This window comes from Maritimibacter dapengensis (assembly GCF_019218265.1).
Lineage (GTDB): Bacteria > Pseudomonadota > Alphaproteobacteria > Rhodobacterales > Rhodobacteraceae > Maritimibacter > Maritimibacter dapengensis.
In genome coordinates this window covers 620734-674825 of sequence record NZ_JAHUZE010000002.1, presented here as the reverse complement: position 1 = coordinate 674825, position 54092 = coordinate 620734, and the positions used below count along the sequence as shown (strand labels likewise).

General features: G+C 61.5%; 65 protein-coding genes and 2 tRNA genes (2 of these 67 only partly in view). 29 read left to right on the top strand and 38 right to left on the bottom strand.

Annotated features, from left to right (window positions below; all coding sequences use genetic code 11):
• The 4 genes in view from KJP28_RS09655 to KJP28_RS09640 are tightly spaced (at most 51 nt apart) and all read left to right on the top strand, a layout consistent with a single transcriptional unit that may run on beyond the window.
• Positions 1–41: the 3' portion of a hypothetical protein gene (locus KJP28_RS09655; RefSeq protein ID WP_218392339.1), read on the top strand. It extends 133 nt beyond the left edge of the window; 41 of the gene's 174 nt are visible here — the last part of the coding sequence; its start codon lies off the left edge, out of view; the stop codon is at positions 39–41.
• A 51-nt stretch (positions 42–92) separates the two neighbouring features.
• Positions 93–308 (top strand): hypothetical protein, encoded by a 216-nt coding sequence (locus tag KJP28_RS09650; protein WP_218392338.1) that lies wholly within the window; start codon positions 93–95, stop codon positions 306–308.
• Positions 308–619: a YbjQ family protein gene (locus tag KJP28_RS09645; RefSeq protein WP_218392337.1), complete on the top strand. Its 312-nt coding sequence runs from the start codon at positions 308–310 to the stop codon at positions 617–619. Before KJP28_RS09650 ends, KJP28_RS09645 begins: the two co-directional genes overlap by 1 nt.
• Complete coding sequence (locus KJP28_RS09640) at positions 616–1242, top strand: DUF1638 domain-containing protein (RefSeq protein ID WP_218392336.1); 627 nt, start codon at positions 616–618, stop codon at positions 1240–1242. Before KJP28_RS09645 ends, KJP28_RS09640 begins: the two co-directional genes overlap by 4 nt.
• Before the next feature lie 19 nt (positions 1243–1261).
• Here KJP28_RS09640 and KJP28_RS09635 read toward each other — a convergent pair whose 3' ends face one another.
• A complete protein-coding gene (locus tag KJP28_RS09635) occupies positions 1262–1672 on the bottom strand; it encodes a SufE family protein (RefSeq protein ID WP_218392335.1) in 411 nt (136 codons plus the stop codon).
• A 117-nt stretch (positions 1673–1789) separates the two neighbouring features.
• Here KJP28_RS09635 and KJP28_RS09630 point away from each other — a divergent pair, with 117 nt between their 5' ends.
• Positions 1790–2266 (top strand): hypothetical protein, encoded by a 477-nt coding sequence (locus KJP28_RS09630; protein ID WP_218392334.1) that lies wholly within the window; start codon positions 1790–1792, stop codon positions 2264–2266.
• On the opposite strand, the gene rnd is transcribed toward KJP28_RS09630, so the two are convergent.
• The 3 genes from rnd to purM all read right to left on the bottom strand — a co-directional run bounded on the left by rnd (position 2263) and on the right by purM (position 5123).
• The gene (rnd, locus tag KJP28_RS09625) at positions 2263–3426 is read right to left on the bottom strand and encodes a ribonuclease D (protein ID WP_218392333.1); all 1164 of its coding nucleotides are present in this window, start codon (positions 3424–3426) and stop codon (positions 2263–2265) included. The two genes, KJP28_RS09630 and rnd, sit on opposite strands and share 4 nt — an antisense overlap.
• Before the next feature lie 63 nt (positions 3427–3489).
• On the bottom strand, positions 3490–4080 hold the full coding sequence (gene purN / locus KJP28_RS09620; RefSeq protein ID WP_218392332.1) for a phosphoribosylglycinamide formyltransferase: 591 nt from the start codon (positions 4078–4080) through the stop codon (positions 3490–3492).
• A complete protein-coding gene (gene purM, locus KJP28_RS09615; RefSeq protein ID WP_218392331.1) occupies positions 4077–5123 on the bottom strand; it encodes a phosphoribosylformylglycinamidine cyclo-ligase in 1047 nt (348 codons plus the stop codon). The genes purN and purM overlap by 4 nt, the downstream gene beginning before the upstream one ends.
• 149 nt (positions 5124–5272) lie before the next feature.
• On the opposite strand from purM, the gene KJP28_RS09610 reads away from it, so the two are divergent.
• The 3 genes from KJP28_RS09610 to KJP28_RS09600 all read left to right on the top strand — a co-directional run bounded on the left by KJP28_RS09610 (position 5273) and on the right by KJP28_RS09600 (position 6463).
• Positions 5273–5349 (top strand) — tRNA-Ile (locus tag KJP28_RS09610).
• A gap of 68 nt (positions 5350–5417) precedes the next feature.
• Positions 5418–6338: an MBL fold metallo-hydrolase gene (locus KJP28_RS09605; protein WP_218392330.1), complete on the top strand. Its 921-nt coding sequence runs from the start codon at positions 5418–5420 to the stop codon at positions 6336–6338.
• A 50-nt stretch (positions 6339–6388) separates the two neighbouring features.
• A tRNA-Asn gene (locus KJP28_RS09600) sits at positions 6389–6463 on the top strand.
• Between the two features lie 13 nt (positions 6464–6476).
• On the opposite strand, the gene KJP28_RS09595 is transcribed toward KJP28_RS09600, so the two are convergent.
• Positions 6477–6941 carry a GFA family protein gene (locus KJP28_RS09595; protein WP_218392329.1) on the bottom strand — a complete coding sequence of 155 codons (465 nt, stop codon included), beginning with the start codon at positions 6939–6941 and terminating at the stop codon, positions 6477–6479.
• A gap of 328 nt (positions 6942–7269) precedes the next feature.
• On the opposite strand from KJP28_RS09595, the gene KJP28_RS09590 reads away from it, so the two are divergent.
• Genes KJP28_RS09590 through KJP28_RS09585 form a run of 3 tightly spaced genes read left to right on the top strand, consistent with a single transcriptional unit; the run spans position 7270 to position 9616 of the window.
• On the top strand, positions 7270–7470 hold the full coding sequence (locus tag KJP28_RS09590; RefSeq protein WP_218392328.1) for a hypothetical protein: 201 nt from the start codon (positions 7270–7272) through the stop codon (positions 7468–7470).
• A 23-nt stretch (positions 7471–7493) separates the two neighbouring features.
• The gene (locus KJP28_RS19945) at positions 7494–7619 is read left to right on the top strand and encodes a hypothetical protein (protein ID WP_255552289.1); all 126 of its coding nucleotides are present in this window, start codon (positions 7494–7496) and stop codon (positions 7617–7619) included.
• Positions 7616–9616: an acetoacetate--CoA ligase gene (locus KJP28_RS09585; protein ID WP_218392327.1), complete on the top strand. Its 2001-nt coding sequence runs from the start codon at positions 7616–7618 to the stop codon at positions 9614–9616. The genes KJP28_RS19945 and KJP28_RS09585 overlap by 4 nt, the downstream gene beginning before the upstream one ends.
• 217 nt (positions 9617–9833) lie before the next feature.
• Here KJP28_RS09585 and KJP28_RS09580 read toward each other — a convergent pair whose 3' ends face one another.
• Both KJP28_RS09580 and KJP28_RS09575 read right to left on the bottom strand, forming a co-directional pair.
• Positions 9834–10727, bottom strand: a complete 894-nt coding sequence (locus tag KJP28_RS09580) for an acyl-CoA thioesterase (protein ID WP_218392326.1) — start codon at positions 10725–10727, stop codon at positions 9834–9836.
• Positions 10724–12373 carry an AMP-binding protein gene (locus KJP28_RS09575; protein ID WP_218392325.1) on the bottom strand — a complete coding sequence of 550 codons (1650 nt, stop codon included), beginning with the start codon at positions 12371–12373 and terminating at the stop codon, positions 10724–10726. The genes KJP28_RS09580 and KJP28_RS09575 overlap by 4 nt, the downstream gene beginning before the upstream one ends.
• Positions 12374–12717: 344 nt before the next feature.
• Here KJP28_RS09575 and KJP28_RS19940 point away from each other — a divergent pair, with 344 nt between their 5' ends.
• The 3 genes from KJP28_RS19940 to KJP28_RS09565 all read left to right on the top strand — a co-directional run bounded on the left by KJP28_RS19940 (position 12718) and on the right by KJP28_RS09565 (position 13469).
• Complete coding sequence (locus tag KJP28_RS19940; protein WP_255552288.1) at positions 12718–12849, top strand: hypothetical protein; 132 nt, start codon at positions 12718–12720, stop codon at positions 12847–12849.
• Between the two features lie 57 nt (positions 12850–12906).
• Complete coding sequence (locus tag KJP28_RS09570; RefSeq protein ID WP_218392324.1) at positions 12907–13227, top strand: TfoX/Sxy family DNA transformation protein; 321 nt, start codon at positions 12907–12909, stop codon at positions 13225–13227.
• Positions 13228–13328: 101 nt separating this feature from the next.
• Complete coding sequence (locus KJP28_RS09565) at positions 13329–13469, top strand: hypothetical protein (protein ID WP_218392323.1); 141 nt, start codon at positions 13329–13331, stop codon at positions 13467–13469.
• Between the two features lie 59 nt (positions 13470–13528).
• Here the strand turns inward: KJP28_RS09565 and KJP28_RS09560 are convergent, their stop codons facing one another.
• Together KJP28_RS09560 and ndk are read right to left on the bottom strand one after the other, a co-directional pair.
• Entirely contained in the window at positions 13529–13831 is a 303-nt protein-coding gene (locus KJP28_RS09560; protein WP_218392322.1) for a hypothetical protein, read from the bottom strand.
• Positions 13832–13961: 130 nt separating this feature from the next.
• Complete coding sequence (gene ndk / locus KJP28_RS09555) at positions 13962–14384, bottom strand: nucleoside-diphosphate kinase (RefSeq protein WP_218392321.1); 423 nt, start codon at positions 14382–14384, stop codon at positions 13962–13964.
• A 215-nt stretch (positions 14385–14599) separates the two neighbouring features.
• Here ndk and KJP28_RS09550 point away from each other — a divergent pair, with 215 nt between their 5' ends.
• From KJP28_RS09550 to KJP28_RS09540, 3 genes are read left to right on the top strand one after another with little or no spacing between them, the layout of a single operon-like run.
• On the top strand, positions 14600–16438 hold the full coding sequence (locus KJP28_RS09550; protein WP_218392848.1) for an ABC-F family ATP-binding cassette domain-containing protein: 1839 nt from the start codon (positions 14600–14602) through the stop codon (positions 16436–16438).
• 16 nt (positions 16439–16454) lie between these two features.
• Positions 16455–17081 carry a MarC family protein gene (locus tag KJP28_RS09545; protein ID WP_218392320.1) on the top strand — a complete coding sequence of 209 codons (627 nt, stop codon included), beginning with the start codon at positions 16455–16457 and terminating at the stop codon, positions 17079–17081.
• 39 nt (positions 17082–17120) lie between these two features.
• Positions 17121–17699, top strand: coding sequence for a retropepsin-like aspartic protease family protein (locus tag KJP28_RS09540; RefSeq protein WP_218392319.1), 579 nt, complete (start codon positions 17121–17123; stop codon positions 17697–17699).
• Here the strand turns inward: KJP28_RS09540 and KJP28_RS09535 are convergent.
• The 18 genes from KJP28_RS09535 to soxX form a co-directional block, all read right to left on the bottom strand.
• Positions 17696–19477 carry a sodium:proton antiporter gene (locus tag KJP28_RS09535; protein ID WP_218392318.1) on the bottom strand — a complete coding sequence of 594 codons (1782 nt, stop codon included), beginning with the start codon at positions 19475–19477 and terminating at the stop codon, positions 17696–17698. The genes KJP28_RS09540 and KJP28_RS09535 overlap by 4 nt on opposite strands.
• Positions 19478–19665: 188 nt before the next feature.
• The gene (locus tag KJP28_RS09530) at positions 19666–20433 is read right to left on the bottom strand and encodes an SDR family NAD(P)-dependent oxidoreductase (protein WP_218392317.1); all 768 of its coding nucleotides are present in this window, start codon (positions 20431–20433) and stop codon (positions 19666–19668) included.
• Positions 20434–20649: 216 nt separating this feature from the next.
• Entirely contained in the window at positions 20650–22416 is a 1767-nt protein-coding gene (locus KJP28_RS09525; RefSeq protein WP_218392316.1) for a SulP family inorganic anion transporter, read from the bottom strand.
• Between the two features lie 43 nt (positions 22417–22459).
• Positions 22460–22792 carry a protein tyrosine phosphatase family protein gene (locus tag KJP28_RS09520; RefSeq protein ID WP_218392315.1) on the bottom strand — a complete coding sequence of 111 codons (333 nt, stop codon included), beginning with the start codon at positions 22790–22792 and terminating at the stop codon, positions 22460–22462.
• Between the two features lie 20 nt (positions 22793–22812).
• Positions 22813–23703 (bottom strand): MBL fold metallo-hydrolase, encoded by an 891-nt coding sequence (locus tag KJP28_RS09515; protein ID WP_218392847.1) that lies wholly within the window; start codon positions 23701–23703, stop codon positions 22813–22815.
• 313 nt (positions 23704–24016) lie between these two features.
• Complete coding sequence (locus tag KJP28_RS09510) at positions 24017–24553, bottom strand: hypothetical protein (RefSeq protein WP_218392314.1); 537 nt, start codon at positions 24551–24553, stop codon at positions 24017–24019.
• A 211-nt stretch (positions 24554–24764) separates the two neighbouring features.
• Positions 24765–25211: a DUF6691 family protein gene (locus KJP28_RS09505; RefSeq protein WP_218392313.1), complete on the bottom strand. Its 447-nt coding sequence runs from the start codon at positions 25209–25211 to the stop codon at positions 24765–24767.
• Positions 25212–25215: 4 nt separating this feature from the next.
• A complete protein-coding gene (locus tag KJP28_RS09500) occupies positions 25216–25656 on the bottom strand; it encodes a YeeE/YedE family protein (protein ID WP_218392312.1) in 441 nt (146 codons plus the stop codon).
• Between the two features lie 208 nt (positions 25657–25864).
• Positions 25865–26308 (bottom strand): DUF302 domain-containing protein, encoded by a 444-nt coding sequence (locus tag KJP28_RS09495; protein WP_218392846.1) that lies wholly within the window; start codon positions 26306–26308, stop codon positions 25865–25867.
• A 60-nt stretch (positions 26309–26368) separates the two neighbouring features.
• A complete protein-coding gene (locus KJP28_RS09490; protein ID WP_218392311.1) occupies positions 26369–27640 on the bottom strand; it encodes an FCSD flavin-binding domain-containing protein in 1272 nt (423 codons plus the stop codon).
• Positions 27641–27672: 32 nt separating this feature from the next.
• Positions 27673–28380, bottom strand: a complete 708-nt coding sequence (locus tag KJP28_RS09485) for a c-type cytochrome (RefSeq protein ID WP_218392310.1) — start codon at positions 28378–28380, stop codon at positions 27673–27675.
• Between the two features lie 180 nt (positions 28381–28560).
• Entirely contained in the window at positions 28561–29634 is a 1074-nt protein-coding gene (locus KJP28_RS09480; RefSeq protein WP_218392309.1) for a c-type cytochrome, read from the bottom strand.
• Entirely contained in the window at positions 29618–30904 is a 1287-nt protein-coding gene (soxC, locus tag KJP28_RS09475; protein WP_218392308.1) for a sulfite dehydrogenase, read from the bottom strand. The genes KJP28_RS09480 and soxC overlap by 17 nt, the downstream gene beginning before the upstream one ends.
• 26 nt (positions 30905–30930) lie before the next feature.
• Positions 30931–32628, bottom strand: coding sequence for a thiosulfohydrolase SoxB (soxB, locus tag KJP28_RS09470; RefSeq protein ID WP_218392307.1), 1698 nt, complete (start codon positions 32626–32628; stop codon positions 30931–30933).
• A 102-nt stretch (positions 32629–32730) separates the two neighbouring features.
• Positions 32731–33582, bottom strand: coding sequence for a sulfur oxidation c-type cytochrome SoxA (gene soxA, locus KJP28_RS09465; RefSeq protein ID WP_218392306.1), 852 nt, complete (start codon positions 33580–33582; stop codon positions 32731–32733).
• Between the two features lie 24 nt (positions 33583–33606).
• Positions 33607–33936 carry a thiosulfate oxidation carrier complex protein SoxZ gene (gene soxZ / locus KJP28_RS09460; protein WP_218392305.1) on the bottom strand — a complete coding sequence of 110 codons (330 nt, stop codon included), beginning with the start codon at positions 33934–33936 and terminating at the stop codon, positions 33607–33609.
• Positions 33937–33958: 22 nt separating this feature from the next.
• Positions 33959–34375 (bottom strand): thiosulfate oxidation carrier protein SoxY, encoded by a 417-nt coding sequence (gene soxY, locus KJP28_RS09455; protein ID WP_218392304.1) that lies wholly within the window; start codon positions 34373–34375, stop codon positions 33959–33961.
• 35 nt (positions 34376–34410) lie between these two features.
• Complete coding sequence (gene soxX / locus KJP28_RS09450) at positions 34411–34890, bottom strand: sulfur oxidation c-type cytochrome SoxX (RefSeq protein WP_218392303.1); 480 nt, start codon at positions 34888–34890, stop codon at positions 34411–34413.
• Positions 34891–35244: 354 nt separating this feature from the next.
• On the opposite strand from soxX, the gene KJP28_RS19935 reads away from it, so the two are divergent.
• A complete protein-coding gene (locus KJP28_RS19935; protein WP_255552287.1) occupies positions 35245–35862 on the top strand; it encodes a VPLPA-CTERM sorting domain-containing protein in 618 nt (205 codons plus the stop codon).
• A 93-nt stretch (positions 35863–35955) separates the two neighbouring features.
• Here the strand turns inward: KJP28_RS19935 and KJP28_RS09440 are convergent, their stop codons facing one another.
• Entirely contained in the window at positions 35956–36759 is an 804-nt protein-coding gene (locus tag KJP28_RS09440) for a methyltransferase domain-containing protein (protein WP_218392302.1), read from the bottom strand.
• A 91-nt stretch (positions 36760–36850) separates the two neighbouring features.
• Between KJP28_RS09440 and KJP28_RS20085 the strand changes: the two genes are divergently transcribed.
• Positions 36851–37552, top strand: a complete 702-nt coding sequence (locus KJP28_RS20085; RefSeq protein ID WP_218392301.1) for a winged helix-turn-helix transcriptional regulator — start codon at positions 36851–36853, stop codon at positions 37550–37552.
• Between the two features lies 1 nt (position 37553).
• On the opposite strand, the gene KJP28_RS09430 is transcribed toward KJP28_RS20085, so the two are convergent.
• Together KJP28_RS09430 and KJP28_RS09425 are read right to left on the bottom strand one after the other, a co-directional pair.
• A complete protein-coding gene (locus tag KJP28_RS09430; protein WP_218392300.1) occupies positions 37554–38150 on the bottom strand; it encodes a thioredoxin family protein in 597 nt (198 codons plus the stop codon).
• 14 nt (positions 38151–38164) lie between these two features.
• A complete protein-coding gene (locus tag KJP28_RS09425; RefSeq protein ID WP_218392299.1) occupies positions 38165–38905 on the bottom strand; it encodes a cytochrome c biogenesis CcdA family protein in 741 nt (246 codons plus the stop codon).
• A gap of 83 nt (positions 38906–38988) precedes the next feature.
• Between KJP28_RS09425 and KJP28_RS09420 the strand changes: the two genes are divergently transcribed.
• From KJP28_RS09420 to KJP28_RS09405, 4 genes are all read left to right on the top strand, one after another.
• Positions 38989–39378: a thioredoxin family protein gene (locus tag KJP28_RS09420; protein WP_218392298.1), complete on the top strand. Its 390-nt coding sequence runs from the start codon at positions 38989–38991 to the stop codon at positions 39376–39378.
• An 83-nt stretch (positions 39379–39461) separates the two neighbouring features.
• Complete coding sequence (locus KJP28_RS09415) at positions 39462–39821, top strand: ArsR/SmtB family transcription factor (RefSeq protein WP_218392297.1); 360 nt, start codon at positions 39462–39464, stop codon at positions 39819–39821.
• Between the two features lie 140 nt (positions 39822–39961).
• The gene (locus KJP28_RS09410; protein WP_218392296.1) at positions 39962–41023 is read left to right on the top strand and encodes a YeeE/YedE family protein; all 1062 of its coding nucleotides are present in this window, start codon (positions 39962–39964) and stop codon (positions 41021–41023) included.
• 63 nt (positions 41024–41086) lie between these two features.
• Positions 41087–41590, top strand: a complete 504-nt coding sequence (locus KJP28_RS09405) for a flavin reductase family protein (RefSeq protein WP_218392295.1) — start codon at positions 41087–41089, stop codon at positions 41588–41590.
• A gap of 20 nt (positions 41591–41610) precedes the next feature.
• Here KJP28_RS09405 and KJP28_RS09400 read toward each other — a convergent pair whose 3' ends face one another.
• From KJP28_RS09400 to KJP28_RS09370, 7 genes are all read right to left on the bottom strand, one after another.
• Positions 41611–42606, bottom strand: a complete 996-nt coding sequence (locus tag KJP28_RS09400; RefSeq protein WP_218392294.1) for a fatty acid desaturase — start codon at positions 42604–42606, stop codon at positions 41611–41613.
• 123 nt (positions 42607–42729) lie between these two features.
• Positions 42730–43575 carry an ATP-binding protein gene (locus tag KJP28_RS09395; RefSeq protein WP_218392293.1) on the bottom strand — a complete coding sequence of 282 codons (846 nt, stop codon included), beginning with the start codon at positions 43573–43575 and terminating at the stop codon, positions 42730–42732.
• Entirely contained in the window at positions 43575–44540 is a 966-nt protein-coding gene (gene tatC / locus KJP28_RS09390) for a twin-arginine translocase subunit TatC (protein ID WP_218392292.1), read from the bottom strand. The genes KJP28_RS09395 and tatC overlap by 1 nt, the downstream gene beginning before the upstream one ends.
• A complete protein-coding gene (gene tatB, locus KJP28_RS09385) occupies positions 44537–45313 on the bottom strand; it encodes a Sec-independent protein translocase protein TatB (protein WP_218392291.1) in 777 nt (258 codons plus the stop codon). The genes tatC and tatB overlap by 4 nt, the downstream gene beginning before the upstream one ends.
• 31 nt (positions 45314–45344) lie before the next feature.
• Positions 45345–45560, bottom strand: coding sequence for a twin-arginine translocase TatA/TatE family subunit (locus tag KJP28_RS09380; RefSeq protein ID WP_218392290.1), 216 nt, complete (start codon positions 45558–45560; stop codon positions 45345–45347).
• Between the two features lie 124 nt (positions 45561–45684).
• Positions 45685–46776 (bottom strand): ABC transporter ATP-binding protein, encoded by a 1092-nt coding sequence (locus KJP28_RS09375; protein WP_336245325.1) that lies wholly within the window; start codon positions 46774–46776, stop codon positions 45685–45687.
• A 94-nt stretch (positions 46777–46870) separates the two neighbouring features.
• Positions 46871–47650 carry an SDR family oxidoreductase gene (locus tag KJP28_RS09370; protein WP_218392289.1) on the bottom strand — a complete coding sequence of 260 codons (780 nt, stop codon included), beginning with the start codon at positions 47648–47650 and terminating at the stop codon, positions 46871–46873.
• Positions 47651–47903: 253 nt separating this feature from the next.
• Here KJP28_RS09370 and KJP28_RS09365 point away from each other — a divergent pair, with 253 nt between their 5' ends.
• Entirely contained in the window at positions 47904–48926 is a 1023-nt protein-coding gene (locus KJP28_RS09365; protein WP_218392288.1) for a Hint domain-containing protein, read from the top strand.
• A gap of 15 nt (positions 48927–48941) precedes the next feature.
• On the opposite strand, the gene KJP28_RS09360 is transcribed toward KJP28_RS09365, so the two are convergent.
• Positions 48942–49205 carry a DUF7218 family protein gene (locus tag KJP28_RS09360; protein WP_218392287.1) on the bottom strand — a complete coding sequence of 88 codons (264 nt, stop codon included), beginning with the start codon at positions 49203–49205 and terminating at the stop codon, positions 48942–48944.
• 85 nt (positions 49206–49290) lie between these two features.
• On the opposite strand from KJP28_RS09360, the gene KJP28_RS09355 reads away from it, so the two are divergent.
• The 5 genes from KJP28_RS09355 to KJP28_RS09335 form a co-directional block, all read left to right on the top strand.
• Positions 49291–50904, top strand: coding sequence for a peptide chain release factor 3 (locus tag KJP28_RS09355; protein ID WP_218392286.1), 1614 nt, complete (start codon positions 49291–49293; stop codon positions 50902–50904).
• Between the two features lie 137 nt (positions 50905–51041).
• Positions 51042–52376 (top strand): LicD family protein, encoded by a 1335-nt coding sequence (locus KJP28_RS09350; RefSeq protein ID WP_218392285.1) that lies wholly within the window; start codon positions 51042–51044, stop codon positions 52374–52376.
• A complete protein-coding gene (locus KJP28_RS09345) occupies positions 52373–52792 on the top strand; it encodes an adenylyltransferase/cytidyltransferase family protein (protein ID WP_218392284.1) in 420 nt (139 codons plus the stop codon). The genes KJP28_RS09350 and KJP28_RS09345 overlap by 4 nt, the downstream gene beginning before the upstream one ends.
• A 369-nt stretch (positions 52793–53161) precedes the next feature.
• Positions 53162–53764, top strand: a complete 603-nt coding sequence (locus KJP28_RS09340) for a hypothetical protein (protein ID WP_218392283.1) — start codon at positions 53162–53164, stop codon at positions 53762–53764.
• A protein-coding gene (locus KJP28_RS09335) for a DUF6869 domain-containing protein (protein WP_218392282.1) crosses the window boundary here: on the top strand, positions 53761–54092 show its 5' portion. The gene runs 148 nt beyond the window's last position; only the first 332 of its 480 coding nucleotides appear in the window; its start codon is at positions 53761–53763; its stop codon lies off the right edge, out of view. The genes KJP28_RS09340 and KJP28_RS09335 overlap by 4 nt, the downstream gene beginning before the upstream one ends.

Below are 54092 nucleotides of genomic sequence, written 5' to 3'. Positions count from 1 at the left end.
TCTCGCTCGCCTGGAACGGGCTTTCGCGCAGGGATCGTTAAACCTTGCAACCCCCTGCGCCCTGCTCCATTTCATAAGGGAAAGGAACGCCCATGCCCCTCGACAAATTCGTTCTTATTCTCGTCGCCGTCATCGCAGCCGCCGGCCTCACTGTCTGGATCGGCACGCTCGTCGCGGCCTCGCTACAGATGCCGGCGGGTTGGCTCGTCCTTATCCCTGCGGCGCTCATTGCCTACGTGGTCTGGCGGGTGATTGCCGACCGTATCGGCAATTCCGAAGACGACCATTACGACAGGATCGAAAAGTGATGCAGGTTCTGACGACCGATCATGTGCCCGGGCGCGAGATCGAAGCGCTCGGCCTCGTGCGCGGCTCCACCGTTCGCGCGAAGCATATCGGAAGCGATATCGTCGCCTCGCTGCGAAACCTCGTCGGCGGCGAGGTGAAGGAATACGCCGCGCTCATGGCTGGTGCACGCGAACAGGCGCTGGACCGCATGATCGCCGAAGCCCGCGCGATGGGGGCAGATGCAGTGATCTCGGCGCGGTTCGAAACTTCGACCATCGCCCAAGGGGCTTCCGAAATCCTCGCCTACGGCACCGCGATCCGGTTCAAATGAGCCTGTCCGACGAGGCATTGCGTGAGGAAGGACTAGCGGCCGATGGCAACGGACGCGTTCTCGTCATAGGGTGCGGCGCCCTCGCCCGCGAAATCCTCGCCATTCGTTCCACCTCCGGTCTCGACCATGTCGATGTCACCTGCCTACCTGCCATCCTGCACAATCGCCCGGAGCGGATCGCCCCGGCGCTCGAGGCGACGATCAATGCGTGTCGCGGGAGATACGAGACGATTTTCGTGGCCTATGCCGATTGCGGGTCAGGCGGCGCCATTGCCAAAATCTGCGCAAAACATGGTGTCGAGATGCTCGACGGCCCCCATTGCTACAGCTTTTTCGAAGGCACCGCGGCTTTTTCAGCACGAGACGAGGTCACGGCCTTCTACCTGACCGATTTCCTCGCGCGGCAGTTCGATGCGTTCGTCACGCGGCCCCTTGGCCTTGACCGGCATCCCGAGCTTCGCGACGCCTATTTCGGAAATTATGAAAAGCTCGTCTATCTCGCCCAGACCGACGATCCGCATCTCGACGCGAAAGCGCGCGCCGCGGCCAAAAAACTGGGACTTGCTTACGAGCGGCGGGAGACGGGGTACGGCGATCTCGCCCCCGCCATCACCGCGCTCTGACTCTGCGGATCGCGCGTCGTCAGGCAGCTTCGACCGCCAGCTTGTTGATCCGCTGGATCATCGCCTTGAGGCCGTTCGAGCGTTGGGCGGAGAGATGTTCTTCAAGGCTCAGCCGCCCAAGCTCGGACCGCGCGTCGATTTTCGGCACTTCATCGACCGGAACACCGTCATAAAGCGCGACCAGCACCGCAATGATCCCCCGCACGATAAGTGCATCGGAATCGCCACGAAAATGGAAGGTTGCGCCGTCGATTTCGGGCATCAGCCAGACCTGGCTTGCGCATCCCTCGACCTTGGTCGCGGGGACTTTGAGCGCGTCTTCCAACGGTGGCATCGCCTTGCCCAGGTCGATCACGTGGGCATAGCGCGTTTCCCAATCGTCCAGAAACTCGAAATCCTCGACGATACCCTCAAATGCTTGCGTGGCCATGCGTGTCTCCTTTGCTCCCCACCTAGGCGCGACGAGGCAAAAGGTCCAGACCTGCAACTCCCGGGTTTTCAAGTCCCGCGCTTTCGGCTAGGCAAAGACAACAAACGGGGGACGCACATGATTTTCCGCATCTTCGGCGCGCTTGCACTATTGGTGGCCCTAGCTGGCTGCGATACAGGTCTCAGCCTCAATCCGACCGATTGGTTCGGACCGAAGGACGACATAGAACTCGTGACATTGGAGCCCGAAGAGGGCTGGGCTGCGACGCAGCAGGGCGACTACCGGGGACCGGTCGCTCAAGTGACCAGCCTCCAGATCGAACGCGCATCCGGTGGATACCTCATCCGGGCGACGGGTCTCCCGCCACGTCTTGGATACTGGGATGCGGAACTCGTGCCGGAAAACCGCGAAACGCCCGTAGACGGCGTCATGAGCTACACGTTCCGAATTGCACCGCCGCCGTGGCGCACGCGGCAATCGAGCGTTCCCGCGCGGACCGTTCACATCGCCCATTTCGTCTCGGATCTGACGCTTGGGAGTGCCAATCGCATCCGCGTCATTGGCGCGAACAACAGTTTAACGGCGGGCCGCTAGGTTTCGATCACCTGCACGGACGAACCTTTGACTCCAAGGGCCAATTCGCCGTCGCACAAGCGCAATGCATCATTGCCGAAAACGTCTGCGCGCCAGCCCTTGAGCGCCGGAATGCCGCGTTTGCCAGCCGCGAGCAGATCGAGATCGGCTGCTGATGCGATCAGCTTCTGCGCGACGCCGGTGTCTTCGCACCGTGCCTTCAATAGGACCCGCAGAAGATCGGCCAGTGCCGGGTTGACCTGCAACTTTTCGCGTCCGTTCTTGTCCGGCGTCGGCATGTCTTCGGGCGCCGTTTCCAGCCCCACCTGAATTGCGGCAAGGATGCCGTCGGCGATCTCGCCGCGCCGCGCTTCACGAAGCAAAAGCCTCGACCGGTTCAGGTCTTTCGCATCCCGCGGCTTGGTCGACGCCAATTCCATCAAGGCATCGTCCTTGAACACCCGGTTGCGTGGAATGTTGCGGGACTGGGCGTATCCTTCACGAAACCGAGCGAGTTCGCGCACGATTGCGAGGAAGCGGCCCGACTGGGTCCGGGTCTTGACGCGTTTCCAGGCCTCGGACGGTTCGATCACGTAGGTGTCCGGATCGGTCAGAACCGACAGCTCTTCCTTCACCCATTTGGCGCGACCCGTCTTTTCCAGTTCGGCCTTCAGGTATTCGTAAATCTCGCGCAGATGGGTGACATCGCCGATCGCATAGGTTTTCTGGGCCTCCGTTAGAGGCCTGCGCGACCAATCAGTGAAGCGCGAAGACTTGTCGAGTTGCGCTTTCGCGATCTTGCGCACGAGCGTTTCATACCCTGCCTGATCCCCGAAGCCACAGACCATTGCCGCCACCTGCGTATCGAACATGGGCGACGGGATCAGCCCGGCATCGACGAAGAATATCTCGAGATCCTGACGCGCAGCATGGAAGACCTTCACCACACCTTCATCGCGAAAGAGGTCATAGAGCGGTTCGAGCGAAAGGTCTTCGGCCAGCGGATCGACCAGGACGGCATCCTCTGCATCGTCGTCACCCGCGACCGCGAGTTGCACGAGGCACAGCTTGGAATAATACGTGCGCTCTCGGAGAAATTCCGTATCCACGGTGACGTAAGGAAAGGTTGCCGCGCGGGCACAGTATTCTGCCAGCGCATCGGTCGTCGTTATCGTTTTCATACTGCTTTGTCTTCAGCCTGTTCGCAGTCCCGTTTATCGGCAATCGGGCGAGAGAGAAAGGGGTCAGCGCAGAGAGATCGGTGTCCTGTCCCCAGTCGCGAAGCGTGCGAGCACCTCCGGATACAGTCGGTGTTCCATTGGAAGGACGCGCTTAGCCAGCGTCTCGGCCGTGTCATCCGGCGCAATCGACACCCGCGCCTGTCCCAATACAGGGCCCCCGTCGAGTTCCGCCGTGACTTCGTGTACCGAGCAGCCCGCCTCCTCATCCCCCGCCGCGATCGCGCGGGCGTGGGTGTTCAAGCCCTTGTACTTTGGAAGGAGCGAGGGATGGATATTGAGCATCCGGCCCGCATAATGCGTGATGAAAACCGGCGTCAGGATCCGCATGAACCCTGCGAGGCAAATAATATCCGGCGCCGCCCGGTCAATCCGCTCGATCAGGGCCGCTTCGAACGCCTCGCGGTCCTTTCCAAATGGCCTGTGATCCACGACTGCGGTGTCGATGCCCATCGCCTCGGCCTTGGCCAATCCCCCAGCCCCCGGTACATTCGACAGAACGAGGCAGGGTCGCGCCGGATGATAGCCCACCATGCTTTCAGCAAGAGCGACCATGTTCGAGCCTGACCCGGAAATCAGGATCGCGACCCGTTTCACAGGAGCGAGCCCAGGTACTGCACGCCATCGCCCGGATTAATGCGGCCAATCTGCGTGACCGTCTCCCCGGCCTCCTCGAGCGCCTGCGTGACCTCGCGAACCGACTTCGCGTCGACCACGATCACCATGCCGATGCCGCAGTTGAACGTCTTCAGCATCTCGGCCTGGTCCATCTTGCCGGTTTCGGCCAACCAATCGAACACAGGCGGCAGCGCCCATTCATCGAGGTCGATCAGCGCCTGACCACCTTTCGGCAGGATCCGCGGTATGTTTTCCGTCAACCCGCCGCCGGTGATATGTGCGAATGCATGAACGCCCCCGGCCGCAATCGCAGCGAGCGCGGGTTTGACATAAAGACGCGTCGGGGCCAGAAGCGCCTCGCCCAGCGTTCCCTCGCCCCAAGGACAATCTGCATCCCAGCCAAGCCCTGAGACCTCGACCAGTTTGCGGACGAGCGAGTAGCCGTTCGAATGCACGCCAGATGAAGACAGGCCCAGCAGGACGTCTCCCTCGGCCACGCCAGCGGGAAGTGCCGTGCCCCGCTCCATCGCGCCCACGGCGAAACCCGCAAGGTCGAAGTCACCGTCGGCATACATCCCCGGCATCTCTGCCGTTTCCCCACCGATCAGCGCGCAGCCGGAAGTGAGACATCCCTCGGCAATGCCTTCGACAATCGTCGCCGCATCGTCCACCGCAAGCTTGCCCGTCGCGAAATAATCGAGGAAAAACAACGGCTCAGCCCCTTGGCAGACAAGGTCGTTGACGCACATGGCGACAAGATCGATCCCGACCGTGCCCACGTTGCCAGTGTCGATCGCGATCTTGAGCTTGGTGCCCACGCCATCGGTTGCCGCGACCAGAACCGGGTCGGTGTATCCCGCCGCCTTGAGATCGAACAGCCCGCCGAAACCACCAAGACCGGCCATGACGCCCGGCCGGTTCGTCCGCTTCGCGGCCGGTTTGATCCGTTCGACAAGTTCGTTGCCAGCGTCGATATCGACGCCCGCGTCGGCATAGGTGATTCCGTTGTTTTTCTCGGTCATGGCGGCCCCCAGAGTGTTGGCGAGGGCGTAGCCCAGCCCGCCGAGATATGCAACGGCGCTTGACCCCTCTGTCGGTCGTGCTACCTAGAGCCGCACGATCCGTCCCACGGGGTAGATCGACAGGTGCGCATATCGTGCATACCTAAGGTGGGCCTGTAGCTCAATTGGTTAGAGCAGAGCGCTCATAACGCTTTGGTTGCGGGTTCAAGTCCTGCCGGGCCTACCAATCCACCTTTTCACGCCGATCACCGGATCCGGGTTGCCTTGCGCGTCGATGCGGGGTTGTGTCAGGACATGGACAAGACCAACGCACCCGTTCCCGGCGAGATGGAATTCCTCGAACCAGGTATTCGCCGCATCCTCTGCCCGAACCCCTCGCCCATGACGTATTGGGGCACCAACACGTTCATTCTGGGCGAAGGCTCGGTGGCGGTCGTCGACCCGGGGCCGGACATGCCGGGACACCTCGACGCGATCCTTGCGGGCGTCGCCACCGGCGAAAGGATCGCCAAAATTCTCGTCACGCACGCTCATGTCGACCATTCACCAGGTGCGCGGCTCTTGTCCGACCGCACAGGTGCCCCGGTCATGGCATTCGGAAATGCCCTCGCAGGGCGCAGCAAGGTGATGTGCGATCTCGTGTCCGGTGGAATGGCGTCAGGCGGCGAAGGTGTAGACCAGGGGTTCAGGCCGGACGAAACGTTGGAAGACGGCGACGAGATCGACGTGGGCGGGCTTTCGATAGGCGCGATCTGGACGCCTGGCCATTTCGCAAACCACCTGAGCTTTGCGATTGGCGACGCCGTCCTCGTTGGAGATCACGTGATGGCCTGGGCCTCGTCGCTCGTGTCGCCGCCTGATGGGGATCTGACGGCATTCATGGCGAGCTGCGAAAAACTGCGAGCGCGGCATGACAGGGTGCACTACCCGGCCCATGGTCCCGCCATCACCGACCCCACCGCGCGGCTCGACTGGCTTATCGCGCACCGAAAAAGCCGCGAGTCGGAGATTCTCGCCGTTCTCACATCCGGCCCGCGCGACGTGGCCCAGCTGACGCGCGCGATCTATACCGACACGCCTGATACACTGATCCCCGCCGCCGAACGCAATGTCTTTGCGCATCTCATAGACTTGCATACAAGGGGTTTCGTCACCTCCAGCCCGGCCCTGACTCCGGATGCCCGCTTTATGCGGAATGAGGCGGAAAAAATGTGACGAATACCTCTGGACGAGACAATTGCGCATTGCTATACGCGCTGCGGTGTTCCGGCGTAGCTCAGCGGTAGAGCAGTTGACTGTTAATCAATTGGTCGTAGGTTCGATCCCTACCGCCGGAGCCAAAATTCACTTTCTTCATTCATCTTGACTGGTGCGTAGCCAGTGGCTTTCTGGCCGTTTCGGGGCGTAAGCTTGTGTCGTTTCGTGGCTGTGCGAAACGGAGAGGGACACGAACGGTGCTTGAGATCGGGTGAAAACCTCGCGATCGACGTCGTACCAGAAGGTCGGCGGATCGAATGTGCCACCGGCGATCGCGATTGCGCCTTCGAAGAGGTCGAGGCTCCAGAATAGTGTCGTTCCGCAGATCTTGCAGAATCGGGTCGTGAAGTTACGGCCGCTTTCCGTCGTGAAACTGTAGTCGGCGAGATCGCCTGACAGGATGTCTACCTGTGATGCATCGAAATACACCGAGATGCCGAAAGCGCTCCCGGTGCGGGTCTGGCAATACCGACAGTGGCAGACGCCGGTCCTCTGCGGTATGCCGCGGGTACAGTAGCGCACTGCGCCGCAGGAACAGCCGCCTTCATGTATCTCGTTCATGCCATTCTCCTCGCCTTCCACCCTGACCTCGCCGTGCATAGGCTGGCAACGAGAATCCGTCAGCGCCAGGTTGGCCGAGGCCCAAGAAAGCGGGCATGCCAGAGACACAGGCCAAGACCATTCGTACGCTCGCGCGTGGGATCGACGTTTTGCGAATGCCGCACGATCGGGGACGATGCGACTGCACGACTTGCACCAAAGTACCGAAATTCCAATGGCCACGCTCCTCAACATCCCCAAGACGTTGAACATGCACGGCGCGGTGTACTGACGCATTTTCGACGGGGCATACCCGCCGTCCCATCCACTTGTAGGAATGTCGGGCCTGATGGACCGTGAGCAAGCGTTGGTCGAGCCGGCGGCGCCCGTGCTGACCCGCCTGACGAACGAGATCGAATGGCCTTCAGTCCTCGCCGTGCCGCGCCCGACACATACGGAGGCGCTGGAGGCCGAGCCGCACATGGCGCTGGTCGGGTGCAACCGCGTTTCCAACGTAGAGATGCTCGAGGTGGCGGTAACGTCGCTCTGACACAGCGCGACGGAGCATTGGCAGTGGGTGTCACGACCGGCACAGGGGACCGTGCCGCTTTCAACGCGGTTGAACCGGGCGAGCGGGCGCATATGGTGCTAAATACGCTCGAAGACTTCACCCTGGACATCACGGAGCCCGCTGAATGATCAACGTCACTGAAGGCCAAGAACTCTGGCGCGCGACCGAGGCGCGCAAATCTGGCTCGCAGACCGCGCATTTCATAGATTGGCTGGCACGGAACCGGGGAAAGAATTTCTCTGACTACTGGGGGCTCTGGCGCTGGTCGGTCGATGATATTCCGGGATTCTGGCAGGCGATCTGGGATTATTTCGAGATCATCCATAACGGTGAAATCGAGAAAATCCTGACCGACGATCCGATGCCGCGCACACGTTGGTTCACCGGAACGCAGCTCAACTACGCCGAACACGTTCTGCGGCAGGAAACGAATGGCGATCCGTCTCGGACGGTGATCTCGCATACCTCCGAGGCGCGCCCCGAGCTTGCACATATGAGCTGGGGCGAACTGGGTGGCGCGGTGCGCAAGCTTGCGACCCGGCTGCGCGACATGGGCATCGAGCCAGGGGATCGGATCGTCGCTTACATGCCGAACATCCCCGAGACGTTCATCGCCATGCTTGCAACCACCGCCATCGGCGCGACGTGGTCTTCGGCGGCACCGGAATTCGGCTCTCAGACGGTGATCGACCGCTTCAGCCAGATCGAACCAAAGCTGGTTTTCGCCGTGAACGGATACCGCTACGGCGGAAAGGACTTCGACCGCACGGGGGAACTGGCACATATCCTCGGCAAACTGCCGAGCGCGGAACAGGTCGTGATGCTCGATTATCTACCCGACGCGGGCGCACCGGATTTTGCGGGCGAGATCATACCATGGGATGACATGGTGTCTGGTCCAGACGTGGCGCGAGAAGACTTCGACTTCACGCGTGTTCCATCCGATCACCCGCTCTGGATTCTATTCTCGTCAGGGACGACGGGCCTTCCGAAACCCATCGTTCACGGGCACCACGGGATTGTCGTCGAGCATCTGAAATCCGGGGCGTTTCACCTCGACATGCACGAAAACGCGGTGCAGTTCTGTTACTCGACCACTGGCTGGATGGTGTGGAACACGCTCATGCAGGGGCCGATGCTGAACGGGCGTGTCGTACTCTATGACGGGCATCCGACCTACCCCGACGCGGCCTATCTCTGGGATCTCATGTCGAAGACCGGCGTCACCACCTTCGGTGTGTCGCCGACTTTCATGGGACTCGTGCGCAGTCAGGGTATCAGGCCGGGCGAAGATTTCGATATGTCCGCGTTGGAGACGATCCTTCTGACGGGATCTCCCTCGACCCCGGAAATCCTTGCGTGGATTCATGACGCGGTGAAAGCCGACATATACGCGACATCGCAATCGGGCGGGACCGAGGTCTGTTCCGGCATTCTCGCCGGGTCCTGCCTGCTCCCCGCCAACGCGGGCGAGATACAAGCTCCCGCGCTTGGCACGGACACCGTGGCATTCAACGAGGTCGGGAAGCCGGTCGTGGGAGACGTGGGCGAATTGGTGATCCGGCAACCCATGCCCTCTATGCCACTATTCTTCTGGGGCGATGACGATTTCTCACGCTACATAGACAGCTATTTCGACACCTTCCCCGGGATCTGGCGGCACGGTGACAGGGTGCGCTTTACAGAGACCGGTGGCTCTTATGTGCTTGGTCGGTCCGACGCGACACTCAACCGGTTCGGTGTTCGGATAGGGTCCGCCGAGATCTATCGCACCATCGAAGGGTTCGCCGAGGTCGCCGACAGCCTCATTGTCTGCATCGAAGAGCCGGACGGTGGATATTACATGCCGCTTTTCATCCAGATGGCCAAAGGCCAGCGCATGACCGACGACCTAGAGAAAGAGATCGTGCGACGCTTGCGGACCGAACGCTCCCCCCGCCACGTGCCCGACGTGATCGTGGAAGCGCCGGAAATTCCGACCACGCTCACCGGCAAGAAGATGGAAGTGCCGGTCCGGCGGATGCTGCTGGGTGAGGAGGCCGACAAGGTGGCTTCGAAAGACGCGACGAAAAACCCGGCGGCCGTCGATTGGTTCGCGGATTTCGCGAGGAAACGAAAGTCCTGACCACCAAACGTGTTGGCCAGGACCCGGCTCATTGCGATGACGGCACCCTTGGAGGTGACGTGATGCCACCATTCAGGCGGGGCCGCGAACGCAATCGCCGATGCCACTTTGATTATCGAACCGCCGCCCGCCCCGCGAAGCAGCATCGAAAACCAAAGGAAATCTTAGGCGACCAGAGCGTAGCGCCGAAATCAGTGCTAAGCGGCATGACCTCGTGTCAGGACCGGACGCGAATAAGGCCTTCCTGCGCGGTTTCGGCCACCATGACGCCGGATCGGTCGAAGATCTGCCCACGCGTGAAGCCGCGCCCGCCTGCTGCCCAAGGGCTGTCGGTGACATACAGAAGCCAGTCGTCGGCACGCACCGGGGCGTGGAACCACATCGCGTGATCGAGCGAGGCGACCTGCATGTCATGATCGGTGAAGCTTTTTCCATGCGGCATCATGGAAGCGCCCAAAAGCCCCATGTCGGATGCAAAGGCAAGCGCGGCGCGGTTCAGGCTCTCGTTTTCTGGCATTCCGCATCGCGTGCGGAACCAGAAGTTCGAAGATGGGCTGCGGTCGCTGCGGTCAAACGGCGCTCGCGGGTCGCAAAACCGAAGTTCCAGCGGGCGCTTCGCGGCCAACCGCAGCAGTTCGTCCGGTAACGCGTCGCGATGCGCTTCGATCAGCTCCGCTTCGGTCGGGAGGTCTTCGGGCGCAGGCACGTCGGGCATCGAAGATTGATGCGAAAGCCCGCCCTCTTCGACGTGGAAAGAGCACGACATGTTCAAGATCACTTCGCCGTCCTGCATCGCCACGACACGCCGTGTGTTGAAGCTGCGCCCGTCCCGGTCGCGCGACACGAGGTAAACGATCGGTTTCTCGCTGTTGCCTGCACGAATGAAATAGGCGTGGAGCGAGTGGGCCAGGCGCGCATCGTCAACGGTGCGCATCGCAGCGCGCAGGGCCTGACCGATCACCTGACCACCAAACACGCGGCCGCGCCCACCCGGTGTGGCCATGCCGCGAAAGATGTCGCGGTCGATCACTTCGACCTCCAGCAGTTTTACGAACAGGTCCGCGAGGTTGTTGCCGTCGCCAATATCCACTTGGGGCGTCTCGTCGCTCATGTGTCTCGTGTCTCCCTGCGCAAGGCCTTTCGGTCGGCCTTCCCGACAGGTGTATGAGGGAGAGTGGCGCGGAATTCCAGATGCCGGGGAATTTCATGGCGCCCGAGCTTGTCGGCCAAGAACGCCTGCAACTCCGTCAAGGAAAACGGCTTGGCCCCGACGTTCAGCGTGACGTAGACCTTCGCGCTTTCGCCCCGATAATCGTCTGGCACACCGACCACCATCGCTTCGGCGACGTTCGGGTGCTGATGGACGGCCTTTTCGATGACCAGTGGATAGACATTGAAGCCCCCTGAGAGGATCAGATCTTTCTTCCGGTCGACGATGTAGAAAAACCCGTCGTCGTCCATATACCCAACGTCTCCCGTGAGTAGCCAACCGTCGTGAAACGCGGTCCGGGTTTCCTCGGGTTTGTTCCAATACTCACGCATCACATTCGGGCCGCGAATGGCGATCTCACCGGTTTCGCCTGTCGGAAGAGTCTTTGCCGGATCCTCCACATCGACGATCTTCAGCTCCGCGCCAGCGATGGGAACTCCGATCGAGGCGGCCTTGTCGTCCCAAGCGCCTTTCGGGATGAGTGTCCCCGCAGCGCTCGTTTCCGTCATGCCCCAACCGCCGCGCACGTCGAGCCCCGTCATCTCACGCACCCTCCGGCGCACCTCCGTCGGCATCGGTGCGCCGCCGGACGACGCGTATTCCAGCGACGCGAGCTTTTCTCTTGTCACGCCGGGCGCTTGGAGAATGCCGATCCAGGTGGTCGGAACCCCGCCGAACGACGCGATCTTGTGCCGAGCGATTTCTTCCACCGCCTGCGCCGCGTCGAACCGCAGGCGCAGGTGAATAACGCCCCCTTCGCGCGTGCGTTTCATCAACGCCGTGACCAGCCCCATGATGTGAAACAGGGGCGAATAGACGAGCGCCGGTTTGCCGCGATCCGCCGCCGGTTCATCGAGCGAAAAGGCGTGAAACATCTCAACCGAAGCGCAAAGGTTCGCATGGGTCAGAACCGCGGCTTTCGGAAGACCGGTGGTCCCACCCGTGTATTGCAGCAGCGCGATGTCGTCGGGTCTCACATCAACCGGATCGAACCGCGCGCCCTCGTGGCCGTCCCAGAAATCCTCGACCGCCTGCGCCCCTTCGAGAAGCGGACAGTCACGCCCGGCGGCCGAGACCGGATCGGAGCATTGCACGATTACAGGTAAACCCTCGCGCCCGATCAACGCATTGAACTGGTGGCACAATTCCGGGGTCTTCAATGTCACGACCAGCTTCGCGCCGCTGTCTTCGAGCTTGTGCGCGATCTCCTCGGCTGCGTCGAGCGGCGACAGATGCGTGACCGCCGCGCCCGTCGCCAGTGCGGCGTAGAAGAAAATCGGGTGCCAGGGACAATTCGGAAGGTGCAGCGCGATCCGGTCCCCTTTGCCGATGCCCGACGCACGAAGGGCGGCTGCCATCCGCGCCACGTCTTGCCGCATCTCTGCATATGTCCAGGTCTGCCCGTAGTATTCGAGCATCAGCTGGTCCTCGAATTCCGCGAAAGCCTTCGACAACTCCCGGCACCAGGTCGACGGTTCAGGCCGAAGATCGTGAGGTGTCCGTTCGGGGTAATGCACCAGCCACGGGTGCCTGTCGGCCTCAATCATCTCGTCCTCCCTGTCCCGCACCGCGCGGTGTCGCAGAAGGCTACGGCCTCGAAATTGTATCGGTCAACGCGGATGACGTTAGGTCAAACGCAGGCCGCATCCATGACGTTACGGCGCGAATGAGCGACCGATGGCCGATCATCTCCTGATCTGCGTAATGCTGCGCTCTGGTCATCCATAAAAGTCTTGAGACGCGCCACATTATCGCCTTATTTCCGCCGCGTCTCTGCCACGCAAAAGGCGCAGATTCGCCCGAAGCCCTGCGACAGAATCGGGGCAACGGGACATCCCCAGGGGAGCAACCCAAATGGGCGCAACGTCGCCCGACACGAAGGACGAGGCAGATGGCACAAGCCAAGAACCCGCGCGCAACCAAGCGCGACAGCGACACGCCGAAATCGAAAAAGACCGAACGCAAGGCCGAAGCGGAAAAGCCCGCGCCCAAGCCGGTGTTCACGGACTGGGCCGCGATCTGAGCCCCCAAGCCGACCTCGCGATTGACCGTTTAGACATGCGGGCGCAAGCTCGCCCGCATGTCTGACGATATCGCATCGATTCCCAATCTCGGCCCGACCACGGCCGCGGGCTTCGCGCGCGCGGGGATCACGGGCGCTGGTCAGCTTCGCAGCCTTGGGGCCGATGAAGCATATCGTCGCTGGCTCGCTGCCGGCGAACCGGCGCATTTCATCGGCTATTACGCGCTCGTCATGGGGTTGATGGGGCGACCGTGGAACGATTGTCAGGGCGACGAGAAGATGACGCTCCGCAAGAAGTTCGACACGCTGAAAGCGGCGCATTCAAAGGCGCCAAAAGGCTTCGAAGCGGAGATGAACGAAATCGGTATCAGGCTCTGAGACGTCCAACGCAGCACAGGCGCATTGTTTTTCCAGACTTTTTTCGAACCTTTCCGCAGCGACGCGCGTTGGTCATTGAACGCAAAAAAGGGAAGGACCCCATGGCCCGCGCCAAGACTCCGCAGGGAGAAAAGCTGAAAGACAACCGCACCGACGACTCTCGCAAGGCGCGCGCCAAGGCCGCGCGTGACGACCGCGCCGCCACCCCGCGCGTGCAGTTCACCGACTGGGCCGCGATCTAGGCGAGCGTGACCTCGTCGTCACTCCATAAAGATTGGCAAACCGATGCCGGGCCGGGGTTCTAACCAGCCCGTGCGACGGGCTGCGCGGGTATGTCCGGCACCGCAAGCGGCACTTCGGACTGCGCGAAAACCGTGCGGACTGGGCCCGATGGTTCCCCCGCCTCACCCAAGAGCGTGGCGGCCCCGACGACCTCGAGCCCGATCTGTTCAAGCATGGCGAGCACCCGATCAAACGGCAATGGTGCCTTCAGGAACACGAGTTGTTCGTGAAACTCCACCGCGCGATGAACCAACTCGAAAAGGGCCGCAAGGTCGTCCAGAAAGTGTTCGCTGGCCACGGCAATCGCATCGACTTCACGCATCGGGTTTCTCCTATCCATGTGTAAGAGCGTGAAACCTGTATCTTAAAAATTGGTTAATGTCGGACCGCCTCGAAACGAAAAAGGCCGCACCTGACGGCGCGGCCTTCGTAATAGTCTTATGTCCGGCGATTTAGCCGACCAGTTCAAGACCTGAGAAGAAGTAAGCGATCTCAACGGCGGCGGTGTCTTCGCCATCGGAGCCGTGGACCGAGTTTTCGCCGATCGACAGAGCGAATTCCTTGCGGATTGTGCCTTCGTCGGCTTCTTCGGGGTTCGTCGCGCCCATGACTTCGCGGTTCTTGGCGATGGCGTTCTCACCTTCCAGCACCTGAACCACGATCGGCTCGGACGACATGAACTCGCACAGCTCGTCATAAAACGGACGCTCTTTGTGCACGGCATAGAAGACGCCGGCCTGCGCCTTGGACAGGTGGATGCGCTTCTGCGCCACGATCCGAAGGCCAGCGGCCTCAAGCTTGGCGTTGATCGCGCCGGTCAGGTTGCGCTTGGTGGCATCGGGTTTGATGATGCTGAAGGTGCGTTGAATGGCCATGTCGGTCCCTCTTTTTCCCGTCGGGCGGCGCCCGGTTGAAGATGTCGCGGCGCGGATAGCATGGCCTTGCACGGGGGGAAAGGGGTTTCGCGGCGCGGACGCGCCACGACCGATGGGAGGGGGCCGTCTGCCCCCTCCGAACCACCCCCGAAAGTATTTCCGAAACGATGAAGGGGTGATTGATTGTTCGGGACGGATCGGGCAGTCAGACGCTCATGTTGAGGATCGACGACATATCTTACGCGGTCGAGGGCCGGCCCCTGATCGACCATGCCACAGCGGTGATCCCCGAGGGGCACAAGGTCGGGCTTGTCGGACGCAACGGCACCGGCAAGACCACGCTGTTTCGGCTGATCCGGGGGGAACTGACGCTCGAGACCGGGTCGATCACCGTGCCGAAGGGCGCGAAAATCGGTGGCGTGGCGCAGGAAGCGCCGGCGAGCGACGTGTCCTTGATCGACACCGTGCTCGCCGCCGATACGGAACGCGCGGCTCTGATGGCAGAGGAAACCGAGGACGCAGGCCGGATCGCCGAGATCCAGACGCGGCTGGCCGACATCGACGCCTGGTCGGCGGAAGCGCGCGCGGCTTCGATCCTGAAGGGCCTTGGATTTGACGACCCGGATCACACCCGACCCTGCTCGGACTTTTCCGGCGGCTGGCGGATGCGCGTGGCGCTCGCTGCCGTGCTGTTCGCACAGCCGGACCTGCTGCTCCTCGACGAGCCGACCAACTACCTCGATCTCGAAGGCGCGCTCTGGCTGGAAAGCTACCTCGCGCGCTACCCGCATACGGTCATCGTCATCTCCCACGACCGGGGGCTTCTGAACCGGGCCGTTGGCGGCATCCTGCATCTCGAGGACCGCAAGCTCACGTTTTACCGCGGCCCCTATGACACCTTCGCCGAAACCCGCGCCGCGCGCCTCGCTGCGGCCGAGGCCGAGAACCGCAAGGCCGAAGCCCGGCGTGCCCATCTGCAAAGCTACGTCGACCGCTTCCGGTACAAGGCCGACAAGGCGAAACAGGCGCAGAGCCGGATCAAGATGATCGAGAAGATGAGCTTCGCCGCGACCCCGCAGGAAGCCGCGCTGCGCAAGTTCACTTTCCCCGAACCCGAAGAGCTGTCACCCCCCATCGTCAACATGGAAGGCACCTCGGTCGGCTATGACGGAACCCCGGTCCTGTCGAGATTGACGCTCAGGATCGACCAGGACGACCGCATCGCGCTCCTCGGCAAGAACGGTGAAGGCAAATCCACGCTGTCCAAGCTGATCGCCGGCCGTCTCGCGCCGCTGCAAGGCCGGGTCCACAGTGCGTCGAAGCTGCGCATCGGCTATTTCGCCCAGCACCAGATGGACGAGCTTTATCCGGACGAGACCCCTATCGACCACCTGCGCCGGCAGCGACCGGGCGAGACGCCCGCGAAACTGCGCGCTAGGTTGTCCGGCTTCGGCCTGATGGCGGAACAGGCAGACACCGTGGTGGCGCGGCTTTCAGGTGGACAGAAGGCTCGGCTGACGCTTCTGATCGCCACGATCGACGCGCCTCACCTCCTCATCCTCGACGAACCGACCAACCACCTCGACATCGAAAGCCGCGAGGCGCTGGTCGAAGCGCTGACGGGCTATACCGGCGCGGTGATCCTCGTCAGCCACGACATGCATCTGCTGTCGCTCGTCGCCGACCGGCTCTGGCTGGTCAAGGGCGGGCGCGTTTCGGCGTTTGACGAGGACCTGGAAGCCTATCGCCGCCTGCTCCTCGCCACCGACAACGACAAGCCGAAACCGGCCAAGCCCGCGCCGAAACGAGCGAGCCGTGACGAGGTGCTGGCGCTTCGGGCCGAGGTGCGCAAATGCGAAGAACGGGTCGCCAAGCTCGAGGACATGCGCGAGAAACTCGCCGCCAAGCTTGCAAGTCCGGACCTCTATGAAAAGGACAAGCTGGGCGAAATGGAAGTCTGGCAGAAGAAATACGCGGAAGTGATGGACGGGCTGGAACGCGCCGAAGGTCTTTGGCTGTCTGCACAGGAAAAACTCGACAAGGCGGCGAGTTAGGGCGGGACCTTTATCCATGACTTTAGATCAACTTCTCCCCGCTTTCGTGACCCTTTTCGTGATTATCGACCCGATCGGTCTCGCCCCGATCTTCCTTGCCTTAACCAAGGACATGGGCGCGGGACATCGCCGGATCGTGGCGCTCAGGGCCGCGATCGTCGCGGGGGTGATCCTTACCGTCTTCGGACTGGCGGGTCAGGCCGTGCTCGATCTGTTCGGAATTTCCATGGCCGCCTTCCGCATCGCCGGAGGTGCGCTCCTGTTCCTCACCGCGCTCGACATGCTGTTCGAGCGGCGCAAGCAGCGGCGCGAGGATCAAAGCGAGGCCTCGGTCCTCGACCCCGCCGACGATCCGTCCGTCTTCCCGCTCGCCATGCCGCTCTTGTCCGGCCCCGGCGCGATGGCGACGATGATCCTGCTCATGGGGGAGACATCGGACGTCGTGGGCAAGCTCACCATCCTCGGCGTGATGCTGAGCGTGCTGGTGGTCGCGGTTGGTTTTTTCCTCGCCGCCGGGGCGTTAGGTCGGCACCTGAAGGAGACCGGGATTTCCGTCATCACCCGGCTCCTCGGGATGCTACTTGCAGCACTGGCGATCCAGTTCATGATCGACGGCCTGATGGACAGCGGGCTCTTTGGCTGAAGCATGGTATTCGCCCACCGCGATACCTATCTCTGACGGATGGACAGTTTCGACTTCGCACGCCTGACCTACCTCGTCCTGCTCGGCGCGGCCGTGATCGGGTCGTTCTTCATGATGAACCGGGCGAACCTGGGTAAATCACTGCAACAACTCGCTATCTGGGTGCTGATCTTCATTGGCGCGATCGGGGCCTATGGACTCTGGAACGACATTCAACGCGATGTCCTGCCTCGGCAGTCGGTCGTGTCCACTGGCGTTGTCGAAGTGCCGCGTCGCCCGGACGGGCATTTCTACCTGACGCTTCAGGTGAATGGGGAAAACGTGCAGTTCGTCGTCGATACCGGGGCGACGGACGTGGTGCTCACGAAGCAGGACGCGCGAAAGGTCGGGATAGAGCCTGACGATCTTGCCTTTATCGGCGCCGCCATGACTGCCAATGGCCAGGTCCGCACGGCGCCGGCGCGTGTCGATGAAATCACGTTGGGCGACATCGCCATGCGCGATGTGAAGGTCTACGTGAACGAGGGGGATATGAACCGGTCGCTGCTCGGCATGTCCTATCTGCGCAGGTTCGAGCGGATCGAGATTGCGGACGACATGCTGATCCTCACGCGCTAGAGCGGAAAGAACAGGGCTATCGCCAATACAGCCGCAAACCCTACGATCAGGTTCATCGGTATCCCCATCTTGAGAAAATCCGCGAACCGATAGTTGCCTGCGCCATAAACCAGAGTGTTGGTCTGATATCCGATTGGTGTCGCGAAACTGGCACTCGCGGAAAACATGACGGCCACGACAAACGGGCGCGGATCGACGCCGATCTGGCTAGCAAGCCCAATCGCGATAGGCGTGAAAATCACTGCGACCGCGTTGTTCGTAACGATTTCGGTTAGGATGGACCCGACGAAATACACGGCGAGCAAAGCGACGAAGGGCGACAGATTCGACAGAAGAGGCGCAATCAGGCCGACGATCATTTCGACGGCGCCGGTATGTTCCAACCCGATGCCCACGATCAGCATCGAAAAGATAAGAACGAGGATAGAGGCGTCGATAGAATTCCAGGCTTCGTCGTTGTCGATGCAACGCAGGACGAGGATGAGCGCCACGCCGAGTAGCGCGAGAATACCGATGGGCATAACGTCGAAAGCCGCAAGCCCGACGATCCCGACAAGGGTCAGAAGGGCGACCGGGGCTTGCCTGCGCCGAAACGCCCGCCCGCCCGGTTCGCTGACCGACACGACGTCGCCCGCTCGCGTCAGTTCCTCAAACCCTTCGGGTGTGCCCTCGAGCAAGAGCTTGTCCGCCGGGCGCAGACGCACGCTGGACAGGTCGGCGCCGGCGATATGGTTCGGTCTATGGGCGCCCAGAACCCGCATCCCTGCCCGTCGGCCCAGAGCGAGATCCGCGATCCGCACCCCGGAGCTGCGGCGCGACGGCGTGACGATCGCCTCGGCCACCCTGACCTGCGCAGCGGGATCGAGTTCAAGCGACCTGCGCATCCCGACCCGCAATCCTTCCTGCTCGGCAAGGGTCAGAAGCTCGGATGTTGGCGCAAAGAGGATGACCACATCGCCCTTCTGAAGCACGAGGTCCGGGAGCGACCTGCGTTCAATCTGGCTGCCGCGCCGGACACCGGTGACGCGGATGCCGGACCTTTGGAGATCAGCGATCTCCCCAAGAGCCTGACCGATCTGCGGGTAGGTCCCAAGAATGGTGATTTCCGACAGGAATGCAGTCTCGCGTGTGCTGTCGACATCCGCAGATGCCCGGTCTGGAAGAAGAAATCGCCCCAAAGCGAGCATCGAGAGTCCACCTACGACTGCAACGACGATCCCCACCGGGGCGATCTCGAAAATCGAGAACGCCTCGAGCCCCGCTTCCCGCGCCACGCCATCGACAAGGATGTTGGTCGATGTTCCGATGAGTGTGCAGGTGCCCCCAAGGATTGCGGCATAGGACAACGGGATCAATAGTCGCGTCGGGGCAAGATTTAGACTGGCGGCAAGCCGGACAACGACGGGAATGAGAACCAGAACAACCGGTGTGTTGTTCATGAAAGCCGAGGCCACGATCGTCGCGAATACGAAGATCAGTACCGCGAGACCGGGCCGTGTCTTCGCGCGCCCGATCACGAGATCTGCCAAGCCATCGAGCACGCCCGTCCTGACCAACGCCCCCGACACCACGAACATCGCCGCGATCGTTATCGGCGCAGAGCTGGAAAACACCTCCATTACGCGATCCGTGGGCACCAGGCCGAGCACGATGAATAATGCGGCCCCGCCCGCCGCCGTTACTTCTGGCGGATAGCGTTCAAGGGTGAACGCCGCGAACAACAGGACCAGGAGGCCCAAAGCGACATAGGCAGGACTAAACCCGAAGAGCAAATCCATGATCGAAAAGTCCCGCTGCGGTCGAACCGGAGTAAACGCGCGAAATGCCCGAACGGTTCGCCTTGAACGATTGTTTTTTTCGAGCCCTTCGCAAGACCAATATGAACCCGCGCGGTGCGCCCGCGCGGGTTCATATTCAAATGTTGGCGGAACACCGCCGAGCAGTGCCGTCGTGATTCTGCGCCGGCCTATTTCGGCGCCATGCGGATCGCCCCGTCGAGGCGGATCACCTCGCCGTTCAGCATCGAGTTTTCGACGATATGTCTGGCCATCGCCGCGTATTCCGCCGGTTTGCCAAGGCGCGACGGGAACGGCACCTGCGCACCGAGGCTCTGCTGCGCCTCTTCCGGCAAACCTTCCATCATCGGGGTAAAGAACAGGCCCGGCGCGATGGTCATGACACGGATGCCGTTCTTGGACAGGTCGCGCGCCATGGGGAGCGTCATGCCCACGACCGCACCTTTCGAGGCCGAATAGGACACCTGCCCGATCTGGCCATCATAGGCAGCGACGGAGGCCGTGTTGATGATCACCCCGCGCTCGCCGTCGTCGGTCAGCGGGTCCGCCCCGGTCATGCCGAGCGCGGATTGCGAGGCGCAGTTGAACGTGCCGGCGGTGTTCACCATCAGCGTCTTGATGAACTGGTTAGGGTCAAGCGCCTCGCCGCGCGACACGGTCTTGCCGATCGTGCCGATCCCGGCGCAGTTCACCATGATGCGCTCCTGACCGTTCTTCGCGCGGATTGCCTCAAAACCCTTGGCGACGCTGTCCGGGTCGGACACGTCGACCTTGGCGAATGCACCTCCAAGCTCCGAGGCCAACGCCTCGCCCGCGTCCTCCTGAAGATCGAAAATCCCTACCGGCGCGCCTGCTTCGGCCAGCGCCTCGACCACGGCGCGGCCAAGACCCGACGCCCCGCCCGTCACGATAACCGGCGTATCCTTGGAAATCTGCATTCTGTTCTCCTCACGATTTGCATGAAGAGGTAGCAGCCGATGCAGCCCATAGCAATTGCTACAGTGCCGGTGTCATGAGCACGGGACGGGTCGAAAACGACTCCGGGATTCTAGAATTCTAGAATCCCGGAATCCTGTCTGAGCCGGTGCCGGATACGCTGTTTTGGCGAGAGCCAAAGTATTTCGACGTCGCGGAGTTTCTTTGAGCCAACCGTCTCACTCGGCGGCAAGCTTCGGCTTCGTTCCGTCCACAGGCCCCAATGCCCGCATCGCGCCGTAATGCGACAAGAAGACCTGGCCGTGCAATTCGTCGAGGAAATGCGTGCGTTGCAGACGGTCCATCACCGGCCCTTTCACCTCCGAGAGGTGCAGCTTGATCCCCATGTCGAACAGCCGCCGATTGAGCTCCTCGAGGCTTTCCAGAGCCGAAAGGTCGATGGCGTTCACCGCGGGGCAGTTGAGCACGACATGCTTGATCGGCTGGTCATGGGCGAGCCGGTCGAGGATGTAGTCCTCGATGAACCGCGCATTGGCGAAATACAGGTTCTCGTCGAGACGCAGCGACAGAAGCTGCGGGTGGGTGAGCACCTTGTGCCGGTCGATATTGCGGAAATGCTCGGTGCCGGGAACCAGCCCGATTTCCGCGATATGAGGACGCGACGTCTTGTAGAGAAATAGCACGATCGACAGAACCACGCCCGCCGACACGCCCAGCTCGACCCCGAAGGTCAGGGTGAGCAAGATGGTCGCGGCCACGGCTGCGAAATCGGCCTTTGAATAGGTCCAGGTGCGTTTGAGGATACCGAAATCGACAAGGCTCAGAACAGCGACGATAATCGTCGCGGCGAGGGTCGCCGTGGGCAGGAAGTAGAGGAGCGGCGTCAGCAGAAGCGCGGCGAGCGCGATGCCTACGGCTGTGAATGCCCCCGCCGCAGGAGTTTCGGCACCTGCGTCGAAATTGACCACCGAACGCGCGAAGCCGCCGGTCACCGGATAACCGCCCGACATCGCCGCCGCGATGTTCGACGCACCCAGCCCGACAAGCTCCTGATCCGGTGTGATCCGCTGTTTCTTCTTCGCGGCAAGCGTTTGCGCAACCGAAATCGACTCGACGAACCCGATGATCGAAATCAGGAGCGCGGAGCCCAGAAGCTGCCCCCAGATCTCAAGATCGAAGCTCGGCGCGGTGAGCGGCGGAAGTCCCTGCGGCACGTCACCGACGATGGACACGCCCTTGCCCTGAAAGTCGAACGCGACCGACAGAAGCGTCGTAACCGCGACCGCCAGAACCGGACCCGCTTTGGCAAGGATGTCGGCAAGCCTCGGTGCCAGCCCGAGGGACAGAAGCAGGGGCTTGAGCCCCTTTCGGACCCAGAACAGGAACGCGATCGAGGCAGCGCCAACCGCGAGCGTGATGAGGTTGGTTTCGCCCACATTGCCGATCAGCGTCGCCAACCTGTCGAAAAGCGCATGACCATGCGCGTCGACGCCCAGGATATGCTTCATCTGAGACGCGGCAATGAGCAGGCCCGAAGCGGTGATGAACCCCGCGATGACGGGGTGCGACAGGAAATTCGCAAGGAAGCCCAGCCGGAATACACCCATGACCAGAAGGATCGCACCGGAGAGGAACGCCAAGGTAATCGCCGCCAACGCATAATCCGAGGTGCCCTGCTCCAGCCCGAGATTGCCGATCGCCGCCGCCGTCATCAGCGACACGACCGCAACCGGCCCCACGGCCAACGCGCGCGACGTACCGAAGATCGCGTATGCGACCAGCGGCAGGATCGAGGCGTAAAGGCCCATCTCCGCCGGAAGCCCCGCGAGCAGCGCATAGGCCAGCGATTGCGGGATGAGCATGATCGTGACGATCAGGGCCGCCACGAGATCGGAAATGAGCGTATCCTTGCGGTAGTCCGACCCCCATTCGAGAATGGGAACGAATTGCCGGATCGACCGCGCCCGCGCTTTACCTGACGCCATGCGCCGCTCCTTTGTGGGTTATGCCCAGTGGGGCCGGCGGGGCTTACGCTCGCGCCTTGGCCGCCTGGTAGATGAGCTGACAGCGGGTGCCGGACCGGCAATAGGCGAATAGCCTGTCGGTCTCGGACAATGCCTTGGCGAAACCCTCCGCCGCACCTTCGGCCTCGGGCCGGGACTGCACGGGAAGGAAATAGGTCGCAAGCCCCTGCGCCTTGGCCGCCGCTTCGATCTCGGCCCATGTGGGCTGACCGGGATCTTCGCCGTCCGGTCGGTTGCACATGATCGCGGTAAAACCCATCGCCTTGATCTCGGCCACGTCTTCGACCGCGATCTGGGGGCTGACGCTCACCTGATCGTCGAGTTGAGTAATGTTCATCGCGCGTTCCCTCGCCTGCCTCAGAGCTTGTTGACCGGCACTTTGAAGAACACGTCTCCCTGATCGTCCGCCGGGGGCAAGCTGCCCGCGCGCATGTTGACCTGCAAAGACGGGATGATCAACTTCGGCATGTCGAGCTGCGCATCGCGCTCGGTACGGAACTTCACGAATTCCTCGCGGGTCTTACCACCGCCGACATGGATGTTGTTCTCTTTCTCTTCCTTCACGCTGGTCAGGTGCTCGATGTCACGCCCGTTGGGGCCGTAATCGTGGCACATGAAGAGGCGCGTTTCGTCGGGCAGGCTCAGAACCTTCTGGATCGAGTCGTAAAGCACGCCCGCATCACCGCCCGGGAAGTCGGCGCGTGCCGAACCACCATCGGGCATGAACAGCGTATCGCCCACGAAACCGGCATCGCCGATCACATGCGTCATGCAGGCCGGCGTATGACCCGGCGTGTGCATGGCGAAAGCGGTCATGCCGCCGATCTGGTAGGTATCGCCTTCTTTGAAGAGCTTGTCGAACTGCGACCCGTCGCGCTGGAACTCGGTGCCCTCGTTGAACACCTTGCCGAAGGTCTCTTGAACGACGACGATGTTCTCGCCGATCCCGAGTTTGCCGCCCACCTTCTCCTGAATATAGGGCGCGGCAGAGAGGTGGTCGGCATGCACATGCGTCTCGATCAGCCATTCGACATTCAGGTCGTTGTCCTGGACGTATTTGATGATCTCGTCAGCATGCTCATAGCTGATGCGCCCTGCGGCGTAGTCGATGTCCATGACGCTGTCGACGATCGCGCAGGCGTTGGAGTTCGGGTCCTTCACCACGTAGGAAAACGTGTTCGACTGCGGGTCGAAGAACATCGTGACGTCGGGTTTGACGGAGGTATCCACGGGGTAGGTCTCGGTCATGTCTTTCATCTCTCCACTCCTTTGCCGGCCTTTTCGCCGGCCCTGATGTGACTTTGCCCTGAACCGCTAACAAATGCACGTATTCAGAACCGTTTGAACCGAGATAGGGGTCAGGATCGGCTCCGTAAACCCCTCACATTCGTTTTTTTGAATTTATTTGCCCGGCACCCTGAAATCCAGGGCGATCACCCGGCCTTCCCCGGTTTGTGCAACAAATGGCAGGCGCCACGTTTCCGCGAAAGCATTGGTCTGCTTTGAGCCCAATCTGACTGATGCTGCGCAGTGCATGAACGGTGGCTGTTGGGTGCTACGCTCAAAGCTCTTCCGGTAAGGTTATGTCGTGGACCGACGCTGTGATGGGATGTGAGAAATCCCCTCTGGTCTCTGACACAATTTTCTTGAACCAAGGGAAGACAATTCTAGGAACGTTTAGCTTGTCGAGCGGTTGCTCCAAGGCCACTTGACGCCCCCATTTTGGATCGTCTTCCCAGATCGTGTATTGATCCAGTTCGTCCTCTTTCACGATAGGCCAAATACGATTTATGGTATCGTTAAACTTCTCAACTGCTTCTGGATCATCTGACCAAACATCGTTTTTTCCTTTGCTAAAGAGCCGAAAAGAAAAAGCGGGATCATCTAGAAATACCTCAATGTGAAGCCCTTTGATGCTATCGGGAAGGTCAGCGTCCAGCAGGGTTGCGAAAGCATCTCTGACCTCGGGATAAAAGTCGTCCATCCGATTGGCGAGAACAACCTTAAACTGCTTTAGCAGCTGATCGTCTTGCACCGTGTCTGTTGAAGAAATTTCCGTCTTTCGCTTTCCAAAAAGAGATTTGACCCAATCAATCATTGCTCTCTCCCTCCTTGTTCAAACGGCCACTGTGAGCACCAATAAACAACTTCCATCTGGGTTACGAAAGCAGACATTGATAAGCCTGCTACGAATGGCAGCTCTGTCCGCAGAGCCGTCATCCGACAACTGTGCCGAACCGCTGGATTTCACAACAAAAAAGGCCGCACCCTCGCGGATGCGGCCAGTCTCAGGGAGATTGAGTTTCGTCTCAGGCGGCTTGCCCCGCCTTGGCGCTGCGCTGCGCGGCGAGGTGCATCATGCCCTTCGCGGCGAAGATCCCGGCGATCATGGCGCCGGAGAAAATCAGCACGTCGGGGTTCAGCGTCGACATGACCGGGATCGAGGCACCGGGGCAGAACCCTGCAATCCCCCAGCCGATCCCGAACGTGGCAGAGCCGAAGATCAGCTTGGCGTCGATGGTCCGATTGGTGGGTACCGAGAACCCGCCAGCGAACAACGGTTTGCCGCGCTTGAAGATCAGCCAGTAGCCGGGCGCGGTCACGAGAAGCGCCCCACCCATGACGAGGGCAAGCGACGGGTCCCACACGCCGAACACGTCGAAGAAGTTCTGAACCTTCGCCGGGTTGGCCATACCCCCCATGGACACGCCCACGCCGAACATCAGGCCGGAGATATAGATCAATAGTTTCTGCATGGTCTTACCCTCCGATCACGTGGCGGATGACATAGACGGTGATGAACGAGAACAGCATGAAGGTCGCTGTGGCGGCTATGGAGCGCGGCGAAAGGCGCGCCAGCCCGCAGACGCCGTGCCCGGAGGTACAGCCTGAACCGTATGTCACCCCGATCCCGACGATGAACCCGCCGACGATCATGGCGAGCCGGGACATCGGCACTTCGATCACGGGAAATCCCCCCGTAAACAACAGGATGGCGAAGGGGCCGGTCAGCATCCCCGCGATGAGCGTGGCACGCCACGCCCAGTCCGACGAGGACGAAGGCGTCATGAACCCGGCCAGAACGCCGGTCGCCCCGAACACGTTGCCGCGCACGAGCATCAGAAGCACCGTGGCGAACCCGATCAGCAGCCCGCCGATCAGAGACGCCCAGGGCGTGAATGCAGTTTCGATGACAGTCATGGAGCCTCACTCTCTCACGTCCGATTGACTTGAAGGCCCGACATAATCAGCCGCGGAGAAGGCCTCAAGGTCACATTCAAAAAAACGATTATCTTTCTGCGAAGTTGCGCAGTTCAGAAAATCTTTCCCCTCTCGCAGGGCGTTTTTGCAACAGCTTCCCTAGCGGTGGCCGATGTCAGCCCCGCCATTAGAACGGTGTTCTTTGGGATCAGTTCCCGAGAGCGTCCTGAACGATACCGTCCAGCAGCGACTGGACCTTTTGCATCTCGCCTTCCGGGAACGCGCGATAGCCGATCTCGACCGTGCCGTCGCGCGACGTCACGAAGATACCGTAAGGACAGAACGCAATGTTCGCGGGATCTGCTTCCATCACCTCGCGGCTCACCACCGCGGAGCAGAAGCTGAAGATGTCGGCACCGTCGAACACTGTCACCTCCGAGCCGACATCGACCCCGGTCCGCGCCAGCATATCGCCGACGTGGCTCACATGGTCGATGACCAGCCCGGCCCCGACGATCGCGGTCTCCACCGCGAACGTCGCGTCGTCGAAACTGCCATCGTAGGGGTAAGTGACGGACAACTCGCCGCCGTGGCTTTCAGCCAGCACCGGCGATGCCACGGCAAGCGCCGCAGCCGTGATGATTGGTTTCAGCATTTTGAACCTCCCGGATCTGGGTCGCCGAATCTTTGCCCGGCGGCCACACATATTCTGTTATCCGAATATATCCGAAGTGATCCCTTCATACCACCCCACAGATTCCTCGTAGGTGGCTTTTCGCAGAGCCGCATCTTCGCCGGTCTGGCTGATGAAGCTGTCGACGCTGGCGATCTTCTCTTCGTTCGCCTCGTACGCGGCGCCGACCTTGACGCCGTCATCCGGCGCGATCAGCGACCAGCAGGTGTTCGAGAACTTGGCCGGGAACACCTTGCTGTCGGTAAGCGCGCCCCGGACCGCCATCGCCGCGACCTTGGCCTGGCTGTTGGCCGAGAAGCCCGATTTGGGCATGTCGCCCTGCGCACAGGCATCGCCGAGGATATGCACGTTCTCGTCCATGCGGCTGACCATGGTGCGCCCGTCGACCGGCGCCCAGTTGCCGTCGGTCAGCCCGGCCCGCTCGCAGATCACCCCGGCCTTCATCGCCGGGATCACGTTGCAGACATCGACGTTCTCGACCGTCCCGTCGATGGTCAGCGTCATCTCATCCGGGTTCACCTCGACATTGTTGCCGCCGAAATCCGGGCCGATCCGCTCGATCATGCCCGAATAATGCGTATTCCAGCCTTCCTCGAAGAGCCCCTGTTTCGAGAATTTCTCCTTCGGGTCCGCGATCAGGATCTTGGCGGTCGGATTGGTTTCCTTGAGCAAATGCGCGACCATCGAAATCCGCTCATACGGCCCCGGCGGGCAGCGATACGGATTGGGCGGCGCGACCATGGCGAAAGTGCCGCCTTCAGGCATCGCCTCGATCTGCGCCTTGAGCAGCTCCGACTGGCTCCCGGCCTTGTAGGCATGAGGCATCTTGTTCTGCGCGGTCACGTCCCAACCCGGCACCGCACCATCGACAAAGTCGATCCCGGGCGACATCACAAGCCGGTCGTACATGAGCGTATCACCCGATGCGAGCGTCACGGTCTTGGCGTCCCGGTCCACCCCAACGGCATAATCATGCACCACGTTCACCCCTTCGGAAGCGATACCGCCATAGCTGTGCGCAAGGCTCTCTATGGTGCGGAAGCCGCCGATGTAGAGGTTCGAGAAGAAACAGGTGTAATAGGTGCGCGTCGGCTCGACGAGCGTCACGTCGATCGCCCCGTCACTGTCCTTGTTGATATAGCGCGCCGTCGTCGCGCCACCGGCCCCGCCGCCGATCACGACGACCTTGGGCTTGCCACCGTGACTTGCCGCATAAAGCGACGGCGCTGCGAGCGTTGAGGCGGCAATCCCCGCCGATGCGCCCACGAATTGGCGTCTGTTCAGTTTCATGTTGTGTCCTCCCTGCAAAAAATGTCTCGGGGCTACTCAAGCCCCCCGAAATAAGCCGCGAGCGCGGCGATTTCGTCGTTGGCAAGCCGTCCGGCCATCATCTGCATCACGGGATGCGGACGGACCTTTTCCTTGTAGGCGTGCATCGCGACCACGAAATCTTCCTCCGGCCACCCCACGATACCCGGAATCCCGTCGTTGTCGCCGTCCAACTGGTGACAGGTCGTACATTCCGAGCTCAAGTATTCACCGTAGTCCGGGTCCCCAACGATCGCGAGGATGTCGTCCGACAACGCCACCTCGTGCGGCGTCGCAGTCGGCGCGGCACCCGGAATGTTGGCCGGACTGTCCGAATATTGGCGCAGGAAGGCGAGCAAATCGCCGCGCTCCCCTTCATCCTTGATACCCGGAAAATTCATCCGCGTGTCGCTGGCGAACGCCTTCGGGTTCTCGATATAGGCGTCGAGGCTGTCGATATCCCAGACCAGCCCGTCATTGCCCATCCGGGTCAGCCCGTCAGAATAGCGAAACTCCTCCACGCTGCCGGCCCTACGCCCGAAAATCTCATTCAGGTGCGGCCCAGTGCGGTTAAAGGCGTCGGCCCCGACCGCGTGACAGGCGCGGCACTTCTTGAACACCTGCGCCCCGTCCTCTGGATCAACGAACTCCGCCGCGCCCGCAGGCGCGACACCCTGCGAAGCGCAGAGCATGAGGGCAGCGAAAAATCTAAGCGTTTTCATGTCTGAATGTTAGTCTGCGACGAAAGATCGCACAAGAAAAATCGCGCCGCGGTCAACTATTAAGGAATTGATTATATTAACTTATTTAAAGAAAGAGCCATCCCGAGGCTAATGCCCCGGAATGGTGTGGCGCAAGGCATGGGGATGCGGTAGCGCCGGCAGTCGATGCAGGTTTCTCGCCTAGTCGAACGTCGACAGATAGGCGATCACCGCATCGATATCGTCCTGCTTCTTGAGGCCCGCAAACGACATTTTCGTGCCCTTTATGTAATCCCGCGGCTTGGTGAGATAACCGGTCAGTGCCTCGTGATCCCAGACGAGACCACCGGCAGCCGCATCCTTCATCCCGTTCGAATATTTGAAATCCGCATTCTGTGCGGCTGGATGCCCGACGACGCCGTTCAGCAACGGGCCAGTGCCGTTCTTCGCATCCTCGCCCACCTTGTGACAGGCTTTGCATTTCTTGAAGACGTTCTCGCCCGCCGCGACGAGCTCCGGGTCCGGAGCCTCCATTGCGGGTTCCGCGGCCGCATCGACCGCGCTTTCGGCCTTGTCGGTGGTGTCAGGCTCGACAACGGTTTCCGCCGCCGCTTCCTGCAATGCCGCCTCTTCCTCCGCGGTTTCCTCCGGCGTCACGTCCAGAACCGTGGCCCGCATGGTGATTTCCACATCGTCCTTGCAGTTCTCATAGCAGGCGTTCGCCTCGGTGAAGATCGGATACTCCGTCTTGGCCCGGTCGTCGACGATGAAGCCTTCGGCATTGGGCATCTCGACGTCGAGGAAGTTGTCCTTCGACAGGACGAAGTCGTCTTCGACGAGGTAGTTGGAGTAAAGGATATAAGCCGTGATCGCGTAGATATCGTCATCCGACAGCGTCTGCGCGGCACCAAACGGCATCGAACGACGCACGTAGTCGAACACGGTGGACAGGTAAGGCCAATAAGAACCCACGGTTTTCAGCGGATCCTTGTCCGCAAGGGTGTCTTCGCCGCCTGCGAGCTTGGGCCAGTTGTCAACGCCCTCGGCGAATTCGCCATGGCAGACCGCGCAGTTCTCGGAAAAGATCCACTCGCCGTCTTCGACCGATCCGGACCCGTCGGGAAGCCCGGTGCCGTCCGGCGCGATGTCCAGGTTCCATGCGGCAATCTCTTCGGGGAGCGCTTCGCGCCCAAGCCCGTATCCGTCCGCGAACGCGGGGGCGGCAGCGGTCAGTGTCAGCGCTGCAAGCGCTGTGCCCTTAAGAAATCTCGACATTTTCCGCCTCCCCGTTTTCCTTGACGTGCCAGGTCTGGATGCAGTTGTTGTGATAGACCGAGTTCTCGCCGCGGACCTCGCGCAGTTGCGTCTTGGTCGGCTGAACATATCCGGTCTCGTCATGCGCCCGGCTTTGCAGGAGCATCTCGGAACCGTCCCAGTCGATATCGAGGTAAAAGCGTGTCAACGCCATCTTCTCACCAGGCTTGGCGAGGCGGGCTTTCTGCCAGGTCATGCCACCATCGGTGGTCACGTCCACTCCGGTGATCGCACCGTTGCCGGACCAAGCAAGTCCCGTGATGACCAGCGGCCCCTGCCCGTGCGTGATCGGCGATTGCGGGCTGGGGCTGGTGACGACCGACTTGGCGTCCATCACCCATGTCCACTTGCGCGACGTGCCGTCGGCCAGCGTGTCGGTGTATTTCGAGGTTTCCTCGCGGCTCTCGACCGCCTGATCGGTCACTTCGATCCGACGCAACCACTTGACCCACATGTTGCCTTCCCAGCCCGGCACCACGAGCCGCACGGGGTAGCCATGCTCCATGCGCAGCGCCTCACCGTTGGCCTTGAACGCGACGAGCACGTCGTCCAGCGCCTTTTCCATCGGGATAGACCGACCGTTGGACGAGGCATCAGCGCCTTCGACATAGACCCATTTGTCTGACAATTCGCCCACCGCATCGAGACCAGCTTCCTGCAAGAGGGTCCTTAGCGGCACGCCGGTGTATTCCATGTTATGGATCATGCCGTGCGTGAACTGCGCACCGTTAAGCTGCGCCCCCGCCCATTCCATGCCGGTATTCGCCGCACATTCGCAGAAATAGACATGGTTCTCGCGCGGGAACCGTTCGAGATCGGCGTAGGTGAACACCAGAGGTTTGTCGACCAACCCGTTGATCATCAGCCGGAAATCCTCTTTCCGCATAGAGATCGCGCCGGAATGGTGACGCTCGAACGCACAGCCCTGCGGGGTAATCGTGCCGTCGAGCGCATGGATCGGCGTGAAGTTGATCGAGCTGATCGGATCAGCGGTCAGCCACGGGACATTCCGCCGCACCACATCGTCCTCGTACTCGATCGGCAAGCCATAGGGCGTCGCGTCCACCCCGTCGCCTAGCCCGGTCGCCCAGTCCTGCACTTCGGTGATAAGCGGATCGGCCTCCTGCGCCTGCGCCGCACCAGCTGCCATCAATGCGCCACCAGCGGCGGCCGAGCCCTTCAGAAAGGCGCGGCGCGACGGGGTCAGCGCGGTGTCATCCTCGTTCGACATCGGGATCCTCCTGCTTAGTTCGTCCATCAGCCCTGCACCACTTCGACCGAAGTATTCGGGTCGAGCGTGACCGTGCCGAGTTTCTTGATGTGGCTCTCCACCACGTCCCAGATCTGCGGGCCTTCGGTTCCCTCGTTGACGCTGGCCCAGCCCGCGACGTTGTATGTCTTGGCGGGATCGATGGCCTCTCCGGTCTTGAGCAGCGTCATCTCGGTGATCCGGTCGCCCTGCGGCTTGGTGACGTCGATGCGGTAGCCCATGCCACCGATGCGCACCATGTCGCCGCCCTGCTGGTAATAGGGGTCGGGGTTGAACAGGTTGTCCGCCACGTCCTCGAGGATCGTGTGAATGAACTCCCCCGTCATCTCCGTGCGATAAGCCTTGCCATAGGTCATCGAGGTCACGTTCCAGATATCCTCGCGGGTGATGTCGTCGCCGGGCAGAAGGCTCGGCCCCCAGCGCACGCCGGGCGACATCGCGATGTCGGCCTCGCGCTCGGAAATCAGCGCGTCGCAGATCAGATCGTCCCACGTCCCGTTGAAATTGCCGCGGCGGTAGAGCTCTTCGTCGGTCGTGCCGATCACCTCCGACATGGCGTCCTCATGCGGCGCCCGCTGTTCGTCGATCAACGCGCTCACTTCGGCGTCCGGCTCGATCACGTCCGAGAAGATCGGGATCAGCTTGTGCCGGAAGCCCATCATGCGTCCGTCGCGCACGTCGAGATCGACACGGCTCACGAACTTGCCGTTAGACCCCGACGCGATGATGATCGTCTCTCCGATCAACACCGGCTCGGGCAGCGCGTCATGGGTGTGCCCCGACAGGATCACGTCGATGCCGGTCACGCGCGAGGCCATCTTCTTGTCCACGTCGAAGCCGTTATGGCTGAGACAGACGACCAGCTCGGCCCCCTGCCCGCGCACCTCGTCCACCATCTCCTGCATCCGCTCGTCACGGATCCCGAAGGAGTATTCGGGGAACATCCACCCCGGGTTGGCAATCGGCATGTAGGGGAAGGCCTGGCCGATCACGGCAATCTTCACTCCGCCCCGCTCGAAGAACTTGTAGCTCTCGAATGTCTCGGCGGGTTCATCCCATTCGGCGTCGAAGATGTTCTGACCGAGCGCGGCGAAAGGCAGCCCCTCGACCAATTCGCGCACACGGTCCGATCCGAGCGTGAATTCCCAGTGGAACGTCATGGCATCGGGCTTCAACGCGTTCATGACGTTGACCATGTCCTGCCCCTCGGTGTGGTAGCAGGTGTAAGAGCCATGCCAGGTGTCGCCACCGTCAAGCAGCAACGCATCCGGGCGCGCCGCGCGGATCGAATTGATGACAGTGGCCACACGGTCCAGCCCGCCGACCTTGCCGTATTCCTTCGCTAGAGACGAAAAATCGTTGTAGGTCAAAGCGTAAGCAGAGGGCGAGCCATCCGCGATTCCGTAGCGCGCCTTGAACTCGGCCCCGGTGACATGCGGCACCTCGCCCTTGTTGTCGCCTACACCGAGATTGATCTCCGGCTCGCGGAAATAGATCGGCTTCAACTGCGCGTGGATGTCGGTCACGTGGATCAGCGACACGTTTCCGAACGTGTCGAACTCCAGAAGCTGGTCCTGTGTCAGCGTCTGCTGCGCGGCCAGTTTCGCCCAATTGCCGAAGCCCGAGGCTCCGACCATGGCGCTCGCGGCCATGCCGACCTGCAAGAAATCGCGGCGAGAGATCATGCGTCGCTCCGTTTTTGTCATTCTCCGCCATCCATTCGGAAAACGGAATGTGTTTGGTGAAAGAAAACCCCGCCCGGATCGCGCCGGGCGGGGTCGATCAGATCAGTTGCGGACAGACGGGCCTTCGACCGACAATCCGTTGCCACGCGACGCGACATACATTTCCAGCGCCACGAACTCCGGGCTGCCAGCACTGAACGTCTCGGCGCGGGTATCCCGCACGCAGCCCTTGAAGCGGCTGTGAATGCCGTTGAGCTTCGTGTTCTTCAGACGATAGGTCGGGAAGCCGTTCACCTGCCCCTGGCTGAGGTGGTCAGCGCGGATCAAGTTGTCGTAATTGTCTTCGTGACAATTGGCGCAGGATAGGTCGAGTTGACCCGTGCGGGTGTAGTAAAGCTCTTTGCCCATTTCCCAAGTCTCGGCACCTGGGCCGTCGATGGCGACGTTGACCGGCATACCGCGCGAGACGGAAGACAGGAGCGCCTCCATCGACACGGCTTCGGTCGCGTCGTATTTCCACGGCTCGGCCCCCATGCGGTTTTCGCGGCAATCGTTCATCTGCATTTGCAGCGTCCGAACTTCTCCGGCGGATTCGACGTATTTCGGGTAGACCGGCTTGACGCCCGCCATATCCTCGGCCGCACCGTGGCAGTCCATGCAAGACTTGCCTTCGGATCCTTCCGCCGTTTCCCAAGCCACCATAGCGTCTTCGACGGCAAGCATGCCCGGGTTGTCGAAATCGTCCATTTCCATCGCCTGCGTCGCAGGGTCACGGAAAGTCCAGCCAGAACGGATTGTCGAGAGCGCCCCGTCGAGATGCGCCGGCGCATCGGTTTCGACCACGATCGGGGTTTCCCCGTTCAGCTCGAAGCCGATCACGTCTTCGGCCTGGGCCGTGCCCGCGCTTGCGGCGAGGGCGACGGCGGCAATGCCTTGAAGCAGTTTCGTTTTCATTGATTTCCTCCCTGACCGCTTCGCTTAGGCAATTTCGATCGGCTTCGCGTCCTCGTAGACCGAGCCGTCGTCGTCGTACCACGTGAACTTGAACTCGCCGGCTTCGTCGACTTTCGCCTCGAATTCGAGATACGGGTTGGTCGAGATCGCCGGTTCCAGCGTCACGTCGACGACCATGTTGCCGTTCAGCTCGCAGGTGAAACGGTTGATGATCGAGCGCGGGATCGTGTTGCCGTCGCTGTCTTTGCGCTGACCCGATTCCATCGGGTGGCTGATGAGCGTCTTGATGGTGACCACCTCACCCGCAGATGCGGATTTCGGAGCCTTGACGCGGGGTTTGACACCAGTTGCCATTGTTTTTTCTCCTCTATCTCGCTTAGCCGCCGCAGCCGCCGATGGTGACCTTCACGGTCTTGGCGGTCTGAATGAACGACCCGTCCGCCATCTGCGCGACAGCGACCACGTCCTGCGTTCCGGCAAGCCGGATGCGGGTCGAGGCTGACTGGCTGCCAGAAGCAGGGCCGAAGTTGAATGTCGCCACGCCGGGCGTCGGGTTGCCTGCGGCGAAAACCGCGATTGCAGCCGCGCCGGGGGCGGAAACGCTGATCGGAACGGTGTTGCCGTTCTCTGCGATTTCCGGTGCGTCGAGCGTCAGATCGCCCGAGCCCGCCTCGGCACCGCCGGTGAATGTCGCAATCGCCTCGTCAGCGGCAGCGAAAGCGCGCATCGGCAACATGGCGACGGCGGTGGCGCCGAGACCCATTGCGAGCGCATCGCGTCGATTGAGTTTCATGTGTCTCTCCTGATTTGTCTGGATTGCGGCCCGGGTCACTCTTTCAGAGTGAGCAGGTAGGCCACGACATCTTCGATTTCCTGGGCCGTGAGCAGCGGCGTCACCGGCTCGCCTTCGGGCCAAGCCTTGCCAGTAAAGGCGTCGCCGAGCCGGGTGAATCCGTCGACCTTGTAGAAGGCCGGCATCACGGTGCCCTCGAACGCCATTTTCGCGTTCGACACGATCCCGCGCAGTTCCGCCTCGGTCCAGCGGTCCCCTGCCCCGTCGAGGATCGGTCCGACTTCGCCGTGGAACGGCACGTCCGAATACGCCTCGGCGGCGTGGCAGGACACGCAGTTGCCCATGGATTTGTTGGTGACGATTTCGCGGCCCTTCTCGGGGTCTCCCGGCGTTTCCGTCAAGGACGCGGTCACTTCATAGCCGTCGAATTCCACTTCACCGGGGGCGATCTCCGCCGCCTGAGCCGCGCCTGCGGTCAGCGACACCGCGGCCAGCGCAAGTATCGTACGCTTCATGATTCCTCCCATCACGTTTTGTGAATACGAACGTATACGCGGTGCGACACTTTGCCAATCACAAATTCTACTATTTGAATTTTTAGGTTGGTGGTGAAGGAAAAATCGTATTCCAAACAATGCACTGGGTCATTCTTCGTCGTTACGTGCCGCCTCCCGCACCCGCTGGCGGCTGATTCTCACCCGTGCTTTCGCGCAGGTTCGGAAACAGATTGTTTCCATCAAAAATTCAATGGTTATCAAAAAGAACAATGGAAAAAGACTTAATGATGTTTAAGATATCACTTGCGAGGAGTTCGGCCGGAAAAGCCGGTCGGGGGGCCTCGTATGTTTGCAAACATTGGGGGTAATTTGATGAAACCTTTCAAAACGTTGCTGGCAGCGGCTCTGCTGACGGGGGTTGCGGGTTCCGCGTCCGCCGCCATGTGGGACTTCACCGGCGATGCGCTCGATTCGTCTGACCAGATGGAACAGGGCGGTGTTACCATGACCGCAACTGCGGGCCTTTACAGCGACTGTGTATGGTTCTCCTGCAGTTCCGACGAGGACTACATCATCGACTCAGATTCGCCTTTGCGTTGGGTCGCTGATACGTCCATCGGCCTTGGCGTGAGCGGTGTGCTCGACGGCCCGTATATCGATGGTTCCGCGGGCGACGACCTGCTGACCCTGTCGTTCAGCTCGGTCATGAAGTTCAAGTCCGTGACCTTCGCAAGCTGGGGTAGCTCTGACAGCTTCGACCTGTTCGTCGATGGTGTTCTGGTTGCACCGGAAGAGCGTTCGGGCCCGAACCCGACCTTCACCTTTGCGGGTCTGACCGGGTCTTCGATCAGCTTCGGCGCTGACGCCTGGGACGACAGCTTCAAGGTGGCGTCGATGGATATCGCCGCAGTGCCGCTTCCGGCCGCTGGTTTCCTGCTTCTTGCAGGTCTCGGCGGACTTGCAGCTCTGCGTCGCAAGCAGCAAGCCTGATCCAAAAGGCGTAAAACATGCACCGGCCGGGTTCGCCCCGGCCGGTGTTTTTTTATGGGGAAGCGTCTCGTCCGACCCAGCCCACCTCCCCCGTCAACGCCCCGGCCATGTGACCAGATGTGCGGGCGCCGCAAATCGCACCACGCCGCCGTCCCCCACGAAATCTGCGCATGCGCCTTCAGCCGCCGCGACGAGCGCCTCGAACCCCGCATCGTCGATCAAGTCCGACAGCGTCCAGCCGCGCACATCCATCCGAACCCATTCCCGGATCGACGAAAATCGCGCCTCTCCCGCGACCGTCTCAACCCGCGCGTCGCCAAGCCTGCCATCGGCCAGAACTCTACGCAGCGCGTCGCGGTCGCCCAACACGAAAGGCGCACGAAGCGCATCCGCGGCCTCGGCCCCGAACATGTCGCCGATCAACCCGATCATGCGCGCGTAGCCGGGAGACGCCTCCGCTCTGTCCCAAACGGAAAGGCCAAGCCGCCCGCCGGGTCGCAACACGCGGCGCATCTCGCGCAAGGCCGCGGCCCGGTCATCGAAGAACATCAGCCCGAATTGGCAGAGCACCCGGTCAAAGCATGCATCCTCGAACGGCAGATCCTCGGCCATCCCTTCGACCCAATCGACATCCGGCGTCCGCGCCGCCGCCACCGCGAGCATCCCGTCGTTTCGGTCCAAACCCGTGACATGACCGCGTGCCCCGACCTGCGCCAGCGCCTCCCGTGCCGTCGCCCCCGTTCCGCAAGCCACGTCGAGCACCTTCTCGCCGGATGACACGCCCGCCGCGTCACACAGCTGTCCTGCCCACGCCCCGAACAGCGCCGGCACGAAAAACGCATCGTAGATTTCCGCAGCCGATCCGCTGACCTGCCCTGCTTTCGCGTCCCGTCCCATCTCTAGCCCTCCATTGTGCCTTCCTGCGCGAACAATGACTCGAGGCGCGATTTCGGATATAGTTCTAGATCTGTAGCGAGAGGGCCGAGAGGTGAAATCCTACGGACAATTCTGCCCCGTTGCGAAGGCCGCCGAGCTCTTCTGCGAGCGCTGGAACGCGCTCATCATTCGCGACCTCGCGCACGGCCCGCGCCGGTTTTCCGAATTGCAACGCGGCGTTCCCCTGTTGTCGCCCTCGCTCCTGTCCGCGCGCCTGAAATGGCTGATCGACGAAGACATCGTGACGCGCCCCGACCCGGCGGACCGCAATTCGGGATACATGCTGACCGACGCGGGCCGCGAATTCGTCCCGCTCGTCGAAGCCCTTGGCGTCTGGGGCCAGCGCTGGACCCGGCGCGCCCTCAAGGACCACGAAATCGACCTCGGCCTTCTTGTCTGGAGCCTTGAAAGTGCGACCGATCCCAATGCGTTCGGTGGCGCGCGATGCCTGATCAAGCTCGAGCTCACCGACCAAATCGCGTCAAAACGCGACTGGTGGTTCTTGAACCAGAAAGGCCGTTGCGAACTCTGCGTCGAAGATCCGGGCGGCGAGGTGAACCTCTATCTCGCCTGCACGCTGCCCGATGCGATCTACGTCGTGCGTGGCGACCTGACACCTGGCACGGCGATCGAGACCGGGCGGCTCGAGGTCATCGGTGATGCCTGGGCGCGTGAGGCCTTCACCAACTGGCTCAATCTCGGCCCCCTTACACGGGTCGGTTCACGACGCCCGGAAACCGGGGCCATGCGCTGACTTAATCCGTCGTCCCCGGATCTGCGGCCTGTTCCTCGTTGAACTTCCGCGCATGGTATTTCTGGAAATTCTCGTCGCCTTTGTAGCCTTCTTCCAGAACCCATGTGAGCAGGTTCTTGGTCGTGTGGAACCCGAACGCGCCCGGCATCATCGCTACGTCCTGCGCTGCATCGCGCGCGGTTTCCCCGTCTTCGATCTCGTCGGCATGTGGGAAGAACATCATGGTCGGCGTGAACATCACACCCCATTTGAGCGCCATGTCTTTCTCGGACATCGCCTCGCCATCGAAATCCGTGACTTCGACATCGCCAAAGAGGTTCATCTGCACGACGTAGTAGTTTTCTTCGATCAGCGCCTTGATCTCGTCGCGCGGGAAGACCTCCTTGTACATCTTGTCACAGTAGATGCAGCCGCGCTGCTCCCAGATGACAAGAAGCCTCCGGCCCTCGTCTTCGGCCTCTGCCAGATCCTCGGACATGTCCTTGAACGTGTCACGCAGCCAGTCTGGCTTGTGGAGACCGTCATCGCCAAGCGGTATTTCGGCCAGCGCAGGCAGGCCGAAGACGAGCGCGGTGATGAGGATTGTCAGAAAACGCATGTTGAACTCCTTTTTCACCCCAGGTTCGAAAACACGGGGAAGGTCTCGATAAGCCAGTTTGAAATCGCGTTGACCGAGCCAGTGGCGATCAGCACAGCGAACAGGATGAGCATGACCCCCATGACCTTTTCCACGTAAGGCATGTATCTGCGGTTGCGCGCCATGAAGCCAAGGAACGGCTTGGCAAAAACCGCGGCGATCACGAAGGGCGCGGTCATCCCGAGACCGAAGGTGATAAGCAGGCTCCCGCCCTGCCAGAGCGTGTCCTTCATCGCCGCAACCATCAGGATCGTTGCGAGGACAGGGCCGACGCAGGCGGTCCAGCCGAACCCGAATGCCAGCCCCATGACATAGGCGCCAAGCACCGTCGAAGGGTCCATCTTCGATTCCATCCGCGCCTCGCGCATCAGGAATGGGATGCGGATGACATGCAGGAAATGGAGCCCGAAGATGAAGATCACCGCTGCCGCGATATAGGACAGTTCCTGCTTCCATTGGGCAAACGCCTGCCCCGCCGCGGTGGCTCCCAGCCCAAGAAGCCCGAAAATCGTCGTGACACCCAGCGCAAAGAACAGCGCCGAGACGACCAGCCGTCGCTGCGCCCCTGGCGCGATCTCGTCCTCGCCGCGCAGTTCGGTCATCGAAATACCGGCCATGTAGCTCAGGTAGAATGGCACCATCGGCAGGATACAGGGCGTGAAGAACGCCACGACACCAGCCGAAACCGCCCCCCAATAGGAAATTTCACCGAACATACATCCTCCCGGCATCCCGTTTCTTGCACGGAACGCATAAACGCATTATGTTTTTTGCAAGCGTTCGGTCAATTGGAAAAAAGATGCGTCTCGCCCCTGCCCTCGCTGCGGCTCTATTGTGGGTCGCCACACTCCCCGCCTTCGCGGTGGAGCTGGTCATGGTCGAGCAACCCGGTTGCGCCTATTGCCGCCAATGGGACCGAGAAGTATCTGTAGAATATCCCAAAACCGCTGAAGGGCGCGCTGCGCCTCTGGTGCGGGTGCAATTGCGCGAGGTCGAGGACAGCGGCTACGATCTGGCTCGTCCGGTGAATTACACACCGACGTTCGTGCTGGTTGAGGACGGGATCGAACTGGCACGGATAGAAGGTTATCCGGGCGAGGATTTCTTCTGGGGTCTTCTGGGCATGATGCTCAAGGCGCAAACCGGGTTCGATCCGGTCGCGGCGTCAACGTCACAGAACGAAGGGTAATTTACCCTTCAAGTATCGAAGAATTTGCATGGAACCGGCCATGCCACTAAATGTATTGAAACGAAACTGAACTGGATCTGCGGATGAACATCCCTGTCATTACCGAAGACATGACCGACGAGGAAATGGACAAGATGGTTGAATCCGCCTGCGACGCTTCGGCGTTTCTGAAGGCGATCAGCCATGAAGGTCGACTCATGATCCTGTGCCACCTGGTCACTGGCGAGAAATCCGTGACCGAGCTGGAAGAACTCCTGTCCGCGCGACAGGCCGCTGTTTCCCAACAGCTCGCCCGACTTCGGTTGGAGGGTCTGGTCACACCCCGCCGCGACGGAAAGGCAATTTACTATTCGTTGGCCGACGACCGCCCCAAACGCGTGCTCGAAGTGATCTACGACATGTTCTGTTCGGTCGGGGACGGCACGACGAAAGCTGCCGAATAAGCACTTCCTAACGTATCGACACATTCGCAGTCGCGAATTGCACTTGATTTTCACTCCCCGAATACGCTGAACTGGTCCCCGCAACGGGGATCGTCCGCGCCCTGTGCATGGGAGGAGTCAGCGGTCGGGAGGACAAAGTCATGCTCGACGTTCTGGGCGACCACAATGCTGCGGCCCTTGTAGGGCTTGTGGGTGGTATCATGCTGGGCCTCGCGGCGCGGCTTGGCCGATTTTGCACGCTGGGCGCGATCGAGGACCTGCTCTACGCCGGGTCTTCCGTGCGCATGCGGATGTGGGGCATCGCCATCGGCACGGCTATCGCTGGCGCCTTCACGCTCATGCAGTTCGGCCTTTTGAACGCGCCCGACACGATCTACCTGCAATCGGCATGGGTGCCTTGGGCGTCGGTCTCGGGCGGGCTGATCTTCGGCTACGGCATGGCGCTCGCCGGCAATTGCGGCTTCGGCGCGCTGGCCCGGCTGGGCGGCGGCGATCTTCGGTCGTTCGTGATCGTGCTCGTCATGGGCCTCGCCGCCTATGTCGCGATCTCGGGGCCATTGGCGCGCGCCCGGATCACGGCCTTTCCCGAACGTGCCCTGGATGCGGGCGAAACGCTCCCCACCCTGCCGCACCTGATCGAATCCCTCACCGGAGTGTCCGCACCCCTCCTGGGCATCGCTGTAGGCGTCGTCCTGATCGCCGCCATGCTGACCAGCGCCGAGATGCGCGCGGCGCGCAAGGAAATCTTCTGGGCCGCCATCGCGGGCCTCGCCGTCGTGGTCGGCTGGGCCGGAACGCAATGGGTGCTCGACAATGGCTTCACACCGATCGCGGTCGAAAGCCACACCTATTCCGCGCCCCTTGGCGACACGATCCTCTACCTGATGACGGCTTCGGGGAATACGCTCAACTTCGGCGTCGGCTCGGTCGCGGGCGTGCTCGCCGGTGCCTTCATCGGCTCGGCGCTCAAAGGGCATTTCCGATGGGAAGCCTGCGAAGACCCGCGCGAACTGAAACGCCAGATCGGCGGCGCGGTGCTCATGGGCTTCGGTGGCGTCATCGCCTTCGGCTGCTCGATCGGCCAGGGGCTGACCGCGTTTTCGCTGATCTATTACGGCGCACCCGTCACCTTCCTTGCCATCATGGCCGGGGCCGCGCTCGGCCTGCGTCACCTCATTTCGGGCTTCGCTCCGGCGGAATGATCGGTCCACCCTTTCGCTCACCTCGTATTGCGTTTACCCCTCGGTGAAACGCGCGAGAGAGATATGACCGACAGCTTCATCCCCGCCCCCGACACGGCCCGCGAAATGCGTGACGCGCTCGGCCTGTTCGCGACCGGCGTGACTGTTGTGACGTGCCAGACTCCGCGCGGGCCGCTCGGGATCACCGTGAACAGCTTTACTTCGGTCTCTATGGACCCGCCGCTGATCCTGTGGTGCCCCGCCAAGAAGTCCCGACGCCACGACGCGCTCGCGTCGGCCCACAGGTTCGCGCTTCACGTTATGGGCGAGGAACAAGATGACGTGACGAGGGCGTTCGCCCGCACAGGCGAAGCTTTCGACACATGCGATTGGGACGTGTCGGAACACGACGTCCCCCTGATCGAAGGCTGCCCGGCGCGTTTCGAATGTCACATCCGCGATCGCATCGACGCGGGCGATCACACGGTCATCATCGGCCACGTCGACCGGGTGACGACATCGCCAGCCATTCCGCGGGTCTTTCTCGCCGGCAATTGGGGCCAATTCCTACACGCCGACGACAACTGACGGCATCTCGGACGATCAATTCACTCTGCCGGTGTCGCCTGTGCCGCAACCTGCCGTTCCTTCGGGAACGGAACCAATTGCCCGGTCTCCTCGTCCCAGAGCTTCAGCGTGAAGGCATGAAGCGCCTCGCGGAACGAAATCAGGCGAAGAGGAAACTCGTCTTCCAGTTCCCGATGGGCCTGCCGCAGCTTGTAGCAGGGGATCGACGCATTCAGATGGTGAATGTCGTGCTTTGTGATGTTGGCCACGGCTTCATCGAACCACCAGCCGAAGTTCAGGCAGGATGCACCCTGAAGCGCCGCCTGATCGAAGGACAGGTCCGGGCGACGGTCCCAGTAGGTGTCTTCGAAATTGTGCTGAAGGTAGACGAGGAAAACGCCCAGCATCCCGGCCACGAATATCGAAAGCCATATCGTGAGCACCCCGGTCCAACCGGCGAGCGCAAAGACGATGCCCCACCAGACGAGCAGCGAGACATTGTGCATAAGCACCGAGATCGGCGCGACTTTCATTGTGTTCTTCGGGAACCGCCAGACGATGAAATACGTGTAGAACGCCCCCAGCGGGATCAGCACGAAGGGGTTTCGATACAGTCTGTAGTGAAGCCGTTTCCAGAACCCGGCCTCGTTCCACTCAGCGAGCGTCATGGTGTTAATCTCGCCCGCTTCGCGGTGTTCGAGATTGCCGATCTGCCGATGATGCTCATCGTGGTTGTATTGCATCGTGTAGAATTCGGCGAGCGTGAAGGGCGACACCGCATGGCCCGCGAGGATGTTGTGGCTCTTTTTCTTGAAAAAGCTCAGGTGGCCGAAATCGTGTTCCAGCACGTAGAGACGGCCCGCCGAGACGGCGAGCACCACGACCAGTGGCACATACGCGATCCAGAGTTCCATCCGCGCGGCCTGCACGGCAGCCCAGAGGCTCAGGAAATAGACGGCGAAATTGCCGATGAGACTGACCAATGCGAGCGCATTGTCCTTGTCGTTGAAGCGGCGGGATGCGGACCGAACGCTCATATTGACCCCCAATATCGTTGGGCCGCTGGCATTCCGGCTGCGGCCTCGGCTGTCGTTAACGACATTACGTAACAAGTTAGAGTCAGGTGCAAAATTTGCAAGATGGCGGAAAACCGCAGGGTGTCATCTGTGCAGGTTCACGCCCATCCGCCCCGCGAGGTCGAGGAAGAATTGCCATGCCACGCGGCCCGAACGTCCGCCGCGCGTCGCCTGCCACTCGATCGCCTGGGCGCGCAGGTCGTCATCCGAGATGGTTACGCCATGTGCGTCGCAATAGCCTCGGATCATGGCGAGGTATTCGTCCTGCGAACACGGATGGAACCCGAGCCAGAGCCCGAAACGGTCGGACAGCGACACCTTTTCCTCGGTCGCCTCCGACGGGCTGATGGCGGTGGAGCGCTCGTTCTCGATCATGTCACGCGGCATGAGGTGGCGACGGTTCGAGGTCGCATAGAGTACCACGTTGTCGGGACGGCCTTCGATACCTCCATCCAGCACCGCCTTGAGGCTCTTGTAGTGCTGGTCGTCATGGGAAAACGACAGGTCGTCGCAGAACAGAAGGAACCGCGCGTCACTCCCCCGCAGACGATCCAGCAAACGTCCGACGCTTGGCAGGTCCTCGCGGTGAAGCTCGACGATCTTGAGCGGTGCGCCTTCTGCGTTCACAGCCGCGTGGACGGCTTTGACGAGCGAGGATTTCCCCATACCGCGCGCGCCCCAAAGAAGCGCGTTATTCGCGGGCAGCCCCTTCGCGAATTGGCGGGTGTTTTGCAGGAGCGTATCGCGGGCGCGCTCGATCCCGACGAGGAGCGAGATGTCGACGCGCGACACGCGCTCCACCGGGACAAGCCGATCCGGGTCCACCTGCCAGACGAACGCTTCCGCCGCGTCGAAATCCGGGCTGGGCGCGGGTGCAGGCGAAAGCCGTTCCAGCGCTTCGGCGATCCGTGTCAGAGCGTCGTCGGACATCAGTCCTTGTTCACCGCGCCGGGATCTTCGTCATCCTCCGGCTCGTCATCGCCAAGGTCTTCTTCGTCCTCGTCGAATTCGGCCATCATCGGATCTTCGGCTTCGTCTTCGTCGTCGTCTTCGAACCAAAGCCCTTCGGCCCGCAGACGCTCCTCGCGCTGTTTCTCGACGCGGGCGACGAGGAAGATCGAGATTTCATAGAGACCATAGACGACCGTGAAGAGGATGATCTGCGTCGTCACATCCGGCGGTGTCACCAATGCGGCGACGGTCAGGATGCCGACGACGGCGTATTTCCGGGTCGAGCGCAGGCCGTTGGCCGAGGCCAGACCCGCCTTGCCCATCAGGGTGAGCAGCACCGGAAGCTGGAAACAGAGACCGAAGGCCACGATCATCTTGAGCGTGATGTCGAGGCTTTCGTTCACCTTACCCTGAAAGACGATGTCGATACCTTTGCCGGTCGCGTCCGTGGGCTCTTCGCCCGAGAGATAAGCGGCGACCACGGACGGAAGGTCAGCGAAACCGAGAAAGAAATTCATCGCCAGCGGCACGACCACGTATTGCGCGAAAGCCGCGCCTGCGATGAACAGAAGCGGCGAGGCGATGATGAAGGGGAGAAAGGCGTCTTTCTCGTTCTTGTAGAGCCCCGGCGCCACAAAGCGCCACATCTGGAACGCGATAACAGGGAAGGCGAGCATCAGGCCGCCAACCATGGAAATGCGGATCAGGGTAAAGAAATATTCCTGCGGCGCGGTGAACTGCATCACCGGGTTCGGGTTGCCGAGGTTCCGCATCGTGTTCTCGATCGGCACCAACAGGAAGTCGAGCACCTGCCCGCCGACGGTGAACACGAGGATCATGGCGACAAGGAACGCGATCACCGAATAGATCAGACGCGTGCGCAGCTCGGCCAGATGTTCGATCAGCGGCGCGGCGCTATCCTCGATCTCGTCGGTGTTGCTCATTCAGAGGCAGCCTTCTTGGCGGGAGCTTTCCGGGTCGCCGGTTTTTTCGCGGTGGTGGTCTTTGTTGCCGTGGCCTTCTTCGCGGCCGGCTTGGAGGCCGCGGGCTTGGACCCGGTCGACTTGGACGACGTCGATTTCGCGGCAGTGGACTTCGCGGCGGGCTTTTTGGCGGACGTCGATTTCGAGCCGGACGCTGTTGTCGTCTTTTTCGCGGCGGTGGATTTGGCGGCCGGTTTCTTGGCGGTGGCGTCTTTTGCCGCAGTTTCAGCCTTGGCGGCTTTGGGAGACGGCTCCTTCGGTTTCGGCTTTGGCCGCTCAGGCGGCTTGCCTTTCACCGCTTTTTTTGGCGTATCCGCCGCTTGGGCCGCTTCGCGTTCCTTGGCAAGGCGCGCTTCGCCGGTCTTTTTCGCGGCTTCGCGTATTTTTGCAGCATCCGCTTCGCGTTCAGGGTCCGCGACCTTCGGCGCGTCTTCCTTGGCCTTGCCGGAGCGCTTGTTAGGGTCCCATTTCTCGAAACTGTCAGCAGCTTCGGAGAGCTTGTCCATGCCGTATTTTCGCGGATTCGACACGCCCTTGAGGCCTTCGGCCACGTCTTTCACGCCCGATTGGTCCGCCGCGTCGTTCATGGCACGGGTGAATTCCCGGCCCAGCGACCGAGCCTTGGCCGTGAAGCGTCCAAGGGTCCGGAACAGGCCCGGCAAGTCCTTCGGCCCCACCACGATCAGCGCGACGATGCCGATCAGCAAGAGCTCGGTCATACCGATGTCGAACATGAACGATCTTTCTCAGACGGTGTGGCGGCGTTTACGCCTTGTCCTTCTCGCCTTCCGGCGTGACGTCCTTGGCATTCTCGGCGTTCTGTTCTTCGATCTCGCTCTTGCCGTCCTCGATGCCCTTCTTGAACGAGGTGATGCCTTTACCCACTTCACCCATCAGCGACGAGATCTTGCCACGCCCGAAGAGCACGAGCACCACGACGGCGATCAGGATAAGGCCGGGAAGGCCGATGTTGTTCAGCATTGGAGTTCTCCCTCATGGACGGGGGCGCCCCGTCCCGCAATTTCGTCCCCGGTATTTATTGGTTCTCGGGCAAAGATCAAACCCCCAAAGGGATCACATCAGCAATAAAATGCATGTGTGAGCGCTATTCGGCGGCCTTCCGGGGCGCCGGAAAGACGAAACAGCGGTCTCGCCGGAGGGCCACCCAGAGCACCCGGTCGGTCTTGGGAAGAAACACACCGGGCACCGAAGCCTTTAGCGGTGTTCCGTCGTCCAGCTCGAATTCTACGATGCTTTCATTGCCGACGAACCGCGCCCGGACGACACGCGCACGTGCCCAGGTGCCGTGCTCCTCGGTTGGAGCCGGGCCATGGCCGTCGCGGTCAAAATCAATGGAAAGGTGCTGAGGGCGGATCACGATCTCGACGTCCGCCCCGTCCGGATGGCCCGGAGCGAGGAATTGCCCGAACGCCGTTCGGGTGAGCGCGCCTTCCACCCTGCCCCGGATCACGTTGATATCGGAGAAGAACGCCGCCGCCTCACGATCCATCGGGGCGTTGTAGATATTATATGGCGCGCCCGCCTGAACGATCCGCCCCTGTCGCATCAGCAGGATCTCGTCGCCCATGCGCATGGCTTCTTCCGGCTCATGGGTCACAAGAACGACGGCGGTGCCTTCTTCCTTCAGAAGCTCGAGCGTCTCGTCGCGGATGCCGTCGCGCAGACGATTGTCGAGGCCGGAAAACGGCTCGTCCATCAGCATGATTCGCGGGTTCGGGGCGAGCGCGCGGGCGAGCGCCACGCGCTGCTGCTCACCGCCCGAAAGCTCGTGCGGGAAGCTGTCGAGGTAGCGGGCCAGCCCGACACGGCCGAGCAGGTCACGCACACGCAGGCGTTTCTCGGTGCGGGTGCCTTTCAGGCCGAAGGCCACGTTGTCGGCAACGGACAGGTGCGGAAACAGCGCAAAATCCTGGAACATGAGGCCGGTTCCGCGGCTCTCAGGCGGCACCATCACGTCGGGTCCTGCAATCGGCTTGCCGTCCATCAGGATGACGCCGGTATCGGGACGATCGACACCGGCGATGATCCGAAGCGTCGTGGACTTGCCGCAGCCGGACGGACCGAGAAGACAGGTCACCTGCCCCGGCTCGACCGTGAAGGAGACGTCATTCACCACCGGGCGTCCGCCGAACGCCCGTGTAATGGATCGCACTTCCAGCCGTGGTGCTTCGGTCACTCGATGCCCTTCCCGATACCCGATGAAAACAATCGGGCTTGCGGCGGCAGATAGCAAGCGCCCTGCCCCCGCACAAGTGCGCGGGTCGTCGCGCTTACATCGTGACGTTCACCTCGCCGCCGTCGGCGAGAAGGTTCTGCCCGGTGATAAAGGCGGCCTGCCGCGAGCACAGAAAGGCGCAGGCGGCGCCGAATTCTTCGGCAGTGCCGTCGCGTCCCATGATCGAGTTCGCGCGGCGTTTCTCGCGCGCCTCGTCGAAAGTTATCCCCTGCTGCTTCGCGGCGTTGGTGTCGAGCCCGACGACACGGTCGGTGTCGTGCATCCCAGGCAGCAGGTTGTTCATGGTCACACCCGAGCGGGCGATCTGGCGCGACGTGCCCGCGACATAGCCTGTCAGCCCAGCGCGGGCCGAGTTGGACAGGCCGAGCGCCGGGATCGGCGCTTTCACCGCACGGGAGGTGATGTTGACGACGCGGCCCCAGCCGCGCTCCATCATCCCCGGCACCAGCGCCTTGATGAGCGCGATGGGCGCGAGCATGTTCGCGTCCAGCGCCTTGATGAAATCCTCGCGGTCCCAGTCGGTCCAGACGCCCGGCGGCGGCCCACCCGCGTTGTTCACGAGGATATCGACGTCGCCCGCCGCGTCGAGGATCTTGGCGCGCCCCTCCTCGGTGGTCACATCGGCGGCCACGGCCACCACATCGACGCCGTATTGGTCGCGGATCTCCTGCGCCGTCTTTTCAAGCTCATCCGCCGAGCGGCTGTTGATCACGAGCGAAACGCCCTCTTCCGCCAAAGCCTCGGCGCAGCCGCGCCCCAGGCCTTTGGAACTTGCGCACACGAGCGCGCGCTTGCCCTTGATACCGAAATCCATACCGGGTCCTCCAGTCCGTTCGATCTCTTCGCTAGCACTGCCCGAACGATTCGCCCATACGAGGGTCGTGGAACCAATATCGGGGCGAGCGTCGCGCTGTGCGCGCACCGTGCACAATGAAGCGATTTATCCATAAGAAACCCAGCGGAAACCAAAGCGAGATTGACCCTGTCTTGGGCCGCGCGGTAGATTGTTTTTCGCAGTTCAGGTCACGTGCGGGGGCGCGTCGGATCGGACGGCAAGGGAAGCTGCCATGAAAGACATCGATACGCGCGCATATCTGCCGACCCGGCATCTCGTGATCTATCCGGCCGATGGCTTTCGCGTAACACACGGCGTGAATGAGGGCGACGCGATCACAGACGCGGCCGAACTCGTACATGACGACGTTTATGAACTGGCGAAAGGTGCGGCGCCTACCCGGCTCGCCGTCGCGATGGAAAAGGCCGACGCGCTCACGATTGCGTCCGACACCGGAATAGGACGCCCCGGTGCACCGCTCTTCATCGACAGCGTCGTGACCTTCATGGCGCCGACACGCACTATGCTCGAAGCCCTCCTCCTCGTCGAGGTCGAACCCGAGGGCGGCACGATTTCCAACGTGTATCTCCACCCGCTCGGACAGATCGAGACCGGAGTGAAATACAGTCTCGTCACCATAGACCGCGACGGCGGTGCGAAACGGCTCGCAGAAAGCGCCTCCGTCGCCTTCACGCGCGGGACGCATATCACGATGGGTGATGGCCGGCAGGTACCGGTCGAGAACCTTACCCCGGGCGACCGCGTGCTGACGCGGGATTCCGGGGTGCAGGAGGTGCGTTGGGTCGGAATCCAAACCATGCGCGCCGAAGGCGCTTTCGCACCGATCGTGATAGAAGCCGGTGCCTTGAACAATATCAATGCTCTCACGGTAAGCCCGAACCACAGACTGTTCATCTATCAACGCGTCGACGCCATGATGACCGGGCAGCGCGAACTCCTGGTGAAGGCCGGGCTCCTCGTCAATGGCAAGACCGTCACCCAACGCCCCGGCGGATTCGTCGATTATGTCCAAGTGCTCTTCGACAAGCACGAGATCATCTACGCCGAAGGCATCGCGGCCGAGAGCCATTTCGTGGATCACACCACCCGTCCGGGCCTTCCAGCCGAAATCGCCGCCAAACTCCGCCCGGAACGGCCGTCGGACTACCCGCTGGGCGCATTGGAACTGCGGGAGGGCGACCTTAAGCGTCGTCCGGACCTGGTCGAAATGCTGAAGCGTGTCTCTGCGACCTGAACCCGAGCGCGCCAGTCAATGGCGCCGCAACGCGGAAATAAGGTCATCTTTGTTCATGGCAGACCGGCCCTCGATGCCAATCTCCTTGGCGCGCGCATAGAGCTCATCCTTGGTCCATTCTTCATACGGGCTTGCCTTTCCGCCTTTCTTCGACGGATGCATGTTCTTGTTTGCTTTGGCATTCGCGATACGCGCCGCCTTTTCCTTGGAGGCGCCGTCGTCGCGCAACGCCTGATAGACTTCATCATCCTTGATGGACGGTCCGTGATCCTTGGTCATCGCTTGTCTCCTTTGAGGCGATAACGCCCCTTCCAGCCGCGCCGTTCCGCTTGCCCCGCCCCGCGCCCGCGAATATATCGCCCCCATGCTGGACGCCGCGAAACCCAACCGACCCGAATTGCCTGCCGAGATTGCTCGGCGGCGCACCTTCGCCATCATCTCGCACCCGGATGCGGGCAAGACGACGCTGACCGAGAAGTTCCTGCTCTACGGTGGCGCGATCCAGATGGCCGGACAGGTGCGCGCGAAAGGCGAGGCACGGCGCACGCGCTCGGACTTCATGAAGATGGAACAGGACCGGGGCATCTCGGTTTCGGCCTCGGCCATGTCCTTCGACTTCGGCACCTATCGCTTCAACCTCGTGGACACGCCCGGCCACTCGGACTTTTCCGAGGACACCTACCGCACACTGACCGCCGTGGACGCCGCGGTCATGGTGATCGACGGCGCGAAAGGCGTGGAGAGCCAGACTCAGAAGCTTTTCGAAGTCTGCCGGATGCGCGACCTGCCGATCCTGACCTTCTGTAACAAAATGGACCGGGAAAGCCGCGACACGTTCGAGATCATCGACGAGATACAGGAAATGCTGGCGATTCACGTCACGCCCGCAAGCTGGCCTATCGGCGTGGGCCGCGATTTCCTCGGCTGCTTCGACATGCTGAACAACCGGCTGGAACTGATGGACCGCGCCGACCGCAACAAGGTGGCCGAAAGCATAAAGATGGACGGGCTCGACGACCCCAAGCTTGACGATCACGTGCCCGCGCACCTCTTGGAGCAACTGCGCGAAGAGGTCGAAATGGCGCGCGAGCTTTTGCCTGCGCTCGACGCGGATGAGGTCATGGCGGGGCAGATGACGCCCATCTGGTTCGGCTCCGCGATCAACTCGTTCGGGGTGAAGGAACTGATGGACGGGATTGCCAACTACGGCCCCGAGCCGCAACCGCAGTCAGCCGAGCCACGACAGATTTCCCCTGACGAAACAAAGGTTTCAGGCTTTGTCTTCAAGGTTCAGGCGAACATGGACGCCAAGCACCGCGACCGCGTGGCCTTCGTGCGCATGGCCTCAGGGCATTTCAAACGCGGCATGAAGCTGACCCATGTGCGCTCGAAAAAACCGATGGCGATTTCCAACCCGGTCATGTTCCTCGCCTCCGACCGCGAACTGGCCGAAGAGGCCTGGGCGGGCGACATCATCGGCATCCCGAACCACGGCCAGCTTCGCATCGGGGACACGCTCACCGAGGGTGAAGCGCTGCGCGTGACCGGCATCCCCTCCTTCGCGCCCGAATTGCTTCAAGGCGTGCGCGCGGGCGATCCGATGAAGGCGAAACATCTGGAAAAGGCGCTGATGCAATTCGCCGAAGAAGGCGCGGCCAAGGTGTTCAAGCCGAACATCGGCTCGGGGTTCATCGTCGGTGTCGTCGGACAGCTTCAGTTCGAAGTGCTGGCGAGCCGGATCGAGATGGAATACGGCCTGCCCGTGCGCTTCGAGGCCTCGCAGTTCACCTCGGCCCGCTGGGTGACGGGGCCGAAGGCGCAACTCGACAAGCTCGTCGAGGCGAACAAGCAGCATATTGGCTACGACAACGACGGAGACCCGGTGTTCCTGACACGGCTGCAATGGGACATCGACCGGGTGGTGCGTGACTACCCGGAGTTGACCCTGTCGGCGACCAAGGAACTGCACGGGGACTGACGTTGCTCACAGGCGCGCGGTCGAACCGACCCGACCTTGACCGGCCCAAACCATTGTGACAGTTCCATGACACCTTTGCCGGGTCTGCACCACGCGGGCCTGGTCCTATGCTTGCAACGGGTTGGGGCGCAGATTTCATGTTTCAGGCCCAGATCTTCGCCCGGACACTGTTCTCGGGCAAACCCGATACGGTCACGCGCATTCGGTCCGGCCATCGCAATATCTTTGCGTTTCTTCAGGACCGCCCCAAGTTGCGCGTGTTTCTTGCCACCCGTGTCACACACGACGCCGGTGTCCGCCCGATATTCACCTGGACGGGCGACCCACAGCCGCGCATATCGTTCGCCGGCTATGGAACTTCACGTCTTCCATTCCCTCTGCCGTTTATTCGGACCCGGCGGACGACGACCACCTACCGGTTCTGGCTTTTCGCATCGACAAGCGCATCCGCGCGGCATTTCGAGGTCAAAGACCCCCGTGCGCCCAACGCCAGAGTGCCGGCGCAGCGTTTGATCCTTCGCAGCTTCAAACCGCGCACGAAACGGCCGGACATGGGCCGCCTACACGCTGAAATCACTGGGAAATCCAAAGATGCTCTCGCCTCCAAAGGCGAATTCGAACGCTTCCTGCACCGCCTCCTGCTGGCCGAAAGCACGTGCCAGGACGTGATACTTGCCTTGGAAAGCCGTATCTACCTGTTCGCCGTGACCAACCGAAACTTCGACGATGTCAAACGCCTTGTCGGGAAACTCGAAGCGGAATGTGAAAAGGCGGGAAAACCAGAGCGGTTCACGGCTTTCATGACGGATCTGAACGCGCAGATGTCTCCGCGCGGGATCGGCGCACATGGCTACACCGTGCAGATGGCTGGTCGGGACCAGAAGGAGGTGCTGAACGGGTTGTCGCCTCTGATCGACGCGATCGAGAAACAAGGCTACCCCGTCATGATCAATTCCGGAACGCTGCTGGGATTCCATCGGGACGGCGCGATGATACCGCATGATGACGACGTGGACCTGGCCATTCACTATGGCGAAGGCAATCCGCAAGACATCGCCACCCGTCAGCAGGCGCTTTTTGAAACGCTTTCCTCCACATTCGACCTGCAGTGGAAATCAGACTACGCCTTTTTCGGCTTCCGCGCCCCGAACGGCCCCATGAGCGACTTCTTCCCCGCGTGGACGCAGGGTGGGAAATTCTTCGTGTATCCCTATTCGTACGGTGACATTGGTGCAGCCGACGCACTGCCGTTCGAGCACCATTCATGGCTGGGCACCCGCATCAGAACACCCAAAGACATCGACGCGGTTCTCACGGTCAACTATGGCACAGGTTGGCGCAGACCGGACCCGTTGTGGAAATTCGACTGGCCAAGGGCCGACAAACGCTTCGCGTCTTTCTTGCGGTCTGCGAAAGACTTGCATGCCCGCGCATACGAAGACGCCGCCATCTCGGGACGTGACGGCCAATGAACAGGCGCGGAACGCTCATCACCTATGGCACCTTCGACATGTTTCACATCGGTCATGTGAACCTCCTTCGCCGTATGTCCGACATCGCCGACCATGTCGTCGTGGGCGTGTCGACGGACGAGTTCAATGCCGAAAAGGGAAAGAAGACCATCATCCCATACGAAGACCGGATCGAAATCCTTCGGGCCTGCCGATATGTCGATGGGGCCTTTGCCGAAACATGCTGGGAACAGAAACCAGATGATATCCGACGCGAAGGTGCGGATGTCTTCGCCATGGGCGACGACTGGGCCGGCAAGTTCGACGATCTACGCGCGTTTTGCGACGTGCTCTACCTGCCTCGCACGCCCGGCGTGTCCACGACAATGCTGAAACGCATCCGCGAAGACGGTGACAACCTGCCCGGAGATCTTTGAATCCAAGAAAAAGAGGCCGGCTTTCGCGAGCCCAGCGAACCGTGAAGAGATCAACCGAGCACGCCGCGCCACTCCCCGTTACTCTTGAGGCACTTACAGCGACGTCAAGGGTCCGCCCTCTTTGGTGACGCCGGTAAAAGGCTTGGTCACCGCGACGGACGAGGCAGGCGCGAAGGTTCATTTCCTTGCCTGTATGACCATGTTACGAAGGAAGCTAGGCCATCAGCGCAGGACGCGCTCACACGGGCACTTGAAATCGACCCCGATTTCGAAAACGCTGTGCCGGCGCGTCAGCAGCTCTACAATCTGGAGTGACGATCCGACAGCAGGCCACGCCCTTGCGCCCGTCCCGCGCGTTCAGGAGATGACATGCCTCTTCAGAACCGCGTGATACCGACAGGAGAGATCGTCGCGGACAAAGAACGCGGCGCCTGGACCGGGAACAGGGGCATCCTGCCCTTCGACGCAGATGGCCGCCTTGGCCTCGCGCGCTGGACGCACAAAGCGTGGATCATCTGTTCGCTCACCCATCCTCGTGGCAGGTATCACGGGCCAAGACCGTCGCGCGGTTGGACCCCCCTGTTCTTTCTCGACGAAGCGGTGGCGCTTGCCGCTGGCCACCGGCCCTGCGCCTATTGTCGCCGTGACTCCTATGCCGCATTCAAAGCGGCATCGGGCAATATCAGGCACGACGAGATCGACCGACGGCTTCACGCCGCCCGGTGCACGCGCCGACGCGAAAAGGTTACCGTCCGAGCCGAGGCCGGGACCCTGCCGGACGGCGCCTTCATCCACTGGCAGGATGAACCATGGCTCGTGCGCGGTCGACGGATCTTCCGGTTCACGACAGCAGGTTACGACGAGAACCAACCGAGGCCCCAAGGTATTGTCACAGTACTGACGCCTGCCCCGACAATCGACGCCCTCGTTACAGGCTACCGTCCCGAAATCCACGAAAGCGCATTTTCATGACCCAATGCATTCCCCGCCCACTCGTCGCTCAGGCGCTTTCTGTTGACGAGGCGAGCCTTCCGGATGGCGACCTCCCGCTTTCGCGGCTTGCCACCCGATTGCTGATGTTCCTCAGGGATACAGTCGAGGACGAGGAGGCGGTCGAAGGTCACCCCGAACTCTGGACCGCACTTCTTGCCACGCGGATCGCCGAACGCAACCCGTCCATGTCTCTCTCCCTGCAATGCAGGCTGATGGCAGAGGCGCAAGACGCCGAGGATCTGGCGGTGATCGCGGAAGGGCCGCTGACCGAGCTTTTCGCGCTTCAGGGCACGACGCTTTTGACCGA

Coding starts and splice junctions, on each gene's coding strand:
- KJP28_RS09650 (WP_218392338.1), top strand. CDS start 93: ATGCCCCTCGACAAATTCGTTCTTATTCTCGTCGCCGTCATCGCAGCC.
- KJP28_RS09645 (WP_218392337.1), top strand. CDS start 308: ATGCAGGTTCTGACGACCGATCATGTGCCCGGGCGCGAGATCGAAGCG.
- KJP28_RS09640 (WP_218392336.1), top strand. CDS start 616: ATGAGCCTGTCCGACGAGGCATTGCGTGAGGAAGGACTAGCGGCCGAT.
- KJP28_RS09635 (WP_218392335.1), bottom strand. CDS start 1,672: ATGGCCACGCAAGCATTTGAGGGTATCGTCGAGGATTTCGAGTTTCTG.
- KJP28_RS09630 (WP_218392334.1), top strand. CDS start 1,790: ATGATTTTCCGCATCTTCGGCGCGCTTGCACTATTGGTGGCCCTAGCT.
- rnd (WP_218392333.1), bottom strand. CDS start 3,426: ATGAAAACGATAACGACGACCGATGCGCTGGCAGAATACTGTGCCCGC.
- purM (WP_218392331.1), bottom strand. CDS start 5,123: ATGACCGAGAAAAACAACGGAATCACCTATGCCGACGCGGGCGTCGAT.
- KJP28_RS09605 (WP_218392330.1), top strand. CDS start 5,418: ATGGACAAGACCAACGCACCCGTTCCCGGCGAGATGGAATTCCTCGAA.
- KJP28_RS09595 (WP_218392329.1), bottom strand. CDS start 6,941: ATGAACGAGATACATGAAGGCGGCTGTTCCTGCGGCGCAGTGCGCTAC.
- KJP28_RS09590 (WP_218392328.1), top strand. CDS start 7,270: ATGGACCGTGAGCAAGCGTTGGTCGAGCCGGCGGCGCCCGTGCTGACC.
- KJP28_RS09585 (WP_218392327.1), top strand. CDS start 7,616: ATGATCAACGTCACTGAAGGCCAAGAACTCTGGCGCGCGACCGAGGCG.
- KJP28_RS09580 (WP_218392326.1), bottom strand. CDS start 10,727: ATGAGCGACGAGACGCCCCAAGTGGATATTGGCGACGGCAACAACCTC.
- KJP28_RS09575 (WP_218392325.1), bottom strand. CDS start 12,373: ATGATTGAGGCCGACAGGCACCCGTGGCTGGTGCATTACCCCGAACGG.
- KJP28_RS19940 (WP_255552288.1), top strand. CDS start 12,718: ATGGCACAAGCCAAGAACCCGCGCGCAACCAAGCGCGACAGCGACACG.
- KJP28_RS09570 (WP_218392324.1), top strand. CDS start 12,907: ATGTCTGACGATATCGCATCGATTCCCAATCTCGGCCCGACCACGGCC.
- KJP28_RS09565 (WP_218392323.1), top strand. CDS start 13,329: ATGGCCCGCGCCAAGACTCCGCAGGGAGAAAAGCTGAAAGACAACCGC.
- KJP28_RS09560 (WP_218392322.1), bottom strand. CDS start 13,831: ATGCGTGAAGTCGATGCGATTGCCGTGGCCAGCGAACACTTTCTGGAC.
- ndk (WP_218392321.1), bottom strand. CDS start 14,384: ATGGCCATTCAACGCACCTTCAGCATCATCAAACCCGATGCCACCAAG.
- KJP28_RS09550 (WP_218392848.1), top strand. CDS start 14,600: ATGTTGAGGATCGACGACATATCTTACGCGGTCGAGGGCCGGCCCCTG.
- KJP28_RS09545 (WP_218392320.1), top strand. CDS start 16,455: ATGACTTTAGATCAACTTCTCCCCGCTTTCGTGACCCTTTTCGTGATT.
- KJP28_RS09540 (WP_218392319.1), top strand. CDS start 17,121: ATGGACAGTTTCGACTTCGCACGCCTGACCTACCTCGTCCTGCTCGGC.
- KJP28_RS09535 (WP_218392318.1), bottom strand. CDS start 19,477: ATGGATTTGCTCTTCGGGTTTAGTCCTGCCTATGTCGCTTTGGGCCTC.
- KJP28_RS09530 (WP_218392317.1), bottom strand. CDS start 20,433: ATGCAGATTTCCAAGGATACGCCGGTTATCGTGACGGGCGGGGCGTCG.
- KJP28_RS09525 (WP_218392316.1), bottom strand. CDS start 22,416: ATGGCGTCAGGTAAAGCGCGGGCGCGGTCGATCCGGCAATTCGTTCCC.
- KJP28_RS09520 (WP_218392315.1), bottom strand. CDS start 22,792: ATGAACATTACTCAACTCGACGATCAGGTGAGCGTCAGCCCCCAGATC.
- KJP28_RS09515 (WP_218392847.1), bottom strand. CDS start 23,703: ATGACCGAGACCTACCCCGTGGATACCTCCGTCAAACCCGACGTCACG.
- KJP28_RS09510 (WP_218392314.1), bottom strand. CDS start 24,553: ATGATTGATTGGGTCAAATCTCTTTTTGGAAAGCGAAAGACGGAAATT.
- KJP28_RS09505 (WP_218392313.1), bottom strand. CDS start 25,211: ATGCAGAAACTATTGATCTATATCTCCGGCCTGATGTTCGGCGTGGGC.
- KJP28_RS09500 (WP_218392312.1), bottom strand. CDS start 25,656: ATGACTGTCATCGAAACTGCATTCACGCCCTGGGCGTCTCTGATCGGC.
- KJP28_RS09490 (WP_218392311.1), bottom strand. CDS start 27,640: ATGAAACTGAACAGACGCCAATTCGTGGGCGCATCGGCGGGGATTGCC.
- KJP28_RS09485 (WP_218392310.1), bottom strand. CDS start 28,380: ATGAAAACGCTTAGATTTTTCGCTGCCCTCATGCTCTGCGCTTCGCAG.
- KJP28_RS09480 (WP_218392309.1), bottom strand. CDS start 29,634: ATGTCGAGATTTCTTAAGGGCACAGCGCTTGCAGCGCTGACACTGACC.
- soxC (WP_218392308.1), bottom strand. CDS start 30,904: ATGTCGAACGAGGATGACACCGCGCTGACCCCGTCGCGCCGCGCCTTT.
- soxB (WP_218392307.1), bottom strand. CDS start 32,628: ATGATCTCTCGCCGCGATTTCTTGCAGGTCGGCATGGCCGCGAGCGCC.
- soxA (WP_218392306.1), bottom strand. CDS start 33,582: ATGAAAACGAAACTGCTTCAAGGCATTGCCGCCGTCGCCCTCGCCGCA.
- soxZ (WP_218392305.1), bottom strand. CDS start 33,936: ATGGCAACTGGTGTCAAACCCCGCGTCAAGGCTCCGAAATCCGCATCT.
- soxY (WP_218392304.1), bottom strand. CDS start 34,375: ATGAAACTCAATCGACGCGATGCGCTCGCAATGGGTCTCGGCGCCACC.
- soxX (WP_218392303.1), bottom strand. CDS start 34,890: ATGAAGCGTACGATACTTGCGCTGGCCGCGGTGTCGCTGACCGCAGGC.
- KJP28_RS19935 (WP_255552287.1), top strand. CDS start 35,245: ATGAAACCTTTCAAAACGTTGCTGGCAGCGGCTCTGCTGACGGGGGTT.
- KJP28_RS09440 (WP_218392302.1), bottom strand. CDS start 36,759: ATGGGACGGGACGCGAAAGCAGGGCAGGTCAGCGGATCGGCTGCGGAA.
- KJP28_RS09430 (WP_218392300.1), bottom strand. CDS start 38,150: ATGCGTTTTCTGACAATCCTCATCACCGCGCTCGTCTTCGGCCTGCCT.
- KJP28_RS09425 (WP_218392299.1), bottom strand. CDS start 38,905: ATGTTCGGTGAAATTTCCTATTGGGGGGCGGTTTCGGCTGGTGTCGTG.
- KJP28_RS09420 (WP_218392298.1), top strand. CDS start 38,989: ATGCGTCTCGCCCCTGCCCTCGCTGCGGCTCTATTGTGGGTCGCCACA.
- KJP28_RS09415 (WP_218392297.1), top strand. CDS start 39,462: ATGAACATCCCTGTCATTACCGAAGACATGACCGACGAGGAAATGGAC.
- KJP28_RS09410 (WP_218392296.1), top strand. CDS start 39,962: ATGCTCGACGTTCTGGGCGACCACAATGCTGCGGCCCTTGTAGGGCTT.
- KJP28_RS09405 (WP_218392295.1), top strand. CDS start 41,087: ATGACCGACAGCTTCATCCCCGCCCCCGACACGGCCCGCGAAATGCGT.
- KJP28_RS09400 (WP_218392294.1), bottom strand. CDS start 42,606: ATGAGCGTTCGGTCCGCATCCCGCCGCTTCAACGACAAGGACAATGCG.
- KJP28_RS09395 (WP_218392293.1), bottom strand. CDS start 43,575: ATGTCCGACGACGCTCTGACACGGATCGCCGAAGCGCTGGAACGGCTT.
- tatC (WP_218392292.1), bottom strand. CDS start 44,540: ATGAGCAACACCGACGAGATCGAGGATAGCGCCGCGCCGCTGATCGAA.
- tatB (WP_218392291.1), bottom strand. CDS start 45,313: ATGTTCGACATCGGTATGACCGAGCTCTTGCTGATCGGCATCGTCGCG.
- KJP28_RS09380 (WP_218392290.1), bottom strand. CDS start 45,560: ATGCTGAACAACATCGGCCTTCCCGGCCTTATCCTGATCGCCGTCGTG.
- KJP28_RS09370 (WP_218392289.1), bottom strand. CDS start 47,650: ATGGATTTCGGTATCAAGGGCAAGCGCGCGCTCGTGTGCGCAAGTTCC.
- KJP28_RS09365 (WP_218392288.1), top strand. CDS start 47,904: ATGAAAGACATCGATACGCGCGCATATCTGCCGACCCGGCATCTCGTG.
- KJP28_RS09360 (WP_218392287.1), bottom strand. CDS start 49,205: ATGACCAAGGATCACGGACCGTCCATCAAGGATGATGAAGTCTATCAG.
- KJP28_RS09355 (WP_218392286.1), top strand. CDS start 49,291: ATGCTGGACGCCGCGAAACCCAACCGACCCGAATTGCCTGCCGAGATT.
- KJP28_RS09350 (WP_218392285.1), top strand. CDS start 51,042: ATGTTTCAGGCCCAGATCTTCGCCCGGACACTGTTCTCGGGCAAACCC.
- KJP28_RS09345 (WP_218392284.1), top strand. CDS start 52,373: ATGAACAGGCGCGGAACGCTCATCACCTATGGCACCTTCGACATGTTT.
- KJP28_RS09340 (WP_218392283.1), top strand. CDS start 53,162: ATGCCTCTTCAGAACCGCGTGATACCGACAGGAGAGATCGTCGCGGAC.